General features: G+C 36.2%; 50 protein-coding genes and 3 pseudogenes (1 of these 53 only partly in view). 36 read left to right on the top strand and 17 right to left on the bottom strand.

All coding sequences use genetic code 11. The features are described from left to right. Positions 1-40 precede the first annotated feature (40 nt). From PGOND44_RS15135 to PGOND44_RS01330, 3 genes and pseudogenes are all read right to left on the bottom strand, one after another. Positions 41-238, bottom strand: a pseudogene (locus PGOND44_RS15135) (tyrosine-type recombinase/integrase); the annotation flags it as partial. Between the two features lie 516 nt (positions 239-754). Further along, entirely contained in the window at positions 755-2,365 is a 1,611-nt protein-coding gene (locus tag PGOND44_RS01335) for an Ig-like domain-containing protein (RefSeq protein WP_003435104.1), read from the bottom strand. A 46-nt stretch (positions 2,366-2,411) separates the two neighbouring features. Next, positions 2,412-3,068, bottom strand: a complete 657-nt coding sequence (locus PGOND44_RS01330) for a ComF family protein (RefSeq protein WP_236611953.1) — start codon at positions 3,066-3,068, stop codon at positions 2,412-2,414. Positions 3,069-3,234: 166 nt separating this feature from the next. Here PGOND44_RS01330 and PGOND44_RS01325 point away from each other — a divergent pair, with 166 nt between their 5' ends. The 4 genes from PGOND44_RS01325 to PGOND44_RS01310 all read left to right on the top strand — a co-directional run bounded on the left by PGOND44_RS01325 (position 3,235) and on the right by PGOND44_RS01310 (position 5,878). Then, positions 3,235-4,773, top strand: coding sequence for a glycine--tRNA ligase (locus PGOND44_RS01325; protein WP_003435099.1), 1,539 nt, complete (start codon positions 3,235-3,237; stop codon positions 4,771-4,773). A gap of 127 nt (positions 4,774-4,900) precedes the next feature. Continuing rightward, on the top strand, positions 4,901-5,245 hold the full coding sequence (locus PGOND44_RS01320; protein WP_003435096.1) for a YtxH domain-containing protein: 345 nt from the start codon (positions 4,901-4,903) through the stop codon (positions 5,243-5,245). 16 nt (positions 5,246-5,261) lie between these two features. After that, on the top strand, positions 5,262-5,666 hold the full coding sequence (locus tag PGOND44_RS01315; RefSeq protein WP_003435094.1) for a phage holin family protein: 405 nt from the start codon (positions 5,262-5,264) through the stop codon (positions 5,664-5,666). Beyond that, a complete protein-coding gene (locus PGOND44_RS01310; RefSeq protein ID WP_003435092.1) occupies positions 5,663-5,878 on the top strand; it encodes a DUF6327 family protein in 216 nt (71 codons plus the stop codon). The genes PGOND44_RS01315 and PGOND44_RS01310 overlap by 4 nt, the downstream gene beginning before the upstream one ends. 82 nt (positions 5,879-5,960) lie before the next feature. Here the strand turns inward: PGOND44_RS01310 and PGOND44_RS01305 are convergent, their stop codons facing one another. Together PGOND44_RS01305 and gltX are read right to left on the bottom strand one after the other, a co-directional pair. Further along, positions 5,961-6,902 carry an SPFH domain-containing protein gene (locus PGOND44_RS01305; protein WP_003435090.1) on the bottom strand — a complete coding sequence of 314 codons (942 nt, stop codon included), beginning with the start codon at positions 6,900-6,902 and terminating at the stop codon, positions 5,961-5,963. 70 nt (positions 6,903-6,972) lie between these two features. Next, positions 6,973-8,490 carry a glutamate--tRNA ligase gene (gltX, locus tag PGOND44_RS01300; protein WP_003435088.1) on the bottom strand — a complete coding sequence of 506 codons (1,518 nt, stop codon included), beginning with the start codon at positions 8,488-8,490 and terminating at the stop codon, positions 6,973-6,975. A gap of 206 nt (positions 8,491-8,696) precedes the next feature. Here gltX and PGOND44_RS01295 point away from each other — a divergent pair, with 206 nt between their 5' ends. The 10 genes from PGOND44_RS01295 to PGOND44_RS01260 all read left to right on the top strand — a co-directional run bounded on the left by PGOND44_RS01295 (position 8,697) and on the right by PGOND44_RS01260 (position 18,867). Further along, the gene (locus PGOND44_RS01295) at positions 8,697-9,323 is read left to right on the top strand and encodes an RDD family protein (protein ID WP_003435087.1); all 627 of its coding nucleotides are present in this window, start codon (positions 8,697-8,699) and stop codon (positions 9,321-9,323) included. Positions 9,324-9,583: 260 nt separating this feature from the next. Beyond that, positions 9,584-10,156, top strand: a complete 573-nt coding sequence (locus tag PGOND44_RS01290) for a glycosyl-4,4'-diaponeurosporenoate acyltransferase CrtO family protein (protein WP_003435084.1) — start codon at positions 9,584-9,586, stop codon at positions 10,154-10,156. A gap of 1,092 nt (positions 10,157-11,248) precedes the next feature. Then, positions 11,249-11,869, top strand: coding sequence for a hypothetical protein (locus PGOND44_RS01285; RefSeq protein ID WP_003435082.1), 621 nt, complete (start codon positions 11,249-11,251; stop codon positions 11,867-11,869). A gap of 24 nt (positions 11,870-11,893) precedes the next feature. Continuing rightward, positions 11,894-12,403 carry a PRC-barrel domain-containing protein gene (locus tag PGOND44_RS01280; protein WP_003435080.1) on the top strand — a complete coding sequence of 170 codons (510 nt, stop codon included), beginning with the start codon at positions 11,894-11,896 and terminating at the stop codon, positions 12,401-12,403. Between the two features lie 57 nt (positions 12,404-12,460). Further along, a complete protein-coding gene (locus PGOND44_RS01275; RefSeq protein WP_003435078.1) occupies positions 12,461-13,489 on the top strand; it encodes a TIGR04086 family membrane protein in 1,029 nt (342 codons plus the stop codon). A gap of 19 nt (positions 13,490-13,508) precedes the next feature. After that, positions 13,509-13,661 carry a YqaE/Pmp3 family membrane protein gene (locus tag PGOND44_RS15130; protein ID WP_003435076.1) on the top strand — a complete coding sequence of 51 codons (153 nt, stop codon included), beginning with the start codon at positions 13,509-13,511 and terminating at the stop codon, positions 13,659-13,661. A gap of 382 nt (positions 13,662-14,043) precedes the next feature. Beyond that, positions 14,044-14,955: a mechanosensitive ion channel family protein gene (locus tag PGOND44_RS01270; RefSeq protein ID WP_003435074.1), complete on the top strand. Its 912-nt coding sequence runs from the start codon at positions 14,044-14,046 to the stop codon at positions 14,953-14,955. A 341-nt stretch (positions 14,956-15,296) separates the two neighbouring features. Continuing rightward, positions 15,297-15,419 carry a hypothetical protein gene (locus PGOND44_RS15990; RefSeq protein WP_262500701.1) on the top strand — a complete coding sequence of 41 codons (123 nt, stop codon included), beginning with the start codon at positions 15,297-15,299 and terminating at the stop codon, positions 15,417-15,419. Then, positions 15,412-17,778 (top strand): DUF748 domain-containing protein, encoded by a 2,367-nt coding sequence (locus PGOND44_RS01265; RefSeq protein WP_003435072.1) that lies wholly within the window; start codon positions 15,412-15,414, stop codon positions 17,776-17,778. Before PGOND44_RS15990 ends, PGOND44_RS01265 begins: the two co-directional genes overlap by 8 nt. Positions 17,779-17,973: 195 nt before the next feature. Continuing rightward, positions 17,974-18,867 (top strand): bile acid:sodium symporter family protein, encoded by an 894-nt coding sequence (locus PGOND44_RS01260; RefSeq protein WP_003435069.1) that lies wholly within the window; start codon positions 17,974-17,976, stop codon positions 18,865-18,867. A gap of 52 nt (positions 18,868-18,919) precedes the next feature. On the opposite strand, the pseudogene PGOND44_RS15125 reads toward PGOND44_RS01260, so the two are convergent. Continuing rightward, a pseudogene (locus PGOND44_RS15125) lies at positions 18,920-19,228 on the bottom strand (transposase); the annotation flags it as partial. A gap of 341 nt (positions 19,229-19,569) precedes the next feature. On the opposite strand from PGOND44_RS15125, the gene PGOND44_RS01255 reads away from it, so the two are divergent. From PGOND44_RS01255 to PGOND44_RS01205, 11 genes and pseudogenes are all read left to right on the top strand, one after another. After that, complete coding sequence (locus PGOND44_RS01255; protein WP_003435068.1) at positions 19,570-19,968, top strand: hypothetical protein; 399 nt, start codon at positions 19,570-19,572, stop codon at positions 19,966-19,968. Between the two features lie 439 nt (positions 19,969-20,407). After that, positions 20,408-21,268, top strand: a complete 861-nt coding sequence (locus PGOND44_RS01250) for a mechanosensitive ion channel family protein (RefSeq protein ID WP_162138429.1) — start codon at positions 20,408-20,410, stop codon at positions 21,266-21,268. 233 nt (positions 21,269-21,501) lie between these two features. Continuing rightward, the gene (locus tag PGOND44_RS01245) at positions 21,502-22,293 is read left to right on the top strand and encodes a type IV toxin-antitoxin system AbiEi family antitoxin domain-containing protein (RefSeq protein ID WP_003435064.1); all 792 of its coding nucleotides are present in this window, start codon (positions 21,502-21,504) and stop codon (positions 22,291-22,293) included. After that, positions 22,290-22,810 (top strand): annotated as a pseudogene (locus PGOND44_RS01240) (nucleotidyl transferase AbiEii/AbiGii toxin family protein). Before PGOND44_RS01245 ends, PGOND44_RS01240 begins: the two are co-directional and overlap by 4 nt. Before the next feature lie 358 nt (positions 22,811-23,168). Then, a complete protein-coding gene (locus tag PGOND44_RS01235; protein ID WP_003435060.1) occupies positions 23,169-24,536 on the top strand; it encodes a serine hydrolase in 1,368 nt (455 codons plus the stop codon). A gap of 277 nt (positions 24,537-24,813) precedes the next feature. Next, a complete protein-coding gene (locus PGOND44_RS01230) occupies positions 24,814-25,071 on the top strand; it encodes a DUF202 domain-containing protein (protein ID WP_003435055.1) in 258 nt (85 codons plus the stop codon). Between the two features lie 232 nt (positions 25,072-25,303). Beyond that, positions 25,304-28,699, top strand: a complete 3,396-nt coding sequence (locus tag PGOND44_RS01225) for a hypothetical protein (protein ID WP_003435053.1) — start codon at positions 25,304-25,306, stop codon at positions 28,697-28,699. Beyond that, entirely contained in the window at positions 28,683-29,114 is a 432-nt protein-coding gene (gene ybeY, locus PGOND44_RS01220) for an rRNA maturation RNase YbeY (protein ID WP_003435051.1), read from the top strand. The genes PGOND44_RS01225 and ybeY overlap by 17 nt, the downstream gene beginning before the upstream one ends. Positions 29,115-29,119: 5 nt before the next feature. After that, positions 29,120-30,991: a tRNA uridine-5-carboxymethylaminomethyl(34) synthesis enzyme MnmG gene (mnmG, locus tag PGOND44_RS01215; protein ID WP_003435049.1), complete on the top strand. Its 1,872-nt coding sequence runs from the start codon at positions 29,120-29,122 to the stop codon at positions 30,989-30,991. A 22-nt stretch (positions 30,992-31,013) separates the two neighbouring features. Beyond that, positions 31,014-31,835: a class I SAM-dependent methyltransferase gene (locus tag PGOND44_RS01210; RefSeq protein WP_003435046.1), complete on the top strand. Its 822-nt coding sequence runs from the start codon at positions 31,014-31,016 to the stop codon at positions 31,833-31,835. A gap of 306 nt (positions 31,836-32,141) precedes the next feature. Further along, positions 32,142-32,699, top strand: a complete 558-nt coding sequence (locus PGOND44_RS01205) for an OmpH family outer membrane protein (protein WP_003435040.1) — start codon at positions 32,142-32,144, stop codon at positions 32,697-32,699. 48 nt (positions 32,700-32,747) lie between these two features. Here the strand turns inward: PGOND44_RS01205 and PGOND44_RS01200 are convergent, their stop codons facing one another. Next, the gene (locus PGOND44_RS01200; RefSeq protein ID WP_003435037.1) at positions 32,748-33,887 is read right to left on the bottom strand and encodes a DNA polymerase III subunit; all 1,140 of its coding nucleotides are present in this window, start codon (positions 33,885-33,887) and stop codon (positions 32,748-32,750) included. A 79-nt stretch (positions 33,888-33,966) separates the two neighbouring features. Between PGOND44_RS01200 and PGOND44_RS01195 the strand changes: the two genes are divergently transcribed. The 3 genes from PGOND44_RS01195 to PGOND44_RS01185 all read left to right on the top strand — a co-directional run bounded on the left by PGOND44_RS01195 (position 33,967) and on the right by PGOND44_RS01185 (position 37,197). Then, complete coding sequence (locus tag PGOND44_RS01195) at positions 33,967-35,148, top strand: phosphoglycerate kinase (RefSeq protein WP_003435034.1); 1,182 nt, start codon at positions 33,967-33,969, stop codon at positions 35,146-35,148. Between the two features lie 70 nt (positions 35,149-35,218). Next, the gene (rnpA, locus tag PGOND44_RS01190) at positions 35,219-35,575 is read left to right on the top strand and encodes a ribonuclease P protein component (protein ID WP_003435031.1); all 357 of its coding nucleotides are present in this window, start codon (positions 35,219-35,221) and stop codon (positions 35,573-35,575) included. Further along, entirely contained in the window at positions 35,575-37,197 is a 1,623-nt protein-coding gene (locus tag PGOND44_RS01185) for a S41 family peptidase (protein WP_003435029.1), read from the top strand. The genes rnpA and PGOND44_RS01185 overlap by 1 nt, the downstream gene beginning before the upstream one ends. 23 nt (positions 37,198-37,220) lie before the next feature. Here PGOND44_RS01185 and PGOND44_RS01180 read toward each other — a convergent pair whose 3' ends face one another. The 4 genes from PGOND44_RS01180 to PGOND44_RS01165 form a co-directional block, all read right to left on the bottom strand. Then, positions 37,221-37,667, bottom strand: coding sequence for a GNAT family N-acetyltransferase (locus PGOND44_RS01180; RefSeq protein WP_003435023.1), 447 nt, complete (start codon positions 37,665-37,667; stop codon positions 37,221-37,223). After that, positions 37,667-38,563 carry a cation diffusion facilitator family transporter gene (locus tag PGOND44_RS01175; RefSeq protein ID WP_003435021.1) on the bottom strand — a complete coding sequence of 299 codons (897 nt, stop codon included), beginning with the start codon at positions 38,561-38,563 and terminating at the stop codon, positions 37,667-37,669. Before PGOND44_RS01175 ends, PGOND44_RS01180 begins: the two co-directional genes overlap by 1 nt. 6 nt (positions 38,564-38,569) lie before the next feature. Next, entirely contained in the window at positions 38,570-39,001 is a 432-nt protein-coding gene (gene rpiB / locus PGOND44_RS01170; protein WP_003435018.1) for a ribose 5-phosphate isomerase B, read from the bottom strand. Positions 39,002-39,739: 738 nt separating this feature from the next. Beyond that, on the bottom strand, positions 39,740-39,898 hold the full coding sequence (locus PGOND44_RS01165) for a hypothetical protein (protein WP_003435014.1): 159 nt from the start codon (positions 39,896-39,898) through the stop codon (positions 39,740-39,742). A gap of 415 nt (positions 39,899-40,313) precedes the next feature. Between PGOND44_RS01165 and rnr the strand changes: the two genes are divergently transcribed. Together rnr and PGOND44_RS01155 are read left to right on the top strand one after the other, a co-directional pair. Then, a complete protein-coding gene (rnr, locus tag PGOND44_RS01160) occupies positions 40,314-42,539 on the top strand; it encodes a ribonuclease R (RefSeq protein ID WP_003435011.1) in 2,226 nt (741 codons plus the stop codon). A gap of 622 nt (positions 42,540-43,161) precedes the next feature. Further along, entirely contained in the window at positions 43,162-43,350 is a 189-nt protein-coding gene (locus PGOND44_RS01155; RefSeq protein WP_003435009.1) for a hypothetical protein, read from the top strand. A 268-nt stretch (positions 43,351-43,618) separates the two neighbouring features. On the opposite strand, the gene PGOND44_RS01150 is transcribed toward PGOND44_RS01155, so the two are convergent. After that, complete coding sequence (locus PGOND44_RS01150; protein ID WP_003435006.1) at positions 43,619-44,068, bottom strand: hypothetical protein; 450 nt, start codon at positions 44,066-44,068, stop codon at positions 43,619-43,621. A gap of 410 nt (positions 44,069-44,478) precedes the next feature. Between PGOND44_RS01150 and PGOND44_RS01145 the strand changes: the two genes are divergently transcribed. Next, complete coding sequence (locus PGOND44_RS01145) at positions 44,479-44,901, top strand: DUF2141 domain-containing protein (RefSeq protein WP_003435003.1); 423 nt, start codon at positions 44,479-44,481, stop codon at positions 44,899-44,901. A gap of 242 nt (positions 44,902-45,143) precedes the next feature. Here the strand turns inward: PGOND44_RS01145 and PGOND44_RS15495 are convergent, their stop codons facing one another. Beyond that, on the bottom strand, positions 45,144-45,299 hold the full coding sequence (locus tag PGOND44_RS15495) for a hypothetical protein (protein WP_155943776.1): 156 nt from the start codon (positions 45,297-45,299) through the stop codon (positions 45,144-45,146). 270 nt (positions 45,300-45,569) lie between these two features. Here PGOND44_RS15495 and PGOND44_RS01140 point away from each other — a divergent pair, with 270 nt between their 5' ends. Together PGOND44_RS01140 and PGOND44_RS01135 are read left to right on the top strand one after the other, a co-directional pair. Next, on the top strand, positions 45,570-47,978 hold the full coding sequence (locus tag PGOND44_RS01140) for a zinc-dependent metalloprotease (RefSeq protein WP_003435001.1): 2,409 nt from the start codon (positions 45,570-45,572) through the stop codon (positions 47,976-47,978). A gap of 274 nt (positions 47,979-48,252) precedes the next feature. Beyond that, positions 48,253-49,404 (top strand): porin, encoded by a 1,152-nt coding sequence (locus PGOND44_RS01135; protein WP_040555641.1) that lies wholly within the window; start codon positions 48,253-48,255, stop codon positions 49,402-49,404. A 269-nt stretch (positions 49,405-49,673) separates the two neighbouring features. On the opposite strand, the gene ovoA is transcribed toward PGOND44_RS01135, so the two are convergent. Next, entirely contained in the window at positions 49,674-51,782 is a 2,109-nt protein-coding gene (gene ovoA, locus PGOND44_RS01130; protein ID WP_003434996.1) for a 5-histidylcysteine sulfoxide synthase, read from the bottom strand. Positions 51,783-51,790: 8 nt separating this feature from the next. After that, positions 51,791-52,324, bottom strand: coding sequence for a GNAT family N-acetyltransferase (locus PGOND44_RS01125; protein WP_003434994.1), 534 nt, complete (start codon positions 52,322-52,324; stop codon positions 51,791-51,793). Positions 52,325-52,459: 135 nt separating this feature from the next. Here PGOND44_RS01125 and PGOND44_RS01120 point away from each other — a divergent pair, with 135 nt between their 5' ends. The 3 genes from PGOND44_RS01120 to PGOND44_RS01110 all read left to right on the top strand — a co-directional run bounded on the left by PGOND44_RS01120 (position 52,460) and on the right by PGOND44_RS01110 (position 56,479). Further along, positions 52,460-53,185: a hypothetical protein gene (locus PGOND44_RS01120; RefSeq protein WP_003434992.1), complete on the top strand. Its 726-nt coding sequence runs from the start codon at positions 52,460-52,462 to the stop codon at positions 53,183-53,185. Between the two features lie 35 nt (positions 53,186-53,220). Then, on the top strand, positions 53,221-55,065 hold the full coding sequence (locus PGOND44_RS01115; protein WP_003434990.1) for a PLP-dependent aminotransferase family protein: 1,845 nt from the start codon (positions 53,221-53,223) through the stop codon (positions 55,063-55,065). Positions 55,066-55,570: 505 nt separating this feature from the next. Then, a complete protein-coding gene (locus PGOND44_RS01110) occupies positions 55,571-56,479 on the top strand; it encodes a histone deacetylase family protein (RefSeq protein ID WP_003434988.1) in 909 nt (302 codons plus the stop codon). Positions 56,480-56,630: 151 nt separating this feature from the next. Here PGOND44_RS01110 and PGOND44_RS01105 read toward each other — a convergent pair whose 3' ends face one another. Next, positions 56,631-57,101, bottom strand: coding sequence for a CBS domain-containing protein (locus PGOND44_RS01105; protein ID WP_003434986.1), 471 nt, complete (start codon positions 57,099-57,101; stop codon positions 56,631-56,633). Positions 57,102-57,259: 158 nt separating this feature from the next. After that, positions 57,260-57,671, bottom strand: partial view of an amidohydrolase family protein gene (locus PGOND44_RS01100; protein ID WP_003434983.1) — the 3' end only. 1,169 nt of this gene lie beyond the right edge of the window; only the last 412 of its 1,581 coding nucleotides appear in the window; its start codon lies off the right edge, out of view; it ends in the stop codon at positions 57,260-57,262.

Below are 57,671 nucleotides of genomic sequence, written 5' to 3'. Positions count from 1 at the left end.
TAAACCCTATTCAAATCTTCATTATAGGGTATATATCTATTTAGGACGTTGTTTTATTTTCATCTAAACTAACACTTTCATACATAGTATCCAATGGACTTTTTATTGTATTGTTATTCATCGCTAAAACTCGAGTGTAGATTTCTGTGGTTTTTGAGCTATTATGTTCTAAAGCGGCCTGGATATGTCTTAAACTTGTCCCCCGTTCCATAATAGGTGTGGCAAAACTACGACGTAAAGTGTGTGGGGTGCTCCAAGGGTTTCCGTTGGTGTTTTTACAGCTTTGCGATACATACTTTGATCTTTAGTTGCTTTCATTATTTCTAGTCATCTATAAAACATGCCTTGATTACCTAAATTAGTTAAAACAGAACTAAAAATCTACTTTTTTAATTATTTAAAGGTTCTTAACCGTTAAGAACGGGTAGCCTAAAGTTAAGCCTTAGTCGAGATGTTGTGAAAAATAAATGCAACATATGTGAGAAAACAATCCTTGCAGATCGGATAAGGTCTTCTGTCCTGCCTATTGTAAAAACCACTCTTATAAGCATCTGCAGTAGGCAACAAAAAAGCAGTAGAAATCAATGGGGTTTTTAAAAGGGAATTATACCATACTACTTGAACTCGTAAGTAATACCAATTTGTCCTTCTATTATCCCCTATAATCCAATTGGCGCTTATAATGTATAAATTATAGATCAAATCTTATGCATTGTAATACAGCGGTCTTATAGTCTAATTGTACACGACTATTCTAAAATAGAGTAATACTTAACTGCACATCCCAATTGGCACGAATTTCAACAGGCTGTGCTTCGTAGAGGACAGGTTCGGGTTTTAACCGCTTCAGAAAGTTTCCTGTATCCCATTTCCCATTGGCGTTTTTATCATAGACCAATCTTATAAAGTAAGACCCCGGCGTAATCAATTTGAAATTAACCGTGGATTTTTCGGTTTCGTATACTGTAGATTCAACTTCACCTTTCTCATTCACCAATTCAACAATAATAGGAAATTCTTCAACATTGGTGATGGTGAGATTGAGATTCCCAAAGTCTGCCAATGATTTTGTGTTGTATCTATAACTCAAGCTATCATTTTGTATCTCAAAAAAATCGGTAATAGCGCCTGGTAATAGGTCTATTTTATAAGATTGCTGCTCTTCTTTTTCAAATTTGAATGTCAGTTGGTTATACAACGTATCTAGGGCTAATTCGAAATCGATAGCCAATGAGTCTTTGTTAATGAGGCTGATAGAGTCTTTTTCAAAGCCGATTATTGGAGTGTTGGCTTTAAGTTTAAAATCGGCTAGCAATTTGTTCTTTTGAATCTTTACTTCTGAAATTTTTAAAGAGTCTTCTTCAATTTGCTTTGGCCTGATTTCCAACGTATCTATTCGACCTAGATTGCTAAAGGTAAACAACAAGCTGTCCTTTTCCAGGTAGGGTTTATACCAATAATGAAGGGTGTCGGTGTCTTGATCCCTAAAATACTTAGCCTTAAAATCTTCAGGCGCCTCAGAAATCAAATCAATTTTATAGTCTTCAAGAGTTCCCTTAAAACCAAATTCAAACTGTTGCTTGGAGACCTGCTTAGGTCTTACCGCTTCAAACTCTAGTTCTTCTTTAAAGACAAGAATATCGTAGAGTTGATCTGAAGGAATTTTAACGGTATCACTTACAAAGCCTATTTTATCTTGGGCGGGATCAAATTTATAGTTGTTATTTTTATCGGAGATCGCCACCATTTTATAATTCCCCGGCTTTATATTATCCACACTAAACAAGGAGGTCGAATCTCTTACAAAAGAAATATACCTCGGAAGGCTATCGAAGACTAAAGAGTCCGTATAGTTGTAATCTAAAGCATAAAGCATTACAGAAATATTTTCATCAGATACTCTACTAAAAGCATCAAACACATTGCCCTCTACTTGAAGCGAGTCCACATAGCTGCCCGTAGAAAACACGTATTTAAAATAAGGGAGTTTATTGCCTTCGTTATTATCTTCTATGCTTTTTCCAAAATTGACAGTGTAGGTCGTGTTATCTTCTAGCGAATCCCGGGGAATATCCAACCTCACATTTCTACTGGCCTGTCCCATAGGAAAGATGGTAGGACGCGGTTCTATTGGTGGTGAAAAGAAAATTTGCTGACGAGCATCTTCCAATTTTACAAATTCATTGAAATTGATAGTCACCTGATTTTTGTTATAATTGGTCGTATAATTTTCTGGGGTAGAATTCAAAAATTTTGGGGGATCTAGATCTCTAGGTCCACCATCTGGTCGTCCTCTTTGGGCACAAGAGGAAAGAATAGAAACTAATACAATACACACTGACAGTCGTGAAAAGTGAACTCTCATTTTCGGGAATTATTTTATACAAAGAAACAATAAAATATAGATTTTATTATTTGGTAATGGCCATTGTTGCAATGTTTAGTTTTATACCCTCAGCCTCATTCAAAGCCAAATAACAGGCTTCTAGAGTAGCGCCAGTAGTTACCAAATCATCCACAAGTAGTATATGTTGACCAGATACCTCTTCGAGATGTTCTGCGTAAAAATTATTTCCAATAACTTCTGTTCTTGCAAGCCGGCTTTTGAATACCTGAGTTTTTGAATTGGAACTCCTTTTTAAGAGGGTATCGGTATACGTTGCCGAAAGCTTTTCAGCAATAGCTTTCCCAAAACCTTCTACTTGGTTATAGCCCCTTTCTCTCATCCGCTGTCTGTGCAGAGGGACAGGGATAACTACATCGATACTCGTTTGCCAACCGGCTTCAAACAAAATTTCTCCTAACCAACTCCCTAAGTAAAAACTCAGTTCTTTATTGCCCCTGTATTTTAAATCGTGGATTAAAGCTTGGATAGGTCCCTTTTTTTCAAAATAGAACAAACTTGCAGCTTGTTCGAGTTGAACCCTGCCGTAAAGAATCTTATGCAAATCGTGATGGCCATCAAAAAAGTTGGAGTAAAGCGGTAATTCATGCCTACAAAATGTACATATAAACGCTTCTTCTTTCAGTATAACTTGGTCACAACAAGCACAGAGTTTGGGAAACAATAAGTTTTTAAAGTCCTTAAACATCTGAAGATAAATTGATTGTTTGAAGTTAGGGAAAAAATCGTTTCAGAATAAAAAAAGAAGAAGGTAGAACCTCAACATATAAAGTGTCAATAATTTACAGTCGAAAACGCATTATCAAGAAGCGTTTTTTTACTTTTGCGATATGGCAAAAGAGCAAGATAAATTCAAACACGTAATATCCCATGCTAAGGAGTATGGATATATATTTTCCTCCAGTGAAATCTATGATGGCTTAAGTGCTGTTTATGATTATGGGCAAAATGGAGTTGAACTCAAAAACAACATTAAAGCCTATTGGTGGAAAAGTATGGTCCACCTTCATGAGGAGATCGTGGGCTTAGATGCTGCAATCCTCATGCATCCCAACACATGGGAAGCTTCTGGTCACGTAAACGCTTTTAATGATCCTATGATCGACAATAAGGATTCTAAAAAAAGATACCGGGCAGATGTTTTGATCGAAGACTATGTCGAAAAGATAGAACAAAAGGCACAAAAGGAAATCGCAAAAGCCAAAAAGCGTTTTGGAGATGCTTTCGATGAAGCTGAATTTGTAAGCACTCATCCTAGAGTTGTAAAATACAGATCCCAATCCAAAGAAATTTTAACACGATTAGCGACTTCATTAACCAATGAAGATTTAGAGGATGTCAAAGCCCTTATCGAAGAGCTGGAAATAGCCTGCCCGGTGAGCGGCTCAGGAGACTGGACCAAAGTGAGGCAATTCAACTTGATGTTTGGTACCAAGTTGGGCGCATCTGCAGAATCGGCATCCGATCTCTATTTACGGCCAGAGACCGCTCAAGGGATTTTTGTGAATTTTGCGAATGTCCAAAAATCGGGGAGACTAAAAATCCCTTTTGGGATTGCTCAAATCGGAAAAGCCTTTAGAAATGAAATAGTCGCTAGACAGTTTATATTTCGCCAACGCGAATTTGAACAAATGGAAATGCAATATTTTGTTCGCCCTGGAGAAGAACTCAAATGGTTTGAACACTGGAAAGAGCTAAGAACAAAATGGCATCAATCTTTAAATCTTGGTGAAGAAAACTACCGATTTCATGATCACGAAAAGATGGCGCATTATGCCAATGCGGCTACCGATATAGAATTCAATTTCCCATTTGGTTTTAAAGAATTGGAAGGAATTCACTCCAGAACAGATTTTGACCTTAAAGCGCATGAAAATCTTTCTGGAAAAAAACTACAATTTTACGATCCAGAGCTTGGTGAAAATTATGTGCCTTATGTGATTGAAACCTCAATTGGTCTAGATAGAATGTTTTTGGCAGTATTTTCCAGCGCTTTGCAAGAGGAAACTCTTGAGGACGGTAGTTCAAGAACCGTATTAAAGCTTCCTTCTATACTTGCCCCCGTAAAAGCGGCTGTGTTTCCACTTTTGAAGAAAGATGGCTTACCGGAAATTGCTAAAGAACTTCTCAAGGAGTTGCAATGGGATTTCAATGTTGTTTATGATGAAAAGGATGCTGTAGGGAGACGTTACAGAAGACAAGATGCAGCAGGAACTCCATTTTGTATCACCGTTGACCATGAGACCAAAGAAGATCATTGTGTGACTATTCGCCATCGAGATACCATGGAGCAACAGCGTGTTCCTATTTCTGAAGTAAAAGCCATTATACAAAAAGAAATAGATTTTAAAACGTGGCTAGAGTCTTAAAAGTTTGAATTTAATGCCTGCTTTTTAATTAAATTTTTGATTTTAATTATATATTAACCGGTCTTTAACAGCTAAAACTCTAGATTATCCTTAAATTTGAATCTAATCTTAAATAAATATTAATAAAATGGCGAATAACACAGGAAATACAATTTTAGCATTATTAACTGGTACAGCTCTTGGAGTAGGTTTAGGCTTATTGTATGCACCACAAAGTGGAGAAAAAACTAGAAAGCAGTTGAGAGATGAAGCAGATCATCTACAAGATAATCTGAATAAAAAGTATAAAGAAACGTCTTCTCATTTATCTGATTTTACTACAGAAGCTAAAAAAAACATCGAGGAAAAGTTAGAAAAGACTTTTTCTAATGCTAATACTAAAGCCGATGTAATGCTAAGTAAACTTGAAAGTGAATTGGAGCAGTTAAAAAAGAAAAATTCTAATCTTCAAAAAGAATTGAAGAATAAATAATCCTTAAAATTTCTTCATGAAGAATCAATTAGGTGATCACTTTGATAACTTATCTCAAGATACCAAAGATGTCATAAAAAATTCCATAGAATTTTACAGGCTCGATCTCCTCAAGAAAACGGCCTTAAGCTTAGTCACTGGAGGAAGATTTGTACTCATAATAGGAATCCTAGTTTTAGTACTCTTTTTTGTGTCTTTGGGTTTCGCTTTTTTGATAGGTAATAAATTAGGTTCGGTATCTTATGGGTTTTTTATAATTGGTAGTTTTTATATTATAGTGCTGATTATCGTAGGTATTTTCGGAAAAAAATTACTGGAAAAACCAGTATTTTCATTCTTGAATAGTATTTTAGAACCAGATAATGATATGGAAGAGTTGTTAAAAAAAGAACTTGAAGAGACTGAAACTTCAGATACATGAAGAAATATAATTCATTTAAGGAAATTGATAAAGACTTAAAAATTTTTAAGTTAGAAACTCAAATTAGTAAACAAAAAGCTAATATTGATTTAGTATACATCAAGCGTGCTTTTTCGTTTACCAATATTGTAGCTGAGCTTTTCTCTTATTTTGGACAGAAGGCTATTTATGCTAGAATAGGTACTCAGATATTGAGAAAGTTTGGACTATAAGTTTTAATAGTTTCAAATATTAAAAAAGGCTTGTGAAATTTTCACAAGCCTTTTTTAATTTAGGTCTGCCTAACTTTCATTTTTAATCCGGTTTTTGTTGAATCGTCTTACGATCGTTTTGCTTTTTCATCTCTTCACCAATCTGGCTAGCGGCAGTAAAAGATGCTATCATGTCGTTGAGCATATTGCTACCCGCTTCAGGAGAATTTGGCATAAGGATTAGGTTGGAGTTGGTTTGGCTTCCTATAGATTGAAGGGTGTCGTAATGTTGAGTCACCACAATTAATGCTGAAGCTTCTTGAGAGTTAATTCCTACTTTATTAAGCACCTCAACACTTTCCTCGAGACCTCTAGCTATTTCTCTACGTTGATCTGCAATCCCCTGTCCTTGGAGCCGTTTGCTTTCTGCTTCAGCTCTGGCCACAGCAACAATTTTAATTCGTTCTGCTTCACCTTCAAACTCAGCTGCTACTTTTTCGCGTTCTGAGGCATTAATTCGGTTCATGGAGTCCTTCACCTTATTATCGGGATCAATGTCTGTGACAAGTGTTCTTATGATGTCGTAACCATAATCTAGCATGGCATCATTAAGCTCAGACTTTACAGCATTCGCAACATCGTCTTTACGCTCAAAAACATCATCCAACTTCATTTTTGGCACTTCTGCTCGAACCACATCAAAAACATAAGATGTAATTTGAGCACTTGGGCTCTCTAACTTATAAAAGGCATCGTAGATTTTGGCTCGAGTCACTTGGTACTGAACCGACACTTTAAGATGAACAAACACATCATCTTTTGTTTTAGTCTCTACATTGACATCCAATTGCTGAATTTTGAGATTGATTTTCCCAGCGATACGATCTACTATTGGAATTTTAAAATGCAATCCCGAATTCCTTATACTCAAGAATTTCCCGAAGCGTTCTACCAAAGCTGCTGTTTGTTGCTTCACTGTGAAAATTCCACTTAAAATGATAAAAAAGGCAATTACCACTATAAAAATACCTGCAAATGTTCCCATAATAATTAGTTATAAAATTTAATTTAAAAATAGACCTTTTTCGACTGTATTGCACCGAATAACAAAAAGATTAAGCCAATTTCTCAATAGCGAAGTTCAATCTAGAAATAGTCTCTTCTTTACCAATACAAGAGGCAATATGAAAAGCATCAGGTCCTCTCATAGCCCCTACTAAAGCTAGTCTTAAGGGTTGCATAATTTTGCCAAAGCCTAAACCTTGGGTGTTAATCCATTCTTTAACTTCACTCTGAACAGTGCTTTGGGAAAAATCTTCAATGCTTTCCAGCTTTCCAATTAAAGCTCGCATCCATTCTTCTGAATCATTTTTCCACGCTTTTTTAGCCGATTTCGAATCAAATTCTTTAGGCGATTCAAAGTAAAAGGAAGAAAGCTCCCAAAATTCTGACACAAACGTGGCTCTTTCGCGGATTGTTTCAACGACTTCCTTCACGTATGCGTGTTGAGCATCGACTCCTTTGTCCTTCAGAATTGTTGAAAACTCCTGGACCAATTTGGAAACAGGCATTTCTTGCATATAGTGATGTTGAAACCATTCTGTTTTTTCAGGATCAAACTTAGCTCCAGATTTATGAACCCTTTCCAGTTCAAAATGTTCTGTAAGCTCTTTGATGGAGAAAAATTCTTTTTCGGTTCCATCATTCCACCCTAGTAAGGCTAACATATTAACTAAGGTTTCTGGGAAAAATCCTTCCTCGCGATATCCCGAAGAAATAGCTCCCGTTTTAGGATCTTTCCATTCTATAGGAAATACAGGAAACCCAAGTTGATCTCCATCTCGTTTGCTCAATTTTCCTTTTCCACTTGGTTTCAAAATAAGAGGTAAGTGAGCAAATTTTGGAGTCTCCCAACCAAAAGCTTCATATAAAGAAACGTGAAGCGGTAGCGATGGTAACCATTCTTCACCACGAATAACATGTGTAATTCTCATAAGATGATCATCCACAATATTGGCTAAGTGATAAGTTGGTAAGCCGTCGCTTTTAAATAAAATCTTATCATCTAGAACTTCAGAATCTACTTCTATAAAACCTCTAATCTCGTCGTGAATAGAGAGTGTCATAGCCGATTTCGTCTTAAAACGAATCACATAGTCTTCCTTGTTATCTAATTTGGTCTGCAGCTCTTCCACAGAAAGAGTTAAAGAATTATTGAGTTGATTTCTATTCTTAGGTCCGTAACTGAATTTTGTGTTGTGTTTCTCTGCTTCTTTCCGTTTCGCATCTAAGTCTTCTGGAGTGTCGAAGGCATAGTAAGCATTATTGCTTTGGATTAATTTATCTACATACTCTCCGTAGATATCTTTGCGTTCACTTTGCTTATAAGGACCGCAATCTCCCGGCTTTCCTGGACCTTCATCGAACGGAATACCACACCATTCCAGAGTTTCTTTGATATACCCCTCGGCGCCTTCTACAAATCGGTTTTGGTCGGTATCTTCAATTCTTAGTAAAAAATCGCCTTGGTGTTTTTTGGCAAACAAGTAATTATACAAAGCAGTTCTCACACCGCCAATATGAAGTGGTCCTGTTGGACTTGGGGCAAATCTCACTCTAACTTTCGTATCCATCTTCTGTTTTTTTACAAATATAAAATATATTGATGTTTACAGATAGGAAATGATGGTTTAAGAAGGTCACCAGTTTAAGACGCGCTCAGGTGTTTTAAAAAATCGATTATATTTGATAAGTAAATCAGGATTTATAACAAATATATATCTCACAAACATCTAAAATTATGATTTGGATGGATGTTGGTCTTAATAAAAAAGAGTGAATGGAAAACGAATTTATGAAAGCAATGTCGGAACGAACCGATGAACAGTTAATAAAAATTGTAACAGCCGAAAGAGATAAATATAATCCAACTGCGATAGATGCGGCTGAATTTGAAGTTACAAAACGAAATATAGACACGAATAAATTTGAGGAAATCAGAGAAAAAGCGACTACGGAAAGAGTTGCAAAAAAAGAGGTTAACTCAGGAATAGTCAGCTCGGGAAAAAGATTTTTAAATTTTATTATAGACTTTTTCGCCTGTATGATTGGAGCCTCAATTTTAGGCTTTATTATCAGTTTTTTTATCAATATTTCTGAGGGGTTATTTCTACTTCTTTTTTCACAGTTATTGTTTTTGGGAACATACTTTGCTTATTACGCTATTATGGAAATTAAATTCCAAAAGACAGTTGGGAAGTTTCTAACCAAAACTAAAGTTGTGAAAATGGACGGAAGGAAACCAGAAAACTCTGAAATAATTATGCGGACTTTTTGCCGATTTATTCCATTTGACAGAGTTACGTTTCTATTTATGAAAAATGGAATTCACGATTTCCTATCAAAAACAACAGTGATAAAAGACAATATTGCGGAAAATGCTGATGCCAAAAACGCTTATATTTAATGCGGATTTAGGTACTCACTTTTGAGAATACTTCTCCGTATAAGGTTAAACCGGAAGAATATTATATTTTAATACAGCAGTAACCACAACTAAGACCGATACCTGTTATTTGTAAAAGTAATATTAACTTATAAGACCTTTGAAAAACCGAAAAAAAGAGGGGTAATGATTCTTAAAAGACCAAACTACAAGAAAAAGACTAATAAATAAAAAAATGACCCCATTTCTACATCAACTAAACCGAAAACCACTGATTTCCAATGATTAAGAAATTGCTATTTTCTTTGTTTTCAATTTTTCTAGTTTATCAGTCGCTGGAGTTAATTAACTTATTAATCCATATAAATCCGGCTGAATTGTCTTGGACAGCTATCATTGGGATGTCACTACTTCTAAATTTATTTATAACAGGTGTTTTCGCTTTTTTAGGTTTTGTCTATAAAACTAACAAACTATTGCCGAGCTCGTATTATCAAATTAAGAACACTAAAAGTTTGGAAACTATTTATAGAATATTTGGCGTGAAATTTTTTAAAGCCCTACTTCTCAAAGCTTTTTGGGGGAAAGAGAAAAATAGAAAAAAATATTTTAGTGGAGCAAAAACGGGAATTGGAAATTTTGACTTTCAGACTAGACAATCGGAATTTGGTCACCTAGCAGCTTTAATAAGCGTTTTGATTGTGTCTTTTATTTCACTAATAAAAGGACATCTGGCTATTTTTATTCTAACCACTATAATAAATTTAATCGGTAATTTATATCCCATTATTTTACAGAGAACCCATAGGATTCAAATAGAACGGCTAACAAATCTCTTGGAAAAGAGAAGGTAATTGATAGGGTTAATTTTACCAATTTAAACCTATAAAAAGGCTTTGGGGAAGAATACATAAAAGTATTAGTTTAGTTGAGAATAAAGACCCAAAAAGAGATATCCCCTATACTGAAGTTTTAAATAGGGTATATACGGGTGTAACCTGCAAGCAAAAAAACAACACCCTGAATTCAATAATTCAACGCAACAGATCAAACTAACTAAAAGGAGGTAGAAAGTTCCGCACTTCGTGGACAGGTTCGCAGTTAATTGACAGCAGTCAAAAACTTCGGCAAAGCCGTTTGGCTATTCCTTCTGCAAACGCACCTTACCGCTTCGGGGACAACTCCCAGTTAACATCAATATGTGAATTGTGTAACTTATTTACAAAATTATGTAACGCTTTTTACAACAAAAGCACTCATCTTAGTAGTGTGACATATAAGATTTAATCGCAAAACGTAAAAATGAAATTAAATAAAATCTTCTACAAACTTTGTCTAAAAAGCAGTCGCCGCATTATCAGGATGCGCTATGTTCAATAACACATATTTTAGCTACGACAATAATGTGGATTTTTACTAAATATAAAATGTATGCATGGTTAAATTCACAGTAGCCGACCTCGTATTATAATGATGTTATTGATAATTACGCTGAACGTTATGTTGATCATCATTTTAAGGATAGTGGATATACAGTTGATACGCTTAATCCTAATATTTTGCTGGGGTTCATATTAAAAATTGAAAAAAAAGTAGAAGTTCAGACCAGCAATCCTTACAACTATTCTAATTATACGTATCACAATTATCCTTACAACCAGCGTTACAATAATCTGTACTATAACGATGGCAATTATAATTACAACAGGCATTATTCCTATAATCTGAAGTATAATATTAAGACTAGGAAATTTACAAAAATGCCGTCACTATTAACGTGATTGACAGGGCTTCAAAGAAGGTGGTTGAGACCGGAACTACTGAAAACGATATTTATGACCCTCCCTATTTAAAAGGTAGAATTCATCCTGCGGTAGTTAATATTTTGAAGCAATATCCGGTTAAACCAATTAAAAAATAATTTACAAACAAATAAAATTTTCATCATGACAGAAATTAAAATAGAAAAGAAAAAGCCTGTATGGCCCTGGATTTTATTAGTACTTGTTTTGCTTATTGTTGCTTTTGCTGCTTGGTTCTTCTTTATTCGCAACGATAACGCTGAGCCTGTTGCAACATCAAATGAAACAACAGATGAAACAGCAGATGAGATAGTAGATGAAACATCGCTGATAGATATAAATGAAAATAACAATATAGTTGCCTCCTATGTGACGTTCATTAATGCTGACAACGCTACAATGGGCCTCGACCATGTATTTACCAGTGAGGCATTTGCAAAGCTAACCAATGCTGTAGATGCTATGGCTACGGAAGTTGGCTATGATGTGAAAGCCGATATAGCTGAGGCAAAACAGCTTGTAGATGAAATAACAAATGAACCGATGGCAGCTGCCCATGCTGATAAAATAAGGAGCGGTGCTAATGTGTTAAGCACTTGCTTACAGAATATACAGCAGGCAAAATATTCTGGCTTGAGTGCTGAAGCTGCTGATGTTAAAAGTGCCGCTTCGGCAATTAACCCTGAAACATTAACACTTAACCAGCGGGATGCTGTGAAACCTTTTTTCAGAAAGGCTGCAGACCTGCTTAATAAAATGAATTAATTAACTGAATTTAAAATTACAATTATGAAAGATAATAATAAAAACCTGTATTATCTGCACGAATTATCAGAGTATAAAGTAGCTGATGATTATGCTGATGTAAGAGATTGGGAAGTAATAGATGCAGACAAAAGAACCATAGGCAAAGTGGATGGACTGTTGGTTAGCAAAGAAGCAGATCGCGTTGTTTATCTTGATGTGGAAGTTGATACCTCTTTAATTGAAGACGGTCACGAAACGTATGTCGTTCCTGCAAAAAAGGGTGTGCATGAATTTTTGAATGAGGAAGGGGAAAACCATCTTATTGTACCAATTGGCATGGTAACACTTGATGAGGAGAATAAGAAAGTACATTCTAAACAAATAGATTATTCAACTTTTTCAAAAACAAAAAGATTTAAAAGTGGAGTTGATTTAGAAAGGTCTTATGAGCTAACGATTTTGAGGCATTATTTCCCTGATGATAACTTTGATGAAGAAAGGGATTCAGACAATGAGTTTTATAATCGCAAAGAATATAAACCGCTAACTTGAATTAAAGTAAATATGTAGTTTATAATAATTAAATTCCTATGTAATACTTCAAACAATATGAAAAAACAAGACACAAATTTCGATAATATGGCGGCCAAAGTTTCAAGAATTTCTTGGGGAGCTATCCTCGCTGGAACTTTGACTGCCTTGGTAGTTGTTTCGATGCTCAATTTACTTGGTCTGGGAATTGGTTTCTCTACAATAGACCCTATGACTGAAAGTGACCCATTAAACGGGCTTGGAACAGGCACACTCATTTGGTTAGGACTTTCAAATCTTGTCGCCCTTTTTGTAGGAGGTATGGTAGCTGGGCGCATGTCTGGTTATCCCTCTAAATCGGACGGAGGCCTACATGGATTTTTATCGTGGGCATTATTTGCCTTGGTATCTTTTTTCCTAATAACATCTGCCGTTGGCACAATGGTCAACGGGCTATCCAGCGCAGTTTCTGGCGTGTTTGGTGGTTCGCAAAATGATAGGGTTAAAGTGATATTGGACGAGGCACAACAGAAGGGAGAGGATGATACTACACTTTCTTATGAAAACATTAAAAAAGAAGCATTTCAATTAATCAACAAAGCAGAAAGATACAATATACTTCCAGAAGATGCCTCGGAAAATACGCGACAGACAGTTAATGAAACTGAAAAAGAGGCAAAGCAGGCCTTTAATGATTTAAACCTCGACCAAAACATTGATAATTTTTTCAACGACCTCTCTTTTGATTTAGATGAAAACGGTGATTTAAAAATTACCGTTGATGGCGGAGTAGATTTTTTGAATAAAGAAGACTTAAAGAACTATTTGGCAGAGAACACGGGACTTAGTGAAGCCGAAATCAACGGAATGATCAAGAAGTGGGACAAAAATATTGAAATGGCCGTGGACAAAGCAGAAATGTATTATGCAAAAGCAAAGCAAAAAGCTATTAAATATAGCGATATAGCTGCCGATGCTTTAGCAACCGCAAGTATCGTTGCCTTCATAATATTCTTTTTGGGTGCTTTAGCAGCATTTTTTGGTGGGGCTACTGGTTCACCTTTGCAAACGGTATCTGAAGAAAGAAGAGAAGATAAATTTGACTAACCTTAAAACCTCTAATTATATGTCAATACTCACTATTATACTCAACATACTTTTGCCCCCGTTAGCGGTTTTTATGAAACACGGTTTAGGCTCTACGTTTATAATTAGTCTAATTCTGACTATCATCGGCTGGATACCTGGTGTGATACATGCATTTATAGTAAATGATTGATTTGAATTTTGAATTGTTTAAAACACAATCAAAAAAAATTGAACTGCCTGAATAAGATTTGAATAGGGGTAAAAAATCCAGCTAAACAATGCCAACGCTGAAAGCCATACACATACGTATGTCGTGCATAGCCATCTCCTCAAAATTCACAAAAAGGTATGTCTAGCCACCGTCTCACTTCCGGACTAACATAAAACCTCGGAAAACCAATCAGTACGCAGAAAGCCAGTGGCTAATAACAAAGTATTCGTCCCGACGATAGGCCAGGGATGAATATCTTGAACAATGTATATAGAAAATAGGCGGAACAATAGTAAAACCAAGGCTTTTGGGAGACTGTAAAATAGCTACCCAATACATAAAACTAAATTTATAATAGACAATGAAAGAGGAACCAATACAAACAGTAATCCAAAAGTTAGAAAGTTGGCTTGATGCCTTCATAGATTTGATTCCTAATATGGCAGTAACCCTGTTGTTGATAATAGTCTTTCTTGTGCTTGCCCGACTTGGAAGTAAACTGTTTAAAAAGCTTTTCTCCAAAGCATCAAATAACGAAGCATTAAGTAATTTATTTTCCACTGTAATTTATGCTATAATCCTAATTATTGGGTTTTTTATTATGCTTGGAGTGCTAGGACTAGATACAGCTTTAGCTTCTATACTCGGAGGAATTGGTGTGATAGGTTTGGCATTGGGCTTTGCTTTTCAGGATATAGCTGCAAATTTTATTTCGGGTGTTATTCTGGCCTTTAGGAGACCTTTTAAATTAGGGGACATAATTGCAGTAAACGATATAATGGGTAAAGTAAGTCAAACTGACCTGCGAGTTACGGTTCTTGAGACTTTTCAGGGCCAACAAGTTTACATTCCAAATAGTGATGTATTACAGGGTTCGATTTACAATTTTTCTATTTTAGAAAAAAGGCGTATAGATTTAGCCGTAGGAGTTTCTTACGCAGAGGATCTTGAGAAAGTTGAAGATGTTGTGCTGAGCACAATTAAAAATTTGGAAGGGGTGATAGATAAAGATCAAATAGGTTTTGACTATTCTGAATTCGACTCCAGTTCCATCAATTTTAATATTCGATTTTGGGTAGAATACCCAGGCGAACCAGGCTACTTGAATATGAAAAACAAAGCCATCAAAGCGATTAAGAGCGCTTTTGATGAACAAGATATTACTATTCCTTTTCCAATTCGAACATTAGACTTTGGAATTAAAGGCGGGCAAAAACTCTCACAAATGGAATTGAAGACGAATAAAGGAAGCAACGAAGAAAGTACAAATTAATGGGATGAGGGATTTGGATTATACCACTCCTTGTCATTGCAATAAGACTCTACGTTGTAAAATTTAGAAAAAGAATATAAAAGGTAAAATTGGAGTAGTAATTGTGACAGGAAGCAGTGGGATGATCAGCCCGGCCTTAATTCATAAGCAATAAAAAATCAAGTTCAACAACGGAACATATTATTTAGTAGAAATCCTAATAGAAGTAGATGTTCCCTATTATATTACTAACACAATGACAAATTTAAATAAAACAGGAGATTCAAGACAGAATGAAAGAAATTAATATTTCGTGAATTCTAAAAGCTACATAAAGAAAAAACATATTAAATTCAGAAAAAATGAATAATGAAATCCTTTTAAACAAAAGACCTGTAAGGAAACCGGTTTGGAGTGATTTTATCAGATTGTATGCAGAAGTTGACACGGGTATGACCGCTAATATTACCCCACACCATGAGTAGTCGCTTCCTATCGAGCCTACGGGGCTACCTGAGCCACCATTGGATCAATGTGCGCCGGGTTGGCCTCTGGGTGCTGGTGGCCGTCGCGTTGTACACGCTCGTGGGTTTTTTCTTGGTGCCGTGGCTCGCCGGTTCTATCGCTGAAAACAAGGTCCGAGAGGTCCTTGGTCGCGAGCTTCTCATCGGCGATATCGATTTCAATCCCTACACGTTCTCCCTGGAAGTAACCGATTTCACGCTCTCGGATCCCGACGGTCACGAGCTCGCCATCTTCGACCGGCTGTTCGTCAACTTCACGTTAGTCAGCCTCATCGACCAAGCGTGGATTTTCCAGCAGGTACGCCTCGAAGGTCTGGTGATTCAGGAGGAACGCTTCGCCTCGGGCGAGTCGCGCTTCTCCCGGCTAAAGGATGACGCCTCGGGCGAGCCGAAAGCGACTGGCGAAGATGGGATGCCGGCAACGGTGATCCGGGATTTAGATGTTGTGGAGGGAACGCTCCGCTTTGCGGATCACCTGACCACCGCTTCCGACCCGTCAGGTACGACCTCCACCATCGAGGTGCAAGAATTTTCTCTATCGATGAATGATGCCGCCCTGCATGAGAACACCGAGTTTCCGATCCATTTCGCCGGGCAGCTCAAGGCGGGCGGGACCTTCTCGTTCGATGGCAAAATACAGGTGTTACCGGCATTCGAGATCAACGGCGGTCTGAGCGTGGAGGCGCTGGCCCTTAGCATAGCCGAGCCTTACCTGCAACAATTCGCGCGGCTGGCGATTAAGGGTGGGAACCTAAGCCTCGACGGACAACTGTCCGTCAGCGGCGATGAGCCTCTGGCCTATCACGGCAGTGCCGGCGTGGAGGGGCTCAGCCTCGCGCCCTTGGATCCAGGCGACACCGAACCGGTGGTAGGCTGGCAAGCCATGGAGATCGAACAGCTCGACCTGAGCCTAGCACAGCGTAGCCTCGAGACTTCGAGTGTGTCCATCGAGGGCGGATCCGGCCGGGTTATCATCCACGAGGATCAGACCACGAATTTCAAGCGCCTACTCGTGGAGCAGGCTGAGGGGGAAACCCCCGCTCCCGAAGGGGATGACGGCGAAGAGGCCGCCCCATTAAGCATCAGCATCGCTGGCATTGTCCTGGGCGATAGTCGCCTCCAGTTCACGGATTATTCGCTGCCGCTGCCCTTCTCCACGAACATCCTCAAGCTGAACGGCGAGGTCTCCACACTGGCTTCTGATACACAGATTCCAGCTGAGGTGGGGCTTGAAGGTCAGGTGGGTGAGGACGGCCTGGCGCGCATCGAGGGCACGATCCACGCCTGGCAACCGACGCGGGACACGGACGTCACGATAACGTTCCGCAACCTATTGGTGAAGGGCTATTCGCCGTACACGATCGCCTTCGCCGGCCGCAGGATCGCGAAAGGCCGCATGGACCTCGATCTTGGCTATCACCTATCGGACGGCAAACTCAAGGGTAGTAATACGATAGTTTTCTACGATTTGGAACTAGGCGAAAAGGTCGAGAGCCCGGACGCGATGGACCTGCCGCTCAGCCTTGCCGTCTCTCTACTCAAGGACAGCGAGGGGGTGATTGAGATGGATATCCCGGTCACGGGAGATCTCGGAGATCCGCAGTTCCACCTGGGCGGCGCGGTTCGTAGCGCCATCAGTGACGCGATTGGCAGCATCGTCAGCGCGCCGTTCCGCTTCCTGGCGGAGCTAGTTGGGGCTAGCGAAGAGGACCTGCAACGGATCGCTTACCCAGCGGGCAGCAGCGACCTGACACCACCGCAACGCCAGCGTGTAGGCTTGCTGCGCAAGGCCCTTTTGAAGCGTCCGGAACTGGTACTGGAGCTCGCCGGACCCTTCGATACGGACGTGGACGGCCCAGCACTCAAGCGCCAACGCGCCGTCGAGCAGCTCGCCGAATGGTTGCGCGAGCAAGGAAGAGAGGTTTCGACCCCGGACCTGACCGAAGAATCGACGCAAGACGCGATGGAGGCAATTTTCTCAAGTGCCTACTCGGAAACCAGCCTGAGCGAGGTCCGTGAGCGCTTTACCAGCGAACAGGACGAGGATCCGGAAGGTCGCTCAGAGTTCGACGCTGTTGCCTATCGAGCCCATCTCGCCGAGGAGGTGATCGCAGCGCAACCCGTCACCGATGCCGATCTCGCGGCACTGGGACAGGCACGGGCCGTCGCCGTGCGGGACGTCCTGCTCGCAGATGCGTCCAAAGACCAGGATGAAGGCTCCGCAGTCGAGCCCAAACGGGTTCTCCTGGCGGAGCCCAAAAAAGTCGAGTCCGAGAACGACGAGCAGGTCGTAATGGAGGTCGGTCTAGCCTTGGACTGAGACAGCGCTAAAAGAGAAGAATCGATTTTACGTGCAAAGGAAATAGGCAACGGCGAATTAAATATGGCAGTCCGTACTCGTTAGAAATGCGGGCTTTTTTTTTACCTTTTTTATCCGATGACAAAAAGCAGACAGAAATTCTGCCACATTTCAAAGCTAAACCCTTGGGCTTAAAAGGATAAAACGGAACTTTAAATGATCAATTATATTATGACTGCAGTCGAACTTATAAGTAAAGTGTTCTTGCCATTAGCTCTTGCCATAATTATGCTAGGAATGGGAATGACTTTAATTATTACTGATTTTACTAGAGTAATAAAATATCCCAGAGCCATTTTAATTGGTCTTACCAATCAACTTATCTTTTTGCCTATTATTGGATTTTCACTAGCTATAGCTTTTAATCTAAATCCAGTAATGGCAGTTGGATTAATGATTTTAGCTAGTTGCCCTGGTGGTCCAACTAGTAATTTGATTACTCAAGTTTGTAAAGGAAATATTGCATTATCGGTCACTTTAACTGCTGTTGCTAGCCTTGTAAGTATTTTGACAATACCATTTATTCTATCTTATGCTTTAGAGTATTTTGGCAGTAACACAGATGTTAGAATTGAATTACCCATAATTGATACTATATTACAAATAATGGGAATAACTGTTATTCCTATTTCGATAGGAATGCTCATTCGTAAACACAAAACCAGTTTTGCGAAACGAATGGAAAAACCAATGCGTACAGCCTCAACAGTAATTTTTATACTAGTTTTTATCGCAGTATTAGCTGCCAATGCTGATAAACTAATAGATGGAATGAAAGAAGCTGGATTAGTGACATTAGTCCTTAATATCGCGACTATGGGATTAGGGTATCTCACCGCTAGGTTATTTAAACTAAATTTAAAAAACACCATTTCAATCACAATCGAGAGCGGCATACAAAACGGGACCTTAGCCCTCGTCATTGCAACGTCTATATTAAATAATGTAGAAATGGGTATTCCAATTGGAGCTTATGCTATATGGATGTTTCTTACTGCAGGAATTTTAATGTGGCAATTAGGAAAAATACCTAATTCAGATTCTAAATAAAAAAAGTATTAAGTTCAACAAAGAACTGTGGTAGAAAACAAGTAAAAATTCATTAATTTCTCACTAAAGTACTTCCATAGGTAGCATCGTAAGTCAAACTTGATTTGGCGATGGCGAAGGCTTGTTTTAATAGGGTATTACAGACCTCAGTTAATGCTAGTTTTTTACTCTTTCCTTTGGAAACTATTCTTTCATAAAGATCTCTGTAAGATTTGTTGTACCTGCCGACAGCTTACAAGCATTAAAACCGCACATAAATAATAAATTTACGAAGTTTTTGATTGCCTACTTTGCTTCTTCTCGGTCGGCCTCGTGCACTACAACCTGATTCTCGTATCGTTGGCATGATGCCAACATAGCTGCGAACCGTTACCTACCATATGTTAGGAAATTTCGTTATTAACTTTGTTGAAAACCAAATCTTACTTATGTTTATATTAGTAGAACTCGCCACGATTCCCATAAGAATAGCGTACCTAGGCGGGTCTTTTTTATTTGTAATATGTCTGACAAATATGAGTATCCTAAAGAAATAATCTCATTTGTTAAACAAATTGAAAGATTAGAAAAAAGGGGATTAATAATTTCAGATAAATTAGTAGCAAAAGAATTTCTAAAAAAATATAAGTTATTTCCGACTAAAAGGATTTTGATGGGAATTTCAAAAAGATAAAGAAAATCATAAATTTAAAAAATAGAATTATGCTTTACAATCAGACTATAAAATTTGAGGATGAACATTTTGAAATATCTAATGACAAATACTTCAACTTAAACCGCCGAACTGCCTTTTTAGCAATTGATCTCATAGGGATCGGTTTTGGAGCATTTTTAATAAATAAATGGTCTTCATTAAATGAGTTTGAAGTTTTTCTATGCGTTTTTATCTTAATTTTAGGAGTCACTGGTCTAGTTAAAGAGATATTTTTTAAATCTTATCGCAGGACTATTCCTTTCAGTAAAATAAAAAATATTAAAAAGCAATACTCAATTTTTAATAGACAAAAAATAAGAATTTGGCTAACCAATGGAAAATTCCAAGATTTGTATACTAACGTATATAACGGTGATGTAGTTCTGAGTTTAAAGGAAAAACTGTAGATAATAACTAAGAAATGTGGTTGGTATAGCTTTCACCAGATTTGAAATAACCCAACATGAATGCCCTGATCCTTAGGAGTTGACTGAACCGATGTTTTGTCGGTGATCTTATATTGGTTGATGATTGGGGATAGTTTTTCAGGCTAAGACGAATACTCCTTTTTTTATGGATATGCTTATCACCATCTTAACTCTATTCAAATTTAAATAGTCGGTGCGTCTAGCTATGTTCTGGTTGAGTTGACTTTTATAGTCTAAAGAAAGTTGCATTAAACCATAAAAAGTCCATTGGATACTATGTATGAAAGTGTTAGTTTAGATGAGAATAAAAAAAAGGTTCTAAATAAAGATATACTCTATACTGAAGGTTTAAATAGGGTTTATACGGATATTACAGCCAATGCTAGAAAACAATACAGGGAATAAGTAAATGGAAAAAATGACTCAATTATACAATGATGCCATTCAATACTTTCAATTGAATTATCTCAATTTGGGAGTAACTATTCTCTTTTTGATTATAGGTTTTATCGTATCTAAGTTTATACAGAGAAGAGTCAAATTACGGTTGATGAAAAAATCGCCCAATCGCATTACGGCCAATTTTACATCACAAATTGTTGGATTTATCTTGAAATCTATCGTGATATTGACAACGTTCTATCTACTTGGGCTTAGTTCCTTTACCAATAAACTTCTTGCAGGTGCTGGTCTTTTAACCTTTGTTATTGGTTTTGCCTTAAAAGATATTGGTGAAAATTTTCTTGCAGGAATTATTCTCGCCTTCAAAAGCCCCTTCAGATTAGATGATTTGATTGAAGTAAATGGCATTATGGGACATGTAAAAGATATTAGCATTCGTGAAACTTTAATTAAAACACCCGACGGTAAAGATGTGTTTTTGCCCAATGCAATTATTCTTAAAAACCCCTTATTCAATTATACCCTAGATGGGTTTTTACGGTATGATTTTGTTGTTGGAATTGCCTATGAAGATAATCCTACAGATGCTATTAAATTGATTTTAGAAACGGTAAACAATGTAGAGGGAGTTTTAAAAGGAGATAAAAAATCGGCAATTACAATTCATGAACTGTCAACAAATACCATTAATATAAACATTCAGTTTTGGATTGATACTTTCAAATCGACTAAGCGTTCGGTGCACAATACCATTCGCTCACAAGTGATGAATGATGTTATTGATGCCCTAACTGCGAATGGTTATAGTTTGCCTGCAAATATTGTGGAGTTAAAAAACTATGACTTATCAAACAAGATAAATTTCAAAAAGGAATGAGTATGTTGACTTGGAAGAAACGCTATTTAAAACAGCTACAGGCAAGCATAGCCAAACCTTTTGCAACAAGCTGAAAAGCAAACGCGCAAACAGCACATATGGTTTTTGCCGACACGCAAAGCCTCCTCGAAAAAACAAAAAGAGTAAAAATTTTTCTAAACTCATAAAGAAATATTAGTAATAATTCGAGAATAGTATTTAAAATAAGTACCTTTCTCTAAAATATACTAAAATTGACAGTCGCAAATTACATAAAACAATGTCTATCAGTTGAAGAGTACTCATTCTCATTGTATGAATTGCAATCTGTAATTGATAAAAGTGAAGCTTCTATAAAAAGTGAGTTATCAAGATTAATAGAAAAAAAAGTGATTGTTAATTTAAGAAAAGGATTTTATTTAATAATTCCACCAAGATATAGTAGACAAGGACAAGTGCCTATTCAACTTTACATCGAAAAACTTTTTAAACACCTCAATCGCAACTATTATTTAGGTTTTTACTCGGCTGCTAAATTTCATGGAGCAAGTCACCAACAGACTCAGAGAGATTATTTAATGACTGAAACGCCAAAGTTAAATGACATAAAGAAAAACACATTTGACATTCGTTTTCTTACAACTTCAAAATGGTCAAATAAAAATATTTTAGATAGAAAATCAGATGCTGGAATTTTTAAAATTTCAAGCCCTGCCCTAACTGCTGTAGATTTAATTCATCATCAATCCAAGTTAGGAGGAATGAACAGAATGCTAGCCATTTTAGGAGAAATAGCAGAGGAAATAACCCAAAATGACATTGCAGAATTATTGACTTGGTATCCGAACAAAAGCACTTTACAACGTTTTGGCTTTTTGCTCGAAGAAGTAAATGCTGACCAAGAACTCAGCAATCAAATAAAAAAGTACCTGAAAAAATCAAGATACTTTCCTGTATTGCTTAGCCCAAAAACGGGACAAAAGCCAGGAGCTGTTGATAATTTTTGGAAAGTAGCTATAAACATTAAACTGGAAAGTGATTTATGATTCCTAAGCCACACATAGCAAAATGGCAAGACCATGCTCCTTGGAAACAATTTTATCAAGTTGAACAAGATTTGGTTATTAGTCGTGCTTTAGTAGAGATATTCTCAGACGATTTTCTGAAAGAAAATTTAGCTTTTAGAGGAGGTACGGCCTTACACAAATTATACCTGAATCCTGCACCAAGGTATTCGGAAGACATTGATTTAGTTCAAATTAAAGCCGGACCAATTAAGCCAGTTATGGAACGCCTTAAAGAAGTCATCACCTTTTTTGAAGAACCAAGAAAAACGCAAGTAAAAGGTCATGGAGCAAAAGCATTGTACCGTTTTACTTCTGAATACGAAGAAATTCGATTACGCTTAAAATTAGAACCTACAATATAAACGAACTCTTAGGAACAAAACTGAGGGCTTTATATCAAAGAAGTAAAGGACGAGATTTATTTGATTTAGATTACTCTCGCTTAAATATAGAGCTAAACTCTAATGAAATTATCCATTGCTTTAAGAAGAACTGAGGTAAAAAACAACTCTTTTCCTTATTAATTTTAGACACTTTTATTCTAGGTTTAAAGATTTATAAACTAGTTCTGTAAGTTATTTTTTAGGGTTATCTTATTAGGTTTTTTCTTGCTACTGTTTAAATGCAATAGAAATGAAACTTAAGACACCCATAGGCCATTGGAATCAAAGTGATTCTTCATCTTCTATAAAAAGGTCTTTAGAGAGAATACATAAAAGTGTTAGTTTAGATGAAAAAAAACAAGGTTCTAAATAAAGATATACCCTATACTGAAGGTTTAAATAGGGTTTATAAGGGTGTTGCCAGTCATGGTTGGCACTTTAATTGAGATCCATCGCTAAAACTACAAAATCATGAACATAAGATTGATCTTTATTCTATTATTAGCAAACGCATTAAGCCTTCAACTTTGGTCTCAGGATAGTCAGACTAAAACAATTAAGACCTTTCTGGAAAAGGAATACCCAGAAAACAGGCCTGGAGCAGTAATTCTGATATCGAAAAACAATCAGATAATCTTCAAAGAAGCCTTTGGTCTCGCTGATCTTAAAAAAAAGAAGCCAATCCAAACAGATATGGTCTTCCAGATAGGATCTATGACAAAACAATTCACTTCTGTGGCAATACTTCAGTTGATAGAACTTGGGAAAGTTTCACTTGATGATCCAATTCAAAACTATGTCAAATACTTCCCGCAGAAAAAGTACCCTGTAACCATTCATCATCTTCTATCTCAGACCTCAGGAATTCCTGAATTCTTTGACATAGATGAAGAAGAAACGTATTTGCTATCACAAGAACATACTCCTGAGCAGCTTATTTCATATTATAAGAGCCAGCCATTAGAGTTTGAACCGGATACCAAATTTCAATATAGTAATTCCAATTATCCACTTCTTGGAGTTGTCATTGAGATCGTCTCGGGCATGTCACTCAAGGAGTACTTTAGGGTGAATCTTTTTGAACCCTTAGAGATGAGTTCAACAAGCTTATGGTACAATGATGAAATGAAGACCAAGAGAATTGCAAAAGGATATCGATCCTATCAAGGCAAGCTGATTTCCTCTCCCAAAATAGTAGGATCAGTTCCCTATGCAGCTGGAGCCATTGTGTCTACCGTTGATGACCTACTCGTATGGAATCGTGAAATAAAAAACAAAACCATTCTGACTGATTTTGTTGTCGAAAGTCTAATTACAGAAAAACGGACGACCTCCGGAGCCGGAACTGGTTACGGCTATGGATTTTTTATAAAAGATTTATTGGGGCATAAGACCATTCAGCACGGAGGAAACCTTTACGGATTTACTAGTTCTGGCCTTTATCTTCCTACTCAATATTTGTTCGTATGCATATTATCAAACAAATCACTGGAAAGAACAGAAGAAGTTGCTAATTATTTAGCCAGCGTAGTTCTTGGAAACCCAGTGGAAATTGAAGATAGGAATCAACTGGAGTATGCTAAATTCGAAGAGTATTTTGGAACCTACCAACTTCTAGGAAATTCGAAACGTATTGAAATCTTAATGATCGATGATGTTCTGGTGCTAGACTTTCCGGAGGCAAAAGGAACTGGAACTAAACTGACTATCATAGGTACAGACAAAATGGAATCGAAAGCGGTAAAAGCTCAGATTCAATTCACCAGGAACGATAAAGGCAATATCACTGGATTTACTGCAGACCAAAATGGAATGACTGAATGGAAGAAGATAGAATAACACTAACGCACACCAGAGCACTGAGGTCAAAAAAAACTCTTTTCCTCATCAATTTTTGAAAGTACTCATCTAGGCTTACAGATTTATAAACTAGCTCTGTAAGCTATCTTTTAGGGTTGTCCTCTTTGGTTACTGTTTAATTACCATAGAAATCGACCTATAGAAGCCTTGAAACAATAGTTTAATTCCAGATTTAATCAATTCTGGTATGATACTCCAGGTGGTGTAGAAATCTTTTTTACCGATAAAAGATTAACTTTACAAAACAAACAACAGGATGGAACATAAGGATATGAGTAAAACGGACTTGCTAGCCCTAGTCCGGACTAAACTCGCCAACGAGCGGACATTCTTGGCGTATTTTAGAACCTTTATTGTTTTTTTGAGCTCCGGTTTTGCAATTCTAAAACTTGAAATCTTACAAAGCCTAAAAGGATTGGGCTATTTTTTTATCATCATCTCCTTTATCGTCGTGGTGATTGGCCTCCTACGATTTTTTTATGTCAAAAAAAGGATTAATTCCTATTACGATTAACTTCAACATGGTGGCATCCCTAATGCCCTGAAAAAGGAATACAATAGGTGTTTGCAGCTCACAAAACCTATCGGCTATGAAAATCTATAATTCAAAAATCAAGACTTCCGTTTTATAAATTAAACTTCCCTCCCTAGCACGTGTCTTGATATTCAGTTAAATAATGACAACTCTTTAGTAATAAGTCGGTTAATTAATACCTTTACAGCAAATATTGGATTAGAAGCAGGATATGCAGAATTATGACATCATAGAAAAAAAGTTAGAGCGGTTTATAAAAAAGTTCTACAGCAATCTTTTAATAAAAGGCGCCTTGCTTTTTGTAGGGATCAGTCTCTTGTTGTTTATTTTTATGTCTGCCTTGGAGTACTTCTTATGGTTTAGCTCTGGTCTTAGAACTTTTTTGTTTTGGACTGTCCTTGCCGTAGAATTGGTCTTGCTTTTCAAATTGATTTTAATCCCCGCGAGTCAGCTTTTTAAAATTTCTAAGGGCATCGAGTATGCAGAAGCTTCAGATTATATTGGTACTCATTTTCCAGAAGTCAGCGATAAGCTAAAGAATATCTTACAACTTAAAGCTCAGGGCGCTCAAGGCGAGCTCTTACTCGCCAGTATTGAACAGAAATCCAAGGATTTAAAAACCGTCCCTTTTCAAGTTGCTATCGACTTTACGCAAAACCTAAAATATTTACGGCTCTTGGCCATTCCGGTTCTCATTATTCTAGCGATATGGATCTCTGGCTTAGGCGATTCTTTTTCATCTAGCTATAAGCGGCTAGTCAATTACGATACTGCTTATGAGCCACCAGCTCCGTTTCAGTTTACTATTCTCAATCCCTCGCTTCAGGTTGCCAAGGGAAAATCCTTTCAACTCAACGTAAAGACCTTAGGGGATATAAAACCCGAAGAAGTCCTTATAGAAGTTGGAGGAGAAGCCTATCGCCTTACGGAAGAAGGAGATGTATTTCGATATACCTTCAACACTGTAGACGACTCAAAACGCTTTCAACTTAAGGCCAATAAAGTTGTTTCTAAAGTTTATGAACTATCGGCTATGGATATTCCTATTCTGAAGGATATGGAAATGAGACTGAATTTCCCTGCTTATACCAATCAATCTTCCAAGACGATCTCTGGAACTGGAAATGCCTCTGTACCCGAAGGGACCCAAATTGAATGGATCATTTTAACCGAGACCACCGATCAAGTGGCGTTTAATTCAAAAGAAAAACAAATAAAATTTGAATCTTTTGAGTCTGGATTCAGTTTGACACAAATTCAGAAGACATCGGAAGACTATTCTATATCTACCTCCAATTCTAATTTTAAAAACTACGATGTTCTCAATTACAGCATAGAAGTCATCCAAGATGAGTTCCCCAAGCTAGTCTTACAGGAAAAGAAGGACAGCTTATTGGTAGAACAGTCTTATTTCTTCGGTAAAGTTACCGACGATTATAGGTTAACCAAGCTACAATTGGTCTATTACTCTGCTGATAATAAAAACATTACGACCAAAAAGGATATTGAAATATCTAAAAGTAATTATGCTGAATTTTCTTATGCGTTTCCAAATGAAGATTTAGAATTGATGCCTGGGACCAATTATTCATACTATTTCGAGGTCTACGATAATGATGAAGTGAATGGTAGAAAATCGTCCAAGTCCAAAGTGTTTTCTTACCGCCAAAAAACAAAGCTTGAAGAATCTACTGAAAATCTAAAGCGACAAAACACCTCTGTTGAAAAGTTATCTGAGGAGTTGAAACAGCAAAAAGAAAGCAACGCAACTCTCCGTGAGCTCCAAAATAAACAGAAGAAAGAAAAGAGTCTGGATTATACAGAAAAGCAAAAGCTAGATAGTTTCATAAAGCGCCAAAAGCAGCAAATGGAAATGATGAAGAATTATAGCGAACGCTTAAAAGAAGATTTCAAAAAATTGAATCCTGAAGAACAAGATAAGGCGAAAGAAAACCTTGAAGAACGACTGGAAAGCAATCAAAAACAAATTGAAAAAAACCAAGAGCTCTTAAAGGAATTGGATGAGTTACGAGATAAAATCGATAGAGAAGAACTCAATCAGAAGCTTGAAAATTTCGACAAGGAATCTAAAAAGCAAGAGAAAAATTTGGAGCAACTTCTGGAATTGACCAAACGGTTTTATGTTGAAAAGAAAACTGAAAAGCTCGCCGAAGAACTTAAGAATTTAGCTAAAGAGCAAGAAGACTTATCTAAAGCTGAAGAAAACACCTCTAAGGAACAAGAGAAACTCAATGAAAAATTTGATAAACTGAAAGAGGCCTTAGAGGAATTGGAAGACAAAAACGAAGACCTAAAAGCCCCTATGGACATAGGAAGTGATAAAGCTCTAGAGGAAGAAATTGACCAAGACCAAGAGGAGGCTAAAGAAGAGCTAGAAAATAGCGAAGAAAATAGTGAGGACTCCGAAGAGAAAACTTCACAGAAAGTGAAGGCCCAAGAAAAGCAAAAAAAAGCCTCTGAAAAGATGAAGTCTCTATCTGATAAAATGCAACAATCTATGATGTCCTCGAGTATGGAGCAAGCAGCTGAAGATGCAGATATGTTGAGACAGATTTTGAACAATTTGATTCTCTTTTCTCAAGAACAAGAAGGGCTTATGGAAAGCTTTAAGGGCATGTCTAATTCTAATCCTGCTTATGCCTCCAAGCTTAAACGACAAGCAGAGCTTAGAGAAAACTTCAAGCACGCAGATGATAGCTTGTATGCCTTGGCGATGAGAACGCCTATGATTACTGAGGAGGTGAATAATAAAATATCGGATATCAATTTCAATATTGAAAAGTCTTTAGAACGCTTGGCAGAAAATGAAGTGAGAATGGGAACGAGTAGCCAGCAATATACCATGATGTTTGCTAATGAATTGTCGAGCCTGCTTGACGACGCTTTAGATCAAATGCAAAACCAGATGAAAGGGTCAGGATCTGGAAAACCGAAACCAAGTGGTAGCCAGTCGGGGGAGCAATTGTCTGATATTATCAAGTCTCATGAGGAGCTTCAAAAACAAATGGAAAAAGGCAAATCTAAAGGTCAAGGAGAGTCTTCAAAATCTGAAAAGGATGGAGAGAAAGAAGGAGAAGAAGGAAAGGATGGAGAAAAAGGTAAGAATGAAGGAGACTCTGAAGGTGGTGAAAAAGAAGGCGGGGAACAGCAAGGATCTCAACAGGGAAATGAACAAATGAGCGGAGAAGTCTATCAGATTTATAAACAACAGCAAGACTTAAGAAATCAGTTGGAGAATGAAATTAACCGTTTAGGTCTGGAGGGGAATACGAATGAGCTTACAAAAAGTCTAGATCGTTTGGAAAAGGAACTTTTGATGAAGGGATTTAGCAATGATTTATTACAGCAAATGGACGCTGTAAAACACCAACTCCTAAAATTGGAGAAGGCTGCAAACCAACAAGGCCAAGATGAAGATCGCCAAGCTAAAACCAACAAAAAAGAATTTAATTCGAACTCTGAACCTTGGGAGGAGAAAGCTAAAGAATATTTTAACACAACCGAGATTTTAAATAGACAACAATTACCTTTGCAACCTGAATATAAAAAGTTGATTAATATTTATTTTGATGGCAGATCTAATTAATTTTTATAGTACAACAGATTTCGATATCTCTAATCAAGAAGAGTATCGGTTATGGTTGTTATCGGTTATCAAAAGTGAGCAAAAAACCCTAGGAGAATTAACCTATGTTTTTTGTTCTGACGAGTATCTGTTGGATATCAATCAATCTTATCTACAACACGATACCTTAACGGATATTATCACGTTCGATTATACAGAAGGTGATTCTATCTCCGCTGAGATTTATATCAGCATCGATAGAGTTAAAGAAAATGCTAAAGAATTTAGTGTGGACTTTGAAAAGGAACTAAAGAGAGTCATGGCTCATGGTGTTTTACACTGTTGCGGTTATAAAGATTCGACCGAGGAAGAAAAGGATCTAATGAGAGCTAAAGAGAATTTAAAAATAGAATTGTTCCACGTGGAACAAAAATAGAAGTTATGTTTAAAGATACGTACGATGTTATTGTAGTAGGAGCTGGTCACGCAGGAAGTGAAGCAGCAGCAGCAGCAGCAAATATGGGAAGTAGCACCTTGCTAGTGACCATGAATTTGCAGAACATAGCCCAGATGTCTTGTAATCCGGCTATGGGTGGAATTGCTAAGGGGCAAATCCTAAGAGAAATTGATGCCCTGGGCGGATACAGTGGAATTGTTTCGGACACGAGTGCTATTCAATTTAAGATGTTGAATAAATCTAAAGGACCTGCGATGTGGAGTCCAAGAGTTCAAAGTGACCGTATGCTATTTTCACAACACTGGAGAGAGAAGTTAGAACAAACTCAAAACTTAGATTTTTATCAAGAAATGGTTTCTGGATTGATGGTAGAAGACCATAAAGTAGTGGGAGTAAAAACATCACTAGGATTAGAAATCAAAGCTAAAACGGTCATATTAACCAATGGTACATTCTTAAATGGATTAATCCATATCGGTAATAAAAACTTTGGTGGTGGTCGAGCAGGAGAAAGAGCTTCTACGGGGATGACGGCAGAACTTGTTGAATTGGGTTTTGAAGCTGGACGAATGAAAACAGGAACTCCTCCAAGAGTAGATGGAAGATCACTAGACTTTTCTAAAATAGAAGAACAACCAGGAGACGAAAAACCTTGGAAATTTTCTTATTCTAGTGAAACGAAGCCACTCGAGAAACAAAGAAGCTGCTGGATGACTTATACCTCTCCAGAAGTACATAATTTATTAAGAGAAGGCTTTGATAGATCTCCAATGTTTAATGGCGCCATACAAAGCACTGGTCCTAGATACTGCCCAAGTATTGAAGATAAAATACACAAATTTGCGGATAAAGAAAGACATCAAATGTTTGTGGAGCCTGAAGGATGGAATACCGTAGAATATTACGTCAATGGGTTTTCTACCTCTTTACCCGAGGACATACAGTATGAAGCCTTAAAACTAGTGAAAGGATTTGAGAACGTAAAATTCTTTAGACCAGGCTATGCCATAGAATATGATTATTTTCCACCAACACAATTAAGACACACCTTAGAAACTAAACTTGTAGAGGGTTTATATTTTGCTGGACAAATCAATGGAACAACAGGTTACGAAGAAGCAGCCTCTCAAGGTTTGATTGCCGGTATGAATGCCGCCCTTAAAGTACAAGGAGAGGAAGATTTTATACTCACTAGAAGTGAAGCTTACATTGGTGTGTTAATTGATGACCTCATCACCAAAGGCACAGAAGAACCTTATAGAATGTTTACGTCTAGAGCAGAATACAGAACATTATTACGACAAGATAATGCTGACTTTAGATTAACTGCAAAATCATATCACGTTGGTTTGGCCTCTGCTGAACGAATGAAAGTGATGGAGGATAAGAAGAAGAAATCTGAAGCCTTTGTAGAGTTTTTCAAAAATCAGAGTGTTACTACAGATGAAATTAATCCTATTTTGGAAAGTAAAAAATCCTCGAAGGTCGATCAACAAGGAAAGCTTTTTAAAATATTGGCAAGGCCAAATATCGTGATGGAAGATATGCGAAAGTTAGAAAAAGTAGAGAAACATATTACAGAAAACAACTTAGGCAATGAGGTACTTGAGCAAGTAGAAGTGCAAGTGAAATATGCTGGTTATATCGAAAAAGAAAAGCTAAATGCTGATAAGTTAAACAGACTTGAAAATGTAAGAATCCCTGAACATTTCAACTATAATGGATTAAAGTCTATGTCTCTTGAAGCTAGAGAAAAACTGACCAAGATTAAACCTAGAACCATCTCTCAAGCTTCCCGGGTTAGCGGAGTAAATCCGAGTGACGTTTCTGTCCTTTTGGTACATATGGGAAGATAATGTTCCACGTGGAACAATACGTATGGATGTAACAGAAATGAACATAAAAGATGAAGCTTTTACTAAAGAAAGTTTTAAACTCAAAAGGGACAAACTGGGAGTACTAGCAACTCAGCCTAAACCTGAACAGTTGGATAAGTACTACGAATTTAAAGACTATATCTCTCATAAGGAGAAGAGCAATTCCTTTATGGATTTAATTTATGATTTAGTAAAGTCTATGATGTTTAAAAGGAAACTCGAGATTTTAAGACTTAACCACCCGGGAATAAAGTCAGTTCTAGATTTTGGATGTGGTACAGGTGATTTTGTCTCTTATCTCTCAAAAAAAGGGATTAGAAGTACTGGTGTCGAGCCCACACAAAAAGCCTTTGAACAGGCTGAAAAGACTGACATTAAAATCTACAAGGACTTAAATAAGGTTGATGGAACTTTTGATGCTATTACTTTATTTCATGTTTTGGAACATGTTGAAGATTACATTAAGGTACTTGAAAACTTAAAGGCAAAATTAAATTCAGGAGGACTATTGGTTATTGCAGTGCCAAATTATAAATCTTACGACGCCTGTTACTATAAGGAAAAATGGGCGGCTTGGGATGTCCCTAGACATTTATGGCATTTTAAAAAACAAGACCTCTCTACCATTGCAGACCTGCTTAATTTAGAATTAATACAAATAAGGCCGATGTCTTTTGATGCCTATTATATTTCAATGGTTTCCGAATCTTATAAAGGGAACCATAAAGTGAAAGGCTTGTATAGAGGGTGGAAATCCAATCGTAAAGCAAAAATATCTGAAGAATACTCCTCAAATATATTTGTGATGAAAAAGGATCACTAAACCTATCTAGAAATATAAATCGATAATATATTATAAAATGAAGTCAACATTGAAAAAGATTTGCTTGTAATTATTAAATGAAGTAAGAGACAAGCCTTTAAAGCCTATAATTCAAAAATTTGAGGCTTTTGAGCTCATTTAGGTGAATGACATTATTAGATAATATAAAAGCCCTTAAAATTGAAATAAACAGCTCTTTATAAATAAGTTAAAGTTATGGTTATAATATTTCAATAGTTATTTCTTATCATAAATTTTGTTTGAGGGCTCATTTACTTTTTTACATTTGTCAAAATTTAAAACCTTATGAAAAAAATACTATTTAGCTTAACACTAGTGGTTTCACTTATGTCTTGTCAAGGAGAAAAAACGGCTTACGTCGATAACACAGTCTTGATACAAGAGTACAATAAAATGAAAACTACTGAAGCCAGATTTGAGAAAAAGAGTAAAGCCTTGTCGGACGAACTAGATTCTATTGCTGCAATATTTCAACAGGAAGTTCAAGAATTCCAAAGTAACATGAAAAGCATGTCTACTCAGGAAAGAGAAAGACGTCAAGGGGAGTTAGTTCAAAAGCAACAAATGCTTCAACAGAGACAACAGCAAAAAAGTCAGATGCTGAGACAAGAAAGCGATCAGGCCATTGATTCTTTAATTGAAGAAGTCAAAGAATACGTTGGCGAATATGGAAAAGATAAAGGATATGCTTATATCTTCGGTTCTAATGAATCAGCCAACATCATGTATGCTAAAGAAGGCTTAGATATTACAGAAGATGTTTTAGAAGAAATTAATGGTGAAGAAAAAGAAAGTGACTCTACAGAGAAAGAGTCAATGGAAACGGAAAGTACTGAGGAGTAAACCCTAATCCAAATTTGTATAACTATAAAGCCAACTATTCAGTTGGCTTTATTTTTTGTGTAACAGACGAGTCAGTTGAAAAGAAAGGTCTGAAAAAATCATCTTTGCATTCCCATTTCTTTCAATATGGAAACTAGCATCTTCAAGGACTTTGAAGATATCGATAATATTAGCACCGGAGATAAACTCTGAAAACTTATTGAACTTGAATTTGGAGTCATAAGGGGTTAAATAGACCAAAGAGTCAACCTTATAATTACTAAGCAAAGCTTGACGGAAAAACTGAATGCAATAAATCAAGAAACGCTTTTGAGTCTCCCGACTTTCTCTAGAGAGTTGGTCCGACCAGTCTAATAAATCCGTCACCACATGCTTGTTTCCTTTAGCTCTAAAGGCACTACGCACCCAAGTAATAAACCACTTTTCAAAAAGTTCATCGTCTGAGTTATGTTCGGCCAGATGAACAGCTTTGGAGAAACTCCCATCAGCTTGGTGAGCGATTTTAAGGGCTTCTGATTTAGTAAGATTAAATTTAGCCGATAATCCCTTCACAATGTCAGCTTCGCCAATAGGGGGAAAATCTAGACGCTGACATCTAGAGCGAATAGTTTGAAGAATATCTTCAGGTGAATCGGTAATTAGAATGAAGTAAGTATTATTGGGCGGTTCCTCAATCAACTTCAACAGTTTATTGGAGGCGGCTGTATTCATTTTATCGGCGCACCAAATAATCATCACTTTAGGGCCACCTTCATAAGATTTGAGCGATAATAATTTCACAATATGAGCGGCTTCATCGACATTGATGTTCCCTTGCTTTTTCTCAATACCAACTTTTTGATACCAATCATAGAGGTTTTGATAGGGGCTGTGAGATAGAAATGAGCGCCAATCTGTGATAAAGTCTTGAGAATTCGGCTTCTTTGGGGAAGAAGTTGTGTTATTAATAGGATAAACAAAGTGCAAATCAGGATGGGTAAGTTGATCAAAACTTCTAGAAATACGGTCTATCTTTAAAGGGCTGGAGTACTTTATCATCAAAGTCCTAGCGAAAGCAATAGCCATTGGTAAAGTACCAGACCCTATAGAGCCCGTAAAAAGTTGTGCGTGAGCAACACGGTTATTTTCTACACTAGAAACCAGATGGTTTTTGAGGTGTTGTAAGCCTAAGATATCTTCAAATCTCATGTCGCTAAAATAACAAAGCCAGTGTCCATTTGAAAAAATATTTAATTAAATTTGAAACTCATTCATAAAATGAAAATTCATGAAGACAATTGACGATTATAATTTTAAGGATAAAAAAGCATTAATAAGAGTAGACTTCAATGTACCTTTAAATAAGGAGCTTGAAGTAGCAGATAAAAGCAGAATTGAAGGAGCAAAACCAACAATTATAAAAATACTTGAAGACGGCGGAAGTGCAATTCTAATGTCACATCTGGGACGACCAGAAGGCAAGGAAGAAAAATATTCTTTAAAACATATAGAATCTGAGGTTTCTGATGTTTTGGGAGTGAAGGTGAAATTTATTGAAGACTGTATCGGAAAAAAAGTAGAAGAAGCTTTTGAAACCTTAAAACCCGGAGAAATCTTACTTCTAGAGAATCTGAGGTTTTACCCAGAAGAGAAAAAAGGAGATGAAGCATTCGCCGAAAAGCTCTCTAAGCTTGGAGATATTTACGTAAACGACGCCTTTGGCACAGCTCATAGAGCACATGCCTCCACGACAGTCGTTGCAAAGTTCTTTGAAGATAAAGCCATGGGCTACTTACTTCAGAAAGAAATTGAAAGTCTAGATAAAGTTCTAAATTCTAATGAAAAGCCAGTGACTGCAGTTCTCGGTGGAGCTAAAGTATCTTCAAAAATTACTGTGATCGAGAATATTCTAGCTAAGGTTGATCACCTCATCATTGGAGGCGGTATGGCTTTTACGTTTGTGAAAGCAAAAGGTGGTCATATTGGAGAATCTTTAGTTGAAGATGATAAGCTAGAACTAGCCTTAGAGATTTTAAAAAAAGGCGAAGAAAAAAATGTAAAAGTACATTTACCCGTGGATAGTATAGTGACTCAGGAATTTGACAACGATTCTGAGACCAAGATTGAAGATATTACAAATATTACAGAGGGTTGGATGGGATTAGATGCTGGACCACAATCGAGAGACAATTTTGCAAAAGTCATAGCAGAGTCAAAAATAATTTTGTGGAATGGTCCACTAGGCGTTTTTGAAATGGATACCTTTTCTAAAGGAACCATAGCTCTAGGCGAAGCCATAGCAAATGCAACAGAAAAGGGAGCCTTTTCTCTTGTAGGCGGTGGTGACAGTGTCTCGGCAGCCAAGAAATTTGGGTTCGATACTAAAGTAAGCTACGTGTCTACAGGAGGAGGAGCAATGTTGGAAATGCTAGAAGGAAAAAGCTTACCGGGCATTGAAGCTTTAAAATAAAAATAACTCATATTCATTTACAAAGCAATATCTTTAAACCTGATGGATATTGCTTTTTTAGTTTATAACTATGCCTGAACCTTTGTTTACGTATCCAAAAAAGGAGAAACTAAAATCCAGAAAAATAATCAAATACATATTTGAACAAGGTGAATCTATAAAAACTTACCCCATTTTAATTCGATATGTGGAGAATGACCTGGAATATCCACAAGTAGGCGTAAGCGTATCTAAGCGAAATTTTAAAAATGCCGTAGATCGCAATAGGATTAAAAGGCAATTGAGAGAGGCTTACCGATTACATAAAGGTCAATTGACGAATAAAGGTAAAAACCATTCGATTATGATACTCTATATAGGGAAAACTCATTTAGGGTCTGAAAAAATTCACAAAGTAGTACATACTTTGCTAAACGAAATAAAGTAATGATAAAGCGCATAAAACTTGTTGTACTCACTGCTATAATAGCAGTGACTTCTTACGGATTTACAACCTATAAAAACGATTTCTTTGAAATTGCTAAACAGATTGAAATCTTTACAAATCTGTATAAGGAGGTGAATATGAATTATGTGGATGAAGTAAATCCAGCAGACTTGATGAATACAGCTATAGAAGCTATGCTGGAGGATTTAGATCCCTACACTGTGTATTGGAATGAACAGGAAATACAAAATGCCAGAATACGTAACTCGGGGAATTATACGGGAATTGGAGCAGATATCATAAGTAAATCTGATGCTATTCTTATCAAGAATATTATCAAAGCATCCCCTGCAGATAAAGCAGGTTTAAAAATTGGGGATGAAATTCTCAAGATTGGAGATATACAAGTAAAGGACTATAATGAAGATGCCGGAGAGTTGCTAAAGGGTGCTCCAGATTCTGAAGTTGTTTTGGAGTTAAAACGTCATACTACAACTAAGAAAATCACCTTAAAGAGAGGTGTTGTTAACCTAAAAGCAGTGCCTTTTTATAAACTTTTAGAAGATAATACTGGGTATATCGTACTTTCTCAATTTACACGGTCTGCGTCTTCAGAAGTTATTGAAGCCTTTCAGGACTTAAAGACAAAAGGGGCAACTCAAATAGTACTAGACCTAAGAAATAATCCAGGCGGTTTATTATCGGAAGCAGTAAACGTGAGTAATGTTTTTATTGAAAAAGGAACGACAGTCACCTTTACAAAATCGGCTATAGAGAAATATAATCAAACCTACGCAACTCAAAATAAAGCCCTAGATACAGAGATTCCTGTGGCCGTTTTAATTAATGAAAATAGTGCCTCAGCTAGTGAAATTGTTTCTGGCAGCTTACAAGATTTGGACCGTGGAGTAGTAATAGGCAGTAGGAGTTTTGGAAAAGGGCTCGTGCAAAGACCCAAAAAATTAAACTACGGAACACAAGCTAAAATAACGATTTCAAGATATTATACACCTAGTGGAAGATGTATACAGGCTTTGGATTATCTGAATGGGAAAAGCATAAGAAAAAATAAGGATGGATATACGGAGTTCAAGACCAAAAATGGAAGAAGTGTTTACGATGGTGGTGGTGTAAGACCAGATATAGAAGTTGATGTAGAAAAAGAAAGTGAACTGGTAAAAGACGTTATTAAAAAGAACTTGATTTTCGATTTTGCCAATACATATGTTAATGAAAATGAGGGATTAACTCTTGAAAGCTTTAAGATGAATACGAGTATAATAAATGATTTTAAAAAGTTTATTCAGAAAAGAGACTTTGAATTTGAAACAAAAACTGATCAAAAAATCAAAGAGCTTGAGCAGATGGCTACAACCGAAAAGTTCTTAAAATCTATAGAAAGCTCGCTTGTTGAGCTGAAGGAAACCCTCCAAAAGGAAAAAGAAAATCTTTTGGAAGAAGAGTCAGAAACTTTTCAAAGGTTATTAACTGAAGCTATCATTAGAAAGCTTGGCTACGATGAGGCTGTTTACAATTACTATACACGAGAAGGCGAAGTCATCAAACAAGCGATACAAACCTTAAATGATAAAGCAAAATATAAAGAGATTTTAGGATTTTAGAAATAAATGGTCTAAATTAAAATTCAACTTCCCATTAGTTTCATTCCAATATGGGGAATACCATCTTCTAGATATCCTTCACCATCAATTTGAAATCCATGAGATTCATAGAACTTAATTAAGTACTGCTGAGCAGAAATTTTGATGATTGCTTTTGGATAGTTGGCATTGCAAAAAAGTATACTTCTATCCATTAAATCATGTCCTAAATTTAATTTTCTGTGAGTAGCCTTTACAATAACTCTTCCGATACTTAATTCCTCAAAATAAGCTCCTGGAGGTAGTATTCTAGAATAAGCCACTACTGTTTTATCCTCATAGAATAACACATGATAGGCTTTATCATCAAAACCATCTATATCTTGATACACACAGTCTTGTTCAACCACAAAGACTTCAGATCTTAACTGGAGAAGATCATAAACCTGTGTTGAAGTAAGTTTTGAAAAAGGGAGAATTTCTATGGTCATTAATCTTGAACTATAATATTTTTATTATCTGTTTTATTGAATTCAGGTTGAATATTGATGTGATTGATTCCAAATTCAGAAAGAAGTATATCTTCTATGTCTACTAAAATCTTATCAAATTCTGAAAGAGTAATATCCTTATCGAAATCAATTTCGGCCTCTAGGTGTACTTCATCTTCATTCAATTGCCAGATGTGAACATGGTGCATGTTTTTAACGGTCGATAATTTATTAATTCGAGCCACAATGTCTTCAATTTCAATAGTACTAGGCGTAAAAAGCATTAAAACTTTAAATGAATTTTTAAAAAGTTGTAAGCCTACAAAAATAAGATAGATAGCAATAGCCGCCGTAAGTAGACTGTCCAGCCAATAGACCTCATAATACTTCATTAAAATACCACCAACAAGAACAGCTACAGAAGCCAACATATCGGTAAGTAAATGAAAATAGGCAGAAGCAATATTCATATTGGACTTTCTATCTTTTAAAAGAAGTAAAACGCTAAAACCGTTGCCAATAATGGCTACCGCAGAAAGCCAAATCACAAGAGTGGAATCGATAACTTGAGGATCTAAAAATCGTACAACAGATTCTTTAATAAGAATAATAGCTATGATAACAAGACTGGCAGAATTAACAAAGGCAGCAATTATTTCTGCCCGTTTATAACCAAAGGTTTTATTGGAAGTTGCACTCTTCTTGGCATATTTTGAAGCTACATAACTGATGATAAGAGATACAACATCTGTAAAATTATGAAGAGCATCAGAAAGTAAAGCTAAACTCCCACTAATAATTCCACCTATAATTTGCGCGACAGTAATTCCTATATTGAGGAATATAGAAACAAGGAGATTGGTTTGTGACCTTTGGTGTGAACGGTTATGACTCAAAATAAACTAATGACAAGCAATTTTATTGACTCTAAGTTGATGACGACCACCTTCAAAAGGAGTCTTCAAAAATACTTTTACAAAATCTAGAGCTTCTTCTTCAGAAACAAATCTTGATGGAATACTCAACACATTAGCATTATTATGCTGTTTGGCTAAAGCTACCAACTCACTAGTCCAGCAAAGTGCAGAACGTATCCCTTGGTGTTTATTGGCAGTCATGTTGGCTCCATTACCACTTCCACAAATAATAATTCCTAAATTTGATACTCCATCTTCAACATCTGTAGCAACAGGGTGAACGAAATCAGGATAATCCACGCTAACCTCAGTATTAGTACCATGGTTATGTACTTCAATATTTTGAGACTTTAGATAGCTTACAATCTTATTTTTATAAGACGTCCCAGCATGATCATTGCCAATTGAAATTGTCATAAGTATATAGTTATAAGGTTGGAAAACAAAGTTAAGGTTTATTCAATAAAAAAATCTTGATATAAACAAGATAAAAGTTAACCTATTGTTTCTAAACGTGTTGTAGACATAAATAATACTTATCCATAAATTGTGGAAAACTTTGTATTTGTATCAGTTTGTTAGACTTCAAATTTAAAGATAATGTGGATAACTTATGTAAAAAAAGTGAGGGCATAATTAGGTATTTCAAATCAAAAAATCAGATAGACAAAAATGTGATTTAACAAAATATTTTGAAACTTGTTTTCGAAAAAGTTTTGCGTTCAGTAAAGAAAGTTTTCCACACTTATTCACAAAAAACTTGTTAGTAGAAACCTGTGGAAAGTAAATAATAAACTGTGGATAACTTTATAATAGGTCTGTAAAAATCAAGACTTTAAATACTAAAGATAGGGACAGGAAATTGTGAATAAACTAGATTTAGTTAGAATCAAAATTTAATAAGAAAAAGTTTTCCAGTTGTACACGGACAATAATAGTCATCATGTTTAATTTAAATTTTAAAAAAAATAATGATGATTAATATATAGTGTGGATAACTTTAAAAATAGAAAAAATAATAAATAGATTTTAAGTGAAGAATAATGAGGGATAGATTTAAATTTAACTCGGGATATTAAACAATATGAAGATGGTTTTCAAAATTATAATCTTCAAGGATTTTTTTAGCTTCCTTTAGATCTTCTGGATGTACTTTTAAAAAAATACCACCAAGCGCGTTAGAATAAATGGGATAACACCAATAACGGTTTCATTTTGAAAGAAGAATCTAATGTCTTCTTTTTCGAGCAGTAGTTTTAAAACGGTATATTCGTGAGGATAGGTGAAAACGGCTAACTGAATAAATTCATTCATATTTTTATTCTAAAAGTAAGAAATAAAGTTAGACTTGATAAGAAGTTTAGTTGAGTTTTATGCTTTATTGAAGGGAATCTAAAGCCACACTAATAGGAGAAACCAATTCAGCATCAACAGAAGTAAGTTGCTGATCTAAAAATAATTTAATGTATATATATATCAAAAAGAATCCTACCAAAAAAATCAGTAAAAAAGCTATATATATTTTGGTAGTTTTTGACATATTGAATATAAAGATGTCAAATTTATAAAATATTTAACAATTGACATTAAATTAAAGCTAATAAATAGAAAATTTAACATTAATTAATTGTTAAATCATTAGTGTTGTGGACTTAACAAAGATTTAGTACAGCAATTCTAGTTTCAAATTATATTATCTTACTTTTAACCAAGATTATATTAAATATTTATGAGTAAAAAGAAAAAAGGGAAAAAGCCCTTCCAGTCAACACCCGATCGGGATGGAGGCTTATCAAAGCAAATTTTAGACCTCTTCAAAAAACAACCAGAAAAAGGATTTGATTTTAAATACATCCTAGAAAAGTTAAAAATTGACGATACTAAGACTAGAAATTCTGTTATTCGTCTATTAGGACAACTAACTGCTAAAGGCCAATTAAAGCATATTGAAGACAAAAAATTTCAGTTCGCGGCTATAGATGACTTTCATACCGGAATTATCGATATGACGTCTCGTGGAGATGCTTATGTGGTGGTAGAGGATATGGAACAAGACGTCTATATTTCAAACAAGAATTTGAATCACGCTTTGGATGGGGATGAAGTTAAAATTTACGTCTTCAAGAAAAAAGAAAAATCCAAGTCAGAAGGCGAAGTTATTTCTATACTTACGCGTTATAAAACCGATTTTGTAGGAGTTTTACACAAGCAGGAGAAATTTGGTTTTGTTGTCGTGGGTAATTCAAAAATGTACACCGATATTTTTGTGCCCAATGACAAAATGCACGATGCCAAAGATGGACTTCTTGTAAAAGTGAGGATTTTACAATGGAAGGACAAAGACGATTCACCAAAAGGAGAGATCACAGAAGTTCTTGGAGTTCCTGGAGAACACAATACAGAAATGCATGCCATTTTAGCGGGCTATGGTTTACCAGAACAATTTCCAGCCGAAGTAGAAGAATTTGCTAATGGTATAGATACCAAAATTCATTCTTCAGAAATAAAGAAACGAAGAGACCTAAGAGATACCCTCACCTTTACCATAGATCCTGCAGATGCCAAAGATTATGATGATGCCTTAAGTTTCAAAAAAATGAGCAATGGTAATTATGAAATAGGGATTCATATTGCCGATGTTGCACATTACGTTCAGCCAGGAACTATTTTGGATGAGGAAGCCTACAACAGAGCAACTTCTATTTATTTGGTAGATCGTGTGGTGCCTATGCTACCAGAAATTTTATCGAATGGAGCTTGTTCCCTTAGACCCAATGAAGAAAAATACACCTTTTCAGCTTTATTTGAATTAACGCCAAAAGGAGATGTGAAGAGTGAATGGTTTGGAAGAACGGTGACCTATTCCGATGCGCGTTTTGCTTACGAAGAAGCTCAATTTGTTATCGATTCTGAAGATAAACACATTCCAGCAGATATATCGTTGTCTAAGAAAGCCTACGACATCCAGCCAGAATTAGTTGACGCTATAACGACGTTAAACACCCTCGCCAAAACCATGCGTAAAGAGCGTATGAACCAAGGCGCTATTTCTTTTGATAAGGTGGAAGTTAAATTCCATTTGGACGAAGACAATAACCCTAAAGGGGTCTATGTGAAAACAAGTCAGGATGCGAATAAATTGATAGAAGAATTTATGCTTTTGGCCAATAGAAAAGTATCTGAATTTATAGGGAAACGCAAACCCCCAAAAACCTTTGTGTACCGTTGCCACGACGAACCTCAAGAGGACAGATTGGAAGCCTTAAATACAGTAGTATCCAAATTTGGATATACTATCGATTTTAAAAATAGAAAGAAAATTGCCAGTAATCTAAATAGTTTATTGGAAGATGTAAAAGGTAAAAAAGAACAAAATCTTGTAGATACGCTTACCATAAGAACTATGAGTAAAGCCTACTACTCTACTCAAAATATTGGGCATTATGGCCTTGCTTTCGACTTTTACTCTCATTTTACATCGCCGATAAGACGTTATCCAGATGTCATGGCTCACAGACTTTTACAACGCTATATCGATAAGGAACAAAGCGCGAGTGAAACGGAGTATGAAGAGAAATGCAAGCACTCTAGTGAGATGGAAAAACTAGCGACCAATGCAGAGCGAGATTCCATTAAATACATGCAAGTCAAGTATATCCAAGACCAAGAAGAAACCGAATATAAAGGGGTTATTTCTGGTGTAACAGATTTTGGAATCTTTATTGAAATCTCAGATAACAAATGCGAAGGGATGGTCCGACTAAAAGATATTTCGGATGATCACTACGATTTTAACGAAGAACATTATGCTATTATAGGACGTCGCACCAAGAAGATGTATCAACTTGGAGACGAGGTGTACGTTCGCGTTAAGAAAGCAGACTTAGTGAAAAGAACTATAGATTTTGAACTGCTAGGTTCTGTTGAAGAAGTGGCCATAGAAAACGAATTGTAGGAGGAGTAAATTTTTTAAATAGGACTTAAAAAAAACCAACAATATAAAACCTTTTATAGATTTATAAAGAATAATTTGTCATCTAGAACCTACCTGAGAGTCTTCATAGGTAGGTTTATTTCAATTTTTTTTCCTTGCCTTAAATGGTTTTAACCATTAAATCTTTATTTTCTATATATAGCCCACGGTTTTAACCTTGGGCTATAAGAATGTAAGGAAAGCTTAACCGTTTAAACGGTTTTAAAATTAATCCATTTCCACACTCATCTAATAAATATAGATACGTACCATTTTTAACCCACGGTTTTGACCGTGGGCTATAAGAATGTAAGGAGAACTCAATTTTTTTTTCTTTATTCTGATTTTGCCTTTACTAACCTGAATGTTTATAGATACATTTCTTAACGCTTTATGATCCAAGACGATAAAGATGAATAATTAAAGTCAGATTTTAAAAGTAGATCAGCAGCTTAAAGGCGGTGATGATTTATTCTATAATATCTAATAAATTCTTAAGAAAACAAGAGAGAATTTAGCTACCAAAAGAAATACCTTATATTTAAAATGTCTTGTTAACATTTTTATCTATTTATAAAAATAACCAGTTTACACCTATTCTATTATGGCTAAAAGAACCTCAGTAAATGACATTAAAGACATTGAAGATCTAGATAATTTAGGTGAAATTGTAAAAGATAAACGCAAGCATAAACGGAGTGTTGATAAAAAAGAACGTCGAAACCGGCATTATTTTAAGCTATTGATAAAGCAACAAGTTACCCATCATGAAGATGAGGAATCTTCTTTATAAATACTTACATAAAAGATCATTCAATATCCACATTCATTCTTCAAGTCGATTTTGTTATGCTGAACTTGTTTTAGCAACCTATCTGGACATCAAAAATCTACACTAACCAAAAGAAAACCTGAAACAAATTCAGGATTACGTCTATGACACTTTAGGGATATTTAAACAGGATAAAATCCTAAATGTTGCCCGATTTTATTGTTTAAAATAAAGTTAGTATTGATACATTATCATCTTTCCAAAACCTCAATCTCCAAGTTTTACAAGATTAAAGCAGTTGTTCAATAACAAATGAATTGCCATTAAACGACACCTCATCACCCACTGTTTTACCCATAAGTAATTCTCCAATTGGTGTGCTAGGTGAAATGGCATAGAAGCTATTGTCACCACCCTTTAGAGCCCCTATGCTAACGGCTATAAAGTAATGAGCTTTTGAGGTGTACACCAGACTCCCTAAGCCCACTAATGTTGGTTTCTTTTCGATATTTATTTTAGAGAGCGCTGTTCTCAGTTTGTTGATTTCAGCCAGTTGTCGACCCGCTTTTTCACGCTCTAGTTGAAGCATAGCTCGTCCAGTTTCATGCTTATCACCAGCGCTACTTTTGGTTTCTGAAAGCAGGCTGTTTTGGATATCTGAGATGTGACGTTGAATGCTTTTAAACCGTGCATCCACAAGTTGGACACACTGGTTATATAAGTCCTGTTTGGTGCTCATATAGGATTGTAATTTTAGAATTTAGTCGCTTTTACTTCAGTCGTAAATAGGAGGTAAAAGTGGATAAATATAATATAGTCTGTACGATAAATTAGAGTTCTATTTTTCTTGTGATAATAAATTAGGGATAAACTAAGAACGAAAAACCAGAATTGCGTTAAGCCGTTGATATAGTAACTCATCATCCAGTAAGAAAAGGAAAATTACGGTTCATCCTAATAATCTAACCATTCATAGAATGCTCTTGACTTAGCTAAGGTTGATTAGACATATTTGCTTTTATAAACTAAAAAAACAAAGCTTATCAGAATCTATAAGTGTCTACTATTCAGTACCAAAACACATTAATTCGTCATTTAAAAGTTGTATAAAGTCGAATTTTAATCGATCTTTAACTTAAAATAAAAATCATGAAAACAATCAGCTATTTATCAATTTTAATCTTGTTTGCTATGCAGTCCTACGCGCAATCAGAAAATAAAGTTGACTTGACACTCGAGTTTGAAGCTACAGAATACGACACTGGTAGTATTTTATTTGCCCTTTTTAATTCTGAGGACAGCCACATGGAAACAAACTATAAAGAAGTTTCTTCCATATTAAAAGACAGTAAAGCTAAAATTGTTGTAGAAAATATACCAGAGGGATTTTACAGCTTCTCTTATTTTCATGATGTGAACGGTAATGGCGAATTGGATAAAAACATGCTTGGTATTCCCAAAGAACCTTATGGATTTTCCAATGGTCAACAAGGTAATTTTGGACCACCAAATTTTCAAGAATCTAAAATTGAGATTAAATCCGATACGATCATTCAACTCAAAATAAAATAAGAATTGTAAAATACTACCTATTTTTAACAAGACTATGATCTTAAGTTTTAACGCAAACGCTAAAACCACAATTTCAGCAAAGTTTTTAGAACGCTTATTTTGTTTTCGTTTATTAAGGCTCAATTCACCTTCCTAAGCCAAAACTCAATTTATAGATCAGTATGAGGCTTTGCATAATACAACAATTCAGATAGACTAGCTCTTAATTGATGACCCACTGTTTTCGATTATATTTACCCTGGTTATTCTTTAACTTCCATAGTGGAATGAAGCATAGCCTGTCTAGTTTTATGCTTATCACCAGCGCTACTTTTGGATATCTGAGAGGTGATATTGACTGCTTTTAAATCGAGAACAAGCTGGACACTTTGGCTATATAAGTCCTGTTTGGTGTTCATGTAGGATTGTAATTTTTGGATTTAGTCACTTTTATTTTGGACGTAAATAGTAGGTAAAAGTCGATAAATATTATATGGCCTTTACAATTAATTAAGGGTAACTAAAGAATCTACAAGTATTCACGAACCAATTTGTCTCGCTAGAATTCTTTTTAGTAATGGCAATCGAAACGTGTATATTTTGCTATTCAAGTTTCAAAAGCAAGCTATTTTAAAGGGGTTGACAAGTTTTACTATCTTTAAAGCTTCGATTCTAAAAATATCCAATCCATGAAAACCCTTATTTACGTCACTATTTTGCTAATGGCTTCACTGTCTAGTGCGCAAACCTTCAAAACTTTAGAAAACAAAGAGAAACTGACCAAATATGAGGGTTTTTTCGATTTTTGGTATTCTGAAAAGGAGGATAAGATTTATATGAAGGTTGAACGGCTCGACCAGGACTTCCTTTATGTGCATTCACTTACGACTGGTTTAGGCTCCAATGACATTGGTTTGGATCGAGGACAGCTTGGGGGAACAGCTATCGTAAAGTTTAAACGTGCTGGAAATAAGTTGTTATTGGTTCAGCCCAATCAAGATTATAGAGCCATTACGAATGATAGCTTGGAGCGCCGAAGCGTTGAACAAGCTTTTGCCAAATCTGTTTTGTATGGTTTCAAAATTGAAGACGAAAGTGATAAAAGTTTTCTTATAGACCTCACTCCTTTTCTAATGGAAGATGCTCACGGTGTTTCTAGACGATTGAAACAACAAAAGCAAGGAACTTATAAATTGGATAAAAATAAAAGTGCACTAGCCATGCTCCGAACCAAAGCTTTTCCTAAAAATACAGAATTTGAAGCTTTGCTTACCTTTTCGGGCGATCCCGAAGGTGGAAACATTCGCTCAGTTGCTCCAGATGCCTCTAACTTAACGGTCACCCAACACCACAGTTTTGTCCAGTTGCCAGAAGAAGGCTATAAAAAACGCGAATTTGACCCTAGAAGTGGTTCTATTTTTATTTCCTATCAGGACTATGCAACGCCAATTTATGAGCCGTTGACTAAGCGGTACAGCATTCGCCATCGCCTAGAAAAAAAGAAGCCCAATGCGGAAATGAGCGAAGCTAAAGAACCTATTATTTATTATTTGGATCCTGGAACACCCGAACCTGTAAGGTCTGCTTTGTTAGATGGTGCCAAATGGTGGGATCAGGCCTTCGAAGCGATTGGTTATAAAAATGCTTTTCAAGTCAAGATACTTCCAACCGATGCTGATCCTATGGATCTTCGTTATAACGTAATTCAATGGGTACACCGTTCCACTCGTGGTTGGAGCTATGGTGCCAGTGTTGTTGATCCGCGTACAGGTGAAATTTTAAAAGGTCATGTAAGTTTAGGTAGCCTCAGGATTCGTCAGGATTATATGATCGCACAGGCTTTAATGAATCGACCTTTTGAGATTTCCGATGACAATTACCAACCTATGTTAGAGATGGCTTTAGCACGTATCCGGCAGTTGGCTGCTCATGAAGTTGGTCATACACTTGGCTTTGCACATAACTTTTCGGCCAGTGCAAACGGTATGACGAGCGTTATGGATTATCCACATCCAAAACTGAAATTAAAAGATAACCAAATCGACTTCTCTCAAGCCTACGATACCAATATTGGCAAATGGGACAAGGTCACCGTTGCTTATAGTTATGGGGAAAGTGGCACCAACCAGACTGAAAAACAATACTTGGATGCTATTTTAAAACAAGCCGAAGCTGATGGTTTGCAGTTTATAAGCGATGCTGATGCGCGACCTCAAGGCGGGGCGCATGCCTATGCTCATTTGTGGGATAATGGCAAAGATATTTCTGAAGAGTTAAATCGTGTTTTAGAGCTCCGTAAAGCAGCCATTTCTAATTTTTCAATAGATAATATCAAGTCTGGCGAACCGTATTCAGTTTTAGAAGATGTTTTTGTCCCGTTATATTTTTTCCATCGCTATCAAACAGAGGCCACCGTTAAACTTATTGGCGGTTTGGATTATAATTATACAGTCAAAGGCAGTAACTTAAAACCTGTTGAGAGGATTTCAAAATCCGATCAGAAAAAAGCCCTTAGAACGGTTTTAAATACGCTCGATGCCGAAACTTTGGCCATTCCAGAACGAATTTTAGACCTGTTTCCACCCCGCGCATTTGGTTACTCCAGAAGCCGCGAATCTTTTAAAAGCAAAACGGGGGTTAGCTTTGATGCTTTGGGAGCAACGGCTACAGCAAGTGATATGAGCTTAGGTTTATTACTAAACTCTGAGCGCGTCAACAGATTAATCCAGCAGAAATCTTTAGAAAATTCAAATTTAGGTTTGGAAGAAGTTTTGCAGGAATTGGTAAAAAACACGATTGACCAACAACACAATTCTGCTTATTTGACTGAAGTCCAAAATACCATCAATTTTAATGTATTAAAGCACCTGATGAATCTTTCAGCCAATCCAGGAAGTATTCCACAAGTAAAAGCCCTTGCAAATAAAACCTTGCAGGGATTGAAAGACAGATTTAATAAGTCTGACTCTGCAGTTGCACTGGAAATGTCGTACCGTATCGATCAGTTTATGGACGAACCAGAAAAGTTTAAGGTGATTCCTTCACCGAAAATTCCAGATGGCAGTCCAATTGGGAGCTTTCAATGTTTGAATAGATGATTTTGAATAATAGAAAGCAAAAAAACAAAATTTTTTAATTTGTAATGTTGAATTTGATAAAAAATAATAAAAGAGAGAATGGACATAAGTACCACAAAAATAATATTTTAAAAAACAACATATATTAAAAGTTGGATGTCTGGTCTACTTGTTTTATTAGTAAATTTAAATATAAACCTAAAAAAAATAAACAATTTTGATTCGAATACTTCATCTGTCCTCAGACATTTTTTTGTTAACTCTGCAAAACAGAGTTAAATTTGGACCTTCCTTGATGAAGTCATTTTTAATTGGTGTTTTTTTATTGACACCGCTAATGGGAATTTCGCAACAAATGGACAGTGTTGCCAGCCCTTTGATTTCGATAGATAAAGAAAAGTTCCTTAAACATGTAAATATCGGTTTTGATATGCGTACAGAGTTTCAGGCTTATAAATTTAGAGGAGGAGATCAATATTACAACGGATTACAGTTTGAAAACGGGTTCACAGCCCTAACTATTTCTGGTCAATTGCACGAAAGAGTAGATTTTAATTTTAGAAATCGTTTTAATAATGATACAGAAGTTCAATCCTTGGATCTTCTAAGCAACAATATTCAATTCGCTTATTTGAAAGTGAAAGCTACCGAAAAGATCGATGTTTATATTGGAAAAATGTTTGCCTTTTATGGGGGTTACGAATTTGAATTCAACCCTTTATATATTTTAGAATTCAATGATATTTACAGTAATGCTTTAGCATTTGTAACCGGGGCTGGGCTAACTTATCAAGCTTATAAAAATCACCAATTTCGGTTTCAGGTCTTAAATTCTCGCACTCTACTTTACGAAGATCTTTATGGGGATATCGCATCCCAAAACATTCAGGAACCTATCTGGCCAGTATCACTTGTTGCTAATTGGCGTGGACACTTTTTTGATGGTAAATTTGAAACCAATTATAGTGCTAGCTATGGGAACGAAGTGAAAAATCAAGGAACCTATTTTTTTACCCTAGGACATAAATACAAAAATAAAGACCTAACCTTGATGTATGATTTTCAATACAGTTATGAAGAAATCGATACAAAGGGTATTGTAAATAGTATCCTTGTAGATAATGAAATTGCAGAAAATGTGCTGTATGTAGAAAATTGGCTTAGAGGAGAGTATCGTTTCAGCCAAAAATTTCAGGGCTTATTAACGCTCATGACTAGTAGTGCTTATGACAACTTAAATACGAGTAGGGACCACATAAGAACCAGTTTTGGTGCGATACCAACTATTTATTACAATCCTTTTAAAAAAATAGACCTCCGTTTTTTTCTCGCTTATATAGGGCGCTATTATGAGTATTCAAGTTATGCCAAAGATAATTTTGATGTGGCGGATTATAATAGAAACGAGCTTAGAATTGGGGTTATAGCTCCTTTAAATTTATTGTAATATGCTCACGAATTAGATTCGAAGGGATCAAAAATTCTACAGAGTTGAAACCTTAGCCTTAGATAAGTAATTTAAAAAATAAATTTAATCATTGCTTTCGAAAACACAAACTACTTCAGCAGACAAAAAAACCTCTGAATAGGCAATGATTAGTAAGCTTTGTGCTTAAGTTAAGCTAATTAGAATTCTAGCTTAACTCAAGCACAAAGCCTTTATTATAAATTTGATTATGACATAGAGTTAACTATGACATTAAACCTTAATGATCCTTACATTTTTTTACGCCAAATACTAACTTCTGAGCTCATCACTTCAAAATGTCGACTCGACTTTCTTACAGGATAGGTAAGATTGAAAGGTTCAGACTCTTGCGTAAAATGATCTGATAAGATCTGACCAATACCATCAATAGATCTAAAAGGTTCTCCATCTTTTTTGAAGCCACCAATCCAGTTCTCCATTTGACTTACAGATTCTTTATACTCGTAGGTTGAACCTACGATCAACAGTCCGTTAGCATTCAATCTTTGATGAATTTTACTAAGGAATTCTCTAGGTTGACGTATTTCTTCAAGCAGATTCATTGCCAAAATAACATCATAATTTGAGAAGCGTTTTTTTAATTTCATCACATCATCCTGCATAAATTGGATGCGATTATCATTGTCGTTCAACTTTAAATCTTTCAAGAGAACATCTTTAAAAATAGATAATTCGCCTTCATCTTTAATAACGTAACGCAACAATCCGTTTTTTTGTAATTCATTAGCAGGACGTATAAATCTTGCCGAAGCATCTATAGCCGTAACGTCTTTGAAATGTGAAGCGGCTTCAAAAGCCAAGCGACCAGTATTACAATTTAGATCTAAGAGTCTTTTTTCAGATGGGTTTTCAACGTGGTTTTTTAAAACATCTAAAATTTGAAGTGGCAATTTTGACATTCCTAAATAGTCCTCCCCATAATTTTGCTCGCATGAAATGGCTACTTCTTCATCAGTTTCGTAACTATCTACACGTATGTCTGGTTCATGATCAGATTCAACATATCTAAACCCAGCATGCTGATAGAAATGCCTGCGAAATGCATAGCGAGCATGTAAGGTAGCTTCGTTTCCCGTAGAGATCCAAGAGCCCCCTTTTATGATATTATGCATACCATCGAAGGTTGGCGTTGAAAAATCATCGTATAATGGGTGAACCTTAAAACCAGGGTAACCTGTAATAGGTGTTTCGGTCCATTGCCAAACATTACCCATCACATCATAAAAGTCTCCAAAAGAAAAGGTATTGACTGGACATGACGAACTGTAATGTTCCAGGTTTATATTCCCTGGCGCTACGTCCCAATCGGTAGCCTCTTTCACCTGGCAAACTTCCACGAGTCGATACCATTCAGCTTCCGTTGGCAAACGCAGCTTTTTGCCAGTTTTAGCAGACTTCCAATTGCAAAATGCTTTGGCTTCCAAATAATTGATTTCCGCAGGAAAGCTCCACTTCATAGGAACATATTTGGTCATTAACCGCAATTTGTAGGTGTCATTTTCTTTTATCCAAAATTGAGGATATTCAGCTTTTTTGTAAGTACACCAAGACCAGCCTTCTTCGGTCCACCACTGCTTGTCTTTGTAGCCCTTGTCTTCTATAAACTCTAAAATTTCAGCATTAGAAACTAGATATTTTGAAGCTTTAAAGTCGTCGACAGTTTCTTGGAAACTTCCGTATTCCAGATCCCAACCATAAAGGGGATGATTATGTGCTTTTCCCAGATTTATCTCTGACCCTTCTACAGCTATTAATTCGTTGACAAGACCCTGCTCATCTTCTTCGCAAGTATTGGAAAATATCCCACTTTGAAGTTTCTCTACGGGCAGTTGTCTTAATAAGACCGATGAGGTTTCAATATGAATATTTTGATGTTCAATTCCCATCATAATAATCCAAAACGGACTTTCCCAATTGATAGGAAGTTCTAGCGGTAATTCTTTTATGAGTTTGGTGATGGTGGTTTTTACAACCTTACGATATTCTCGAACTTCGGATACCGAAGGCCAATCGTAATTTTCTTTGTTGAGATCGTCCCATGACATTTCATCCACACCAATGGCAAAAATCGATTCAAAAGAAGGGTTGATGTGAGAAGGTAGCAGACCCGCTAAAACCAACTTATTTATGAAAAAACAACAGGTATGTCCAAAATAAAAAATAATAGGATGACGTAAGGGGTCAGCACGCAAATAGAAAGTATCGTCATCTTTAACAGTTTCATAGAGCTTTGTGTCCAATTCAAAAGTTCGAAGAAAATAATCGAGGATTTCTTGACGTTTTTCTTCTGGAGTTCCATCAATTAAATGAGGAGTTTTTATATTGAATTCTTTCATAGTCATTTTTAATAAGTCTTAACCATATAGAGTTTATGCATTTCAAAAGGCTCTTTTGAAACGGGTTTTAATTTTTCTTGGAGGATGCTTCCACAGTCTTCAAATCCCAACTTTTTATACAAGTTGACTGCAATTTCATTTTTACTCCATACTCTCAGTAAAACGTGTTTTATATCAGTGTTCAGGTGTATTTCAAATTCTTTAAACAATCCTTTGCCTAGACCTAGACCACGAAACTCTTCGTCTACAAGTACTTCAGCGATATACAAAGAGTCTTTATCCGTGAATTGATTCAGAATTGATTCAGGACGTTCTTTATCAAAACTTGGAGAGGTTACAATCAGCGCAGCAACAAGTTGATCATCAGAAAAACCAAAAATACCATATCCGTTTGTAAACAATTTATCGAGGTAAAGTTCTGCCTCTTCATTACTGATATGTTGAGCAGAAAGACCTTTTGTAAACGTCCCTAGATACAGATCCTTAAGCGATTGTCTTAAGTCTAGATATAATTTTTGATGAGCTTTTTTGAAAATAACCATAGCCGGCAAAATTATGTTTAAAGATTTTGAAATAAGTCTTTACTTTTATTAAAAATTCATTAATTAAATTTGGAGTCTATATTCTCAAGTTGCAACCGCATTTTTTTATATTTAAAATTTAATTCTAATCTAGAAATGACACGTATAGAAGTTTATATATATCCAAAGGCATTGTCCAAAATAGGCATTGGTTTAGGAAGCTGTTTACTCTTACTTGGACTTTTTTCCTTCACTAAAGCTATAAGCGATGATTTCAATACAGCGTTTCTTTCTGGAGATTGGAATTCAGTATTAAACATTGTTCAGGGATTACTTTTTGTTGGTCTTGGAGTTTATAATTTTAGAAATAAAAAATATTATATAGAATGGGATAAAGAAGAACTTAGGTTTGTATTACCCGATTCCAAAAAACTCGAAAAGATAAAATTTTCAGAGATTCAATCTGTAAACATCAAACTTTTTGAAATCAAACTTCACCTTTCACCAAATCGAAAACGAACATTGGACATTAATAATTTAAGAGACGAAGATTTAAAAAAGGTCAAATCTGAGTTTAAAACCCTTCAAAACTTAAATATGAACATCAATAAAACAGGTTTTAATATTTTAAACGCTCTTTTATTTATATCCATTACTGTAGGCTTTTACGAGCTTGTGGAAATTAAAACATTAGTAGGTGTGTTTATAACTCCAGCTTTTATAGTAGCGGCTTCTTTAGTTATAAATCTGAGAAAGATGGAACCTAATTCACTAATTGATGAATTTTCTAAAATAATTAGTTGCTACTCTTTAAAAGACAAACTCAAAGGCATTGTACCACGAAGACAAAACATCTTGTTAAGGCCTAAAGCGGAGGCCTAATAAATCTGTATTTTTGCCTTCCTAAAATAAATATGATGCAAGATCCTAAAATGCTTAATTATATAGAAGAGGTCCTCAAAAATATGCCAACAGACTGGTTGAAACTTACCACTCATCGATTGGATATTTATGATGAAAGTTTGGCCAAAACTCAATTTATAGATCAGTTTGAAGCCTTGTATAAAGCTCAGAATTCAGACACATCAGCTCTTAGTGAATTGCCTACTGCCTTCGACTATATTCGCCTCGGTCACCCTTTATCTTCTATATTGGAATGGGGCATCGCTCATGTTCATGATTTAAAACCAGAGCAGGTTATTGCTTTTTCATCTCAGACGATGCCGGTTTTAGCTGTTCTCAGAAAAAATCTATTCGATCACAAAAACACTCAAATCTTGTATACAGGAGACTTGCCTCCGGCTTTCGATTTTGAAGCCCTAGAGCATGTTTACGGGTATAACTTTGAATTAAAGCAGGTTAAAAATGCAGACGATATCCCTGACTTTAGGGGCAGTACTATTTTCATTTCTCAAGACGATAAAATGGGAGGTGCCGACCTTTCGCCTGCGATCGATTTCTACGTTAGTGTTCAACCTCCACTTGGAAGTATTATACTAGTCAATAGTGAAGAAAGCGAAAGTTATATCTCAGAGATTCAACATGTACGAAGACGGGAAACTATCGCCATGACACCAGCCGATTCTTTTTCTGCCTTACAGCAACTCGTCGGGAAATCCCCTTCTATGGGTGTCAAAACAGATACGGTAAAGAACAAAGCAAGTGTAGTCCAATCGGTACAAGAGATTACCGCAACCAAATCGAAAGTGTTATTAGGTTCCTGTGGACTATCCGTTCAATACGCGATCATGATGGGACTTATAGACGATGCCAAAGAAAAACATCCAGGAAAAAACATCAAAATTATTGTTCCACCCAACTGCTATGGAGGGACCAACGACCAAGCTAGACGTGTGGTAGCTGCGGTAGAAAACGTAGATATTTTAGATTTACCCGTAGATCGGGACAATGATATGGTACAAAGCACCGATCAAGTTCTAGACCAAGTGGCTCAGCTAGACGCCGTTCCTTATATTATTGCTGAAATTCCAACTAACCCAAGAGTTGAAGTTCCCGACTTGGAAAAATTAAAAGCAGTTTTAAGTAAGACTCGCCAAACCCCTACTGGAGAAAAGGCTATTGACCCCGTTTTTATCCTGGACCAAACCTTTTGTCCTAATATCCAATTTTTAAGCAAAGAGGGTGTTTTCTCTTCTATACGATCAATCTCCTACGTAAGTGGATCCAAATTTCCTAGTGGTGGAAAATGCACCGCGGGTTACTGTGTTGCCAACGAAAAAGCAGAAGATTTAATGCCAACCATAGAAAAGCATTTTAAACTTTGCGACAACGAAGCTACCGATCTTCAAGTGGAAATCCTAGCAGAGCGCCTACCATCGATGAACAAAAGGATTGCAGACGCGTATATAAACACCCGTGAGTTTGTCAATTTTATCAAAAAAGAGCTACCAGAAGCAAAAATCAATTTTGTTCCAGATGAGGTGGTTGAGCAAGGGTTTACGCCATCTGTATTTTCATTGGACCTCCCTACTAAAGGGGACACGGATGAAGAAAGAGAAGCTTATAAAAGAGCTTTAAATCAAAAACTCATCGACATGATGATTAGTGAAATTCCTAATGAAAGCAAGCATTGTGTGAGCTATGGGCAGTTAAAAGGATGTTACTGGACCATCCCAGCAACCTCTACTCAAGGAACCACCAAAGAAGAAGATAAGGATTATATTGCTCGCGTTTCTGTGTCACCAAATCTGGATTTGGAACATCATAAACGGGTCTTTTCTGACTTTGTAGAGCAACTTTAATTTAGAATTCAAGTCAAAAATCAGGATCCATTTAAAATCTATTTTTTCGATAATAAATTGAATTTCGATTTTTGAAAACAGTTTCAGGTAAAGAATCCTAAGCTTTACGCAAAGGTCCCAAAGTGTAAATAGAGGATAATTAACACTTTACGCTTTTTTGTTTTTTTCTTTGTGAGCTTTAGGTGAAGTATGTTTATAATTTTATATGAATTACCCAAATTGATTAGTTACGAGTTCAACACCGTCAGAAATCACATTTATCACCCTTAATCTGCCTAAATTCTAATAGAAGGCGGGCTTGTTTAAGGGTGTTTTTTATTCTGAATCTGCCCCAGCTATGCTAATGGCCATAGATACATTTCTTAAAGCCTTGTCTTGACTTAAACAATTCAATCTTAATGACTGAATGCTATTAGACCACTTGCAACTTTACCAAAGATTTAAAAGCTATTAGAGCCAAGAAGAAGTGCAAAAGCATTTATTTTGATTTACTTTAAAACTGACTATGCTTAAAATAGCTTTCCATCCCATTTACAAACATCCACTACCCGAGGGGCATCGCTTTCCTATGGATAAGTATGATTTGCTTCCCAAGCAATTGCTTCACGAGGGAACTTGTGAACCAGAAAATTTCTTTGAGCCACAAATAAATCTCGACAATGAAACTTATATACAGTCTGTTCATACACCAGACTATTTAGAGCAATTGTATAACATTAGTATAGAACCAAGGATCGCTCGTAAAATAGGCTTTCCATTGTCTGCAGAATTGGTTAAAAGAGAACGAATCATTGCCAACGGCACTATAGAAGCCTGTAACTATGCTTTGGAATATGGCGTTTCTATGAATATTGCTGGAGGCACTCACCATGCCTATTCAGATCACGGGGAAGCTTTTTGTATGTTGAACGATCAAGCTATTGCCGCTCACTACCTCTTGCAAAATAAGCTGGCAAAGCAAATTCTTGTTGTTGATTTAGACGTACACCAAGGCAATGGCACAGCAGAAATCTTTCAAAAAGACGATAGAGTGTTTACCTTTTCTATGCATGGGAAAAGTAATTACCCGTTCAAAAAGGAAATTTCAGACTTGGATATTCCTATGGAAGATAATTGTGGAGATGAGCAGTATTTAGAGACCTTAAAAGTGACTTTACCGAAACTTATCGATCAGGTGAAACCCGACTTTATATTCTTCCTTTCCGGAGTAGATATTTTAAGTACTGACAAGCTGGGGAAACTAGGTTGTAGTGTGGCGGGTTGTAAAAAAAGAGATGAATTTGTTTTTGAGCAGTGTTTACAAAGAGAAATTCCTGTCGAAGTGAGTATGGGCGGAGGCTATTCTAAAGACATAAAAACCATTATAGATGCACATGCTAATACTTACCGTACGGCACAGCTGATGTATTTTTAGAGACGGGAGGGAAGAGTCAAGAGTTTGTAGTCTGTAGACGTGAGTCAAAAGTCTTTAGTCAATAGACAATAGTCCAGAATTTAAATCTTAAGGACGCAACACACTTTTAATTTTGAAATAATAAATGAGAAGTATGACATTTGAAATTATTTTATTTAAGCTTCCAGCTAAAGCCCTTCAGCATCAAAGCAGTTCTTAAGATGTCTTTCTGACTTACAATCCCTATAATTCTATCATGTTCTACCACAGGAAAACGGCGTCTTTTGGATTTTAAGAAGAGGTTTGCAGCATCAAACAGATTAACGTCCGGGGAAATGGTATTCACGTCTCTAGACATGTATTTTTCAACACTTACATCTTCCATTGGCATATTGTAATATCGACTTTCAGAAATTTGCTTAACGCAATCTCCTTCAGAAATAATCCCAATGACGCGCTTTTGGTCATTGACAACGGGTCCACCAGAAACTCTAAACTTGATCAGTATCTCTACCACTTCAATAATACTTTGGTCTTTATTGAAAAGAATCATATTTTGGGACATACAGTCTCTAACCGTTATTTTTTCTGCTTTTATATTGGTCTCTCCTACTTGCTTACCTTGAAAATTTTTAATACCCATAATATGTAATTTATCATTAAATTAATTATAAAAATGACAATACAGTAATTTAAAAGGTTAAAAAACGATATTTTGTTAAATAAATTTTGCTTCTCTTATGAATTTTAGCTTGCTAGTTTCAGTTACACAGGGTTTTCTAAGACTTTGAAGTGAAAATATTATTTCATACCGGGTTGTTTAATTTCATAACCTGTTTTGTCTTTGTCTTGTTTTACCATTTTCTTGACATCTCTAAGTAATTGCTGGGCATCATAGATGATTCCATCCTTAATGGTATATTTTACACCTCCTACTCTAGTCACTTCGTTATCTTCAGTCAACTTGATGGCACCAGTTCCATAGAGGACCTTCAGGTTTTCCAATGGATTTTCTTCTACAATGACAAAATCGGCAAGTTTACCAATTTCAACCGATCCAATTTGATCCTCCATACCCAAGGCTTCGGCCCCATTTAGTGTAGCAGACATCATGATTTCCAAGGGATGAAAACCAGCTTCTCTAAGTAATTCCAATTCACGGATATAAGCGAATCCATAAAGCTGGAAAATAAAACCAGAATCGGATCCAGCG

Origin of the sequence: Psychroflexus gondwanensis ACAM 44 (assembly GCF_000355905.1) — a bacterium.
GTDB classification, from domain to species: Bacteria; Bacteroidota; Bacteroidia; order Flavobacteriales; family Flavobacteriaceae; genus Psychroflexus; species Psychroflexus gondwanensis.
Note: the sequence above shows the minus strand (reverse complement) of the source record. Positions and strands in the feature narration are given on the sequence as shown.

What these genes read in the sequence shown, in the direction of transcription:
- rpiB (WP_003435018.1), bottom strand. Translation starts at nt 39,001, where the DNA reads ATGACAATTTCAATTGGCAATGATCATGCTGGGACGTCTTATAAAAAT.
- PGOND44_RS01145 (WP_003435003.1), top strand. Translation starts at nt 44,479, where the DNA reads ATGAAAACAATCAGCTATTTATCAATTTTAATCTTGTTTGCTATGCAG.
- PGOND44_RS01265 (WP_003435072.1), top strand. Translation starts at nt 15,412, where the DNA reads ATGAGTAGTCGCTTCCTATCGAGCCTACGGGGCTACCTGAGCCACCAT.
- PGOND44_RS01120 (WP_003434992.1), top strand. Translation starts at nt 52,460, where the DNA reads ATGACACGTATAGAAGTTTATATATATCCAAAGGCATTGTCCAAAATA.
- ybeY (WP_003435051.1), top strand. Translation starts at nt 28,683, where the DNA reads ATGGCAGATCTAATTAATTTTTATAGTACAACAGATTTCGATATCTCT.
- PGOND44_RS01325 (WP_003435099.1), top strand. Translation starts at nt 3,235, where the DNA reads ATGGCAAAAGAGCAAGATAAATTCAAACACGTAATATCCCATGCTAAG.
- PGOND44_RS01280 (WP_003435080.1), top strand. Translation starts at nt 11,894, where the DNA reads ATGAAAGATAATAATAAAAACCTGTATTATCTGCACGAATTATCAGAG.
- PGOND44_RS01305 (WP_003435090.1), bottom strand. Translation starts at nt 6,902, where the DNA reads ATGGGAACATTTGCAGGTATTTTTATAGTGGTAATTGCCTTTTTTATC.
- PGOND44_RS01260 (WP_003435069.1), top strand. Translation starts at nt 17,974, where the DNA reads ATGATCAATTATATTATGACTGCAGTCGAACTTATAAGTAAAGTGTTC.
- PGOND44_RS01275 (WP_003435078.1), top strand. Translation starts at nt 12,461, where the DNA reads ATGAAAAAACAAGACACAAATTTCGATAATATGGCGGCCAAAGTTTCA.
- PGOND44_RS01125 (WP_003434994.1), bottom strand. Translation starts at nt 52,324, where the DNA reads ATGGTTATTTTCAAAAAAGCTCATCAAAAATTATATCTAGACTTAAGA.
- PGOND44_RS01110 (WP_003434988.1), top strand. Translation starts at nt 55,571, where the DNA reads ATGCTTAAAATAGCTTTCCATCCCATTTACAAACATCCACTACCCGAG.
- ovoA (WP_003434996.1), bottom strand. Translation starts at nt 51,782, where the DNA reads ATGAAAGAATTCAATATAAAAACTCCTCATTTAATTGATGGAACTCCA.
- PGOND44_RS01135 (WP_040555641.1), top strand. Translation starts at nt 48,253, where the DNA reads ATGAAGTCATTTTTAATTGGTGTTTTTTTATTGACACCGCTAATGGGA.
- PGOND44_RS15990 (WP_262500701.1), top strand. Translation starts at nt 15,297, where the DNA reads ATGAATAATGAAATCCTTTTAAACAAAAGACCTGTAAGGAAACCGGTT.
- PGOND44_RS01205 (WP_003435040.1), top strand. Translation starts at nt 32,142, where the DNA reads ATGAAAAAAATACTATTTAGCTTAACACTAGTGGTTTCACTTATGTCT.
- PGOND44_RS01285 (WP_003435082.1), top strand. Translation starts at nt 11,249, where the DNA reads ATGACAGAAATTAAAATAGAAAAGAAAAAGCCTGTATGGCCCTGGATT.
- PGOND44_RS01180 (WP_003435023.1), bottom strand. Translation starts at nt 37,667, where the DNA reads ATGACCATAGAAATTCTCCCTTTTTCAAAACTTACTTCAACACAGGTT.
- PGOND44_RS01295 (WP_003435087.1), top strand. Translation starts at nt 8,697, where the DNA reads ATGGAAAACGAATTTATGAAAGCAATGTCGGAACGAACCGATGAACAG.
- PGOND44_RS01115 (WP_003434990.1), top strand. Translation starts at nt 53,221, where the DNA reads ATGCAAGATCCTAAAATGCTTAATTATATAGAAGAGGTCCTCAAAAAT.
- PGOND44_RS01105 (WP_003434986.1), bottom strand. Translation starts at nt 57,101, where the DNA reads ATGGGTATTAAAAATTTTCAAGGTAAGCAAGTAGGAGAGACCAATATA.
- PGOND44_RS01235 (WP_003435060.1), top strand. Translation starts at nt 23,169, where the DNA reads ATGAACATAAGATTGATCTTTATTCTATTATTAGCAAACGCATTAAGC.
- PGOND44_RS01230 (WP_003435055.1), top strand. Translation starts at nt 24,814, where the DNA reads ATGGAACATAAGGATATGAGTAAAACGGACTTGCTAGCCCTAGTCCGG.
- PGOND44_RS01320 (WP_003435096.1), top strand. Translation starts at nt 4,901, where the DNA reads ATGGCGAATAACACAGGAAATACAATTTTAGCATTATTAACTGGTACA.
- PGOND44_RS01155 (WP_003435009.1), top strand. Translation starts at nt 43,162, where the DNA reads ATGGCTAAAAGAACCTCAGTAAATGACATTAAAGACATTGAAGATCTA.
- PGOND44_RS01185 (WP_003435029.1), top strand. Translation starts at nt 35,575, where the DNA reads ATGATAAAGCGCATAAAACTTGTTGTACTCACTGCTATAATAGCAGTG.
- PGOND44_RS01255 (WP_003435068.1), top strand. Translation starts at nt 19,570, where the DNA reads ATGCTTTACAATCAGACTATAAAATTTGAGGATGAACATTTTGAAATA.
- PGOND44_RS15495 (WP_155943776.1), bottom strand. Translation starts at nt 45,299, where the DNA reads ATGAACACCAAACAGGACTTATATAGCCAAAGTGTCCAGCTTGTTCTC.
- PGOND44_RS01165 (WP_003435014.1), bottom strand. Translation starts at nt 39,898, where the DNA reads ATGAATGAATTTATTCAGTTAGCCGTTTTCACCTATCCTCACGAATAT.
- PGOND44_RS01150 (WP_003435006.1), bottom strand. Translation starts at nt 44,068, where the DNA reads ATGAGCACCAAACAGGACTTATATAACCAGTGTGTCCAACTTGTGGAT.
- rnr (WP_003435011.1), top strand. Translation starts at nt 40,314, where the DNA reads ATGAGTAAAAAGAAAAAAGGGAAAAAGCCCTTCCAGTCAACACCCGAT.
- PGOND44_RS01200 (WP_003435037.1), bottom strand. Translation starts at nt 33,887, where the DNA reads ATGAGATTTGAAGATATCTTAGGCTTACAACACCTCAAAAACCATCTG.
- PGOND44_RS01270 (WP_003435074.1), top strand. Translation starts at nt 14,044, where the DNA reads ATGAAAGAGGAACCAATACAAACAGTAATCCAAAAGTTAGAAAGTTGG.
- PGOND44_RS01210 (WP_003435046.1), top strand. Translation starts at nt 31,014, where the DNA reads ATGGATGTAACAGAAATGAACATAAAAGATGAAGCTTTTACTAAAGAA.
- PGOND44_RS01195 (WP_003435034.1), top strand. Translation starts at nt 33,967, where the DNA reads ATGAAGACAATTGACGATTATAATTTTAAGGATAAAAAAGCATTAATA.
- gltX (WP_003435088.1), bottom strand. Translation starts at nt 8,490, where the DNA reads ATGGATACGAAAGTTAGAGTGAGATTTGCCCCAAGTCCAACAGGACCA.
- PGOND44_RS01140 (WP_003435001.1), top strand. Translation starts at nt 45,570, where the DNA reads ATGAAAACCCTTATTTACGTCACTATTTTGCTAATGGCTTCACTGTCT.
- PGOND44_RS01315 (WP_003435094.1), top strand. Translation starts at nt 5,262, where the DNA reads ATGAAGAATCAATTAGGTGATCACTTTGATAACTTATCTCAAGATACC.
- PGOND44_RS01290 (WP_003435084.1), top strand. Translation starts at nt 9,584, where the DNA reads ATGATTAAGAAATTGCTATTTTCTTTGTTTTCAATTTTTCTAGTTTAT.
- rnpA (WP_003435031.1), top strand. Translation starts at nt 35,219, where the DNA reads ATGCCTGAACCTTTGTTTACGTATCCAAAAAAGGAGAAACTAAAATCC.
- mnmG (WP_003435049.1), top strand. Translation starts at nt 29,120, where the DNA reads ATGTTTAAAGATACGTACGATGTTATTGTAGTAGGAGCTGGTCACGCA.
- PGOND44_RS01310 (WP_003435092.1), top strand. Translation starts at nt 5,663, where the DNA reads ATGAAGAAATATAATTCATTTAAGGAAATTGATAAAGACTTAAAAATT.
- PGOND44_RS01250 (WP_162138429.1), top strand. Translation starts at nt 20,408, where the DNA reads ATGACTCAATTATACAATGATGCCATTCAATACTTTCAATTGAATTAT.
- PGOND44_RS15130 (WP_003435076.1), top strand. Translation starts at nt 13,509, where the DNA reads ATGTCAATACTCACTATTATACTCAACATACTTTTGCCCCCGTTAGCG.
- PGOND44_RS01335 (WP_003435104.1), bottom strand. Translation starts at nt 2,365, where the DNA reads ATGAGAGTTCACTTTTCACGACTGTCAGTGTGTATTGTATTAGTTTCT.
- PGOND44_RS01225 (WP_003435053.1), top strand. Translation starts at nt 25,304, where the DNA reads ATGCAGAATTATGACATCATAGAAAAAAAGTTAGAGCGGTTTATAAAA.